Below are 55,290 nucleotides of genomic sequence, written 5' to 3' on the forward strand. Positions count from 1 at the left end.
CAAGATCCCCTTCAACTTCGGCGCCGAGTACCGCTTCAATGACTGGTTCAGCCTCGGCGCCTACGCCATGTACGGCTCCGAGGTCGGCGTCCGCGCCTCGATCGGGATCAACCCCACCCGGGTCACCGGCCCGCGCGACGTCGAGGCCGGTCCCACGCCGATGAGCGTGCGGCCCCCGATCGACTCCCGCGTCTCGGCCGAGCTCGGTCCGGTGATCGAGCGCGTGGGCCCGGGCCCCGCGACCGGCTCCGACGCGGGCTTCGAGGCGAGCCTCCTCGCCGGCGCCACCGAGGGCGCGCGCTGGGCCCAGGCGCCCACGCGCCTCGCCCCGGGCGCCGAGTGCCCGGTGGAGGAAGCGCTCGACGTGGACGCCGAGCTGGGCGTGGTGGACGGCGTCACCTTCCTCGACCGCTCCGGCGCGCCGCTGTGCTCGGTGCTGCTGCGCGAGACCGGGCGGCGCTACCTGGACGGCAAGCGCACCCTCGTCGGCGCCTACGACACCGCCTGGGCCGACCAGCCCGGGACCCGCACGGCGCTCGCCGACGCCCTCGCCCAGGCGATGGACGGCGAGCGGGTGACCCTGCGCTCGGCCGACATCCAGGCGACGCGCGCCCATGTCGAGGTCGAGAACCCCTATTTCAACGCCAGCCCCCAGGCGATCGGGCGCACGGCGCGGGCCATGGCCAACACCCTGCCCCCCTCGGTCGAGGACTTCGAGATCACGCTGGTCGAGGACGACCTGCCCACCACCACGGTGCTGCTGCGCCGCGCCCGGCTCGAGGCCGCGGTCGAGACGCCGGACGCCGAGCGCACCTCCTGGGTGGACGCCGAGGTGCTCAGCGCCCTGCCGGTGGAGGGCAGCTTCCTGCCCGACTACGAGCCCGACCGGCACCCCGAGTTCAGCTGGTTCCTCTCGCCCGCCCTGCCGGTGAACCTGTTCGACCCCGACAACCCGCTGCGCGCGGACCTGCAGCTCGTCGCCGGCGCCCAGCTCACGGTGGCCCGCGGCCTCTCGACCAGCGCCTCGGTCTCCAAGTCGCTGATCAACGGCTTCGACGACATCACGCGCGAGTCCGACTCGGTCCTGCCGCGGGTGCGTTCGGAGTTCGCCAAGTATCTCCAGCAGGGCGATCCCGGCATCGACCGGCTGACCGGCGACTACCTGTTCAAGGTCAGCCCCGAGACCTACGGCCGGATCTCGGTCGGCTACCTCGAGCGGATGTTCGGCGGCGTCTCGACCGAGGTGCTGTGGAAGCCCTCCGAGCAGGACTGGGGCCTGGGGCTCGAGCTCAACTACGTCGCCCAGCGCGACTTCGACATGCTGTTCGGCTTCCAGGACTACGACGTCGCCACCGGCCACGCCTCGGTCTACTGGGACACCGGCTGGCATGGGATGGAGGTTCAGGTCGACGCCGGGCGCTACCTGGCGGGCGACTGGGGCGCCACCTTCGGCCTGTCGCGGCGCTTCGCCAACGGCTGGGAGATCGGCGGCTTCTTCACCCTGACCGACGTGCCCTTCGACGAATACGGCGAGGGCAGCTTCGACAAGGGCATCCGCCTGACCATCCCCTTCGCCTGGGGCCTGCCCTACGAGACGCGCTCGACGCTGGACATGAACATCCGCCCGCTGACCCGCGACGGCGGCGCGCGGCTGAACGTGGCGAACCGGCTCTATCCCATCGTGCAGGAGGTCGATCGCGGCGACCTGCGCGCCGACTGGGGGCATTTCTGGCGATGAGCGCACGCAGCAGCGGAACGCGCGCGGCCGCGCCGCGCCAGCCCGGCCTGGGGAGCGGCCCCGGCCGCGTCCGGCGGCGTCTCCGGCTGGCGGCGGCGCTGCTGGCCGGGGCGGGCGTGCTCGCGGCCTGCGGCGGCGAGGGCAGCTCGACCGAGCTGCTGCGCCGCCTGGGCTCGACCGCGCTGGGCTCGATCGGCGACCAGCTCGGCACGACGGACGAGGCGGAGCCGCCCCGCGTCCTGTCCCGCGCCGAGATCAACGCCATCGAAGGCGCGCTGATCGGCGTCCAGGTCGAGGGCGCGCCGATGGCCTATTTCCTCGCCTTCGCGGCGAAGCCGGACGGGCCGGTCACCTATTTCAACCTCGCCCGCCAGAGCCTGGCCTTCGACGGCGCCGCCCTGCTCTCGGGCCACGCGCTCGGCGACCAGCGCATCGGCTACCGCTCGGACCCGAGCGAGGACTTCCTGGTCGCCCAGCGCCCGGTGCGCGAGTGGCCGGGCCAGGTGACGCGGGTGATGCGCTTTCTCGACGGCGTCGGGCGGCCCTTCGCGCGGACCTTCGTCTGCGCGCCGCGCCCGATCGGCCCGACGCAGATCCCCCTCGCCGAGGTGACCTTCGACGTGATCGAGGTCGAGGAGACCTGCCGCAGCCCCTACCGCACCATCGTCCACCGCTACTGGGCGGAGGAGGAGACCGGCTTCGTCTGGCGCTCGGTGCAGTGGTTCGGCCCCGAGCGCGGCTACCTCGAGATCTCCGTCCTCACCCCCTTCAGCCGCTGATCGCCCCCGCGCGCGGCCCGCGCCGCGCGCCCGGGCCATGCGTCGCGGTCTCCGCCGCTCCCCGGCGCCCCGCCCGGCCGCGCGCCGCGGGCGCGGCCGCCCGGCCCGGCGCCCCCCTCCGACGCGGCGCTCCCGCCGCCGGCCCCGGGGCCTGCGTACCGAGGCGTGCCCCCCGCCGGCCCCGGGGCCGGGGCCGGGCGCCCCGCCTGCCCCGCGCCGCGCGCGCGCCCGCCGGGCCGGGCGCAGCCGCCGACGCGGCGCTCCCGCGGCCCGCCCCGCCTCTCTCGCCTTCGCCCTCCGTCGCTCCGTCCGCGGTCGCGCCCGGCCCCGGGCGCCTCCGCCCGCCCTGCGCCGCGGGCGCTGCGGCCGGACCGGGCGCGGCGGTCGACGCGGCGCGCATGCGAAAGGGGCCGCGGCTTGCGCCGCGGCCCCCTCTTCCGTCTCTCGCGACCTGCGTCGCGTTCCCGGGGGCCGGTCCGAAGACCGGGGCGCCCCGGGCGCGGATCACATCATGCCGCCCATGCCGCCCATGTCGGGCATCGCGGGGGCGCCCTTCGGCTCGGGCTTGTCGGCGACCATCGCCTCGGTGGTGATCAGCAGCGAGGCCACCGACGCCGCATCCTCGAGCGCGGTGCGGACGACCTTCGCGGGGTCGATCACGCCGAACTTGAACATGTCGCCGTACTCTTCCGTCTGGGCGTTGAAGCCGAAGTTCCGGTCCTCGGACTCCAGCACCTTGCCCGCCACCACGGCGCCGTCGATGCCGGCGTTGGTCGCGATCTGACGGATCGGCGCCTGCAGGGCGCGCTTGACGATGGCGATGCCGGCGTTCTGGTCGCTGTTGTCGCCGGTCAGGCCCTCGAGCGCCTTGGACGCCCACAGCAGCGACACGCCGCCGCCGGGAACCACGCCCTCCTGGACCGCGGCGCGGGTCGCGTTGAGCGCGTCGTCGACGCGGTCCTTGCGCTCCTTCACCTCGATCTCGGTGGAGCCGCCGACGCGGATCACCGCGACGCCGCCCGCCAGCTTCGCGAGACGCTCCTGGAGCTTCTCACGGTCGTAGTCCGAGGTGGTCTCCTCGATCTGCTGACGGATCTGGGCGACGCGCGCCTCGATCTCGGCCTTCTCGCCATGGCCGTCGACCACGGTGGTCTCGTCCTTGGAGATGCGGATCTTCTTGGCGGTGCCGAGCATGTCGATGCCGACGTTCTCGAGCTTCATGCCGAGATCCTCGGAGATCACCTGGCCGCCGGTCAGGATCGCGATGTCCTGCAGCATGGCCTTGCGGCGGTCGCCGAAGCCGGGGGCCTTGACGGCGGCGATCTTCAGGCCGCCGCGCAGCTTGTTCACCACCAGGGTCGCCAGGGCCTCGCCCTCGACGTCCTCGGCGATGATCAGCAGGGGCTTGCCCGACTGGATCACGGTCTCGAGCAGGGGAACCATCGGCTGCAGCGACGACAGCTTCTTCTCGTGCAGGAGGATGTAGCAGTCCTCCAGCTCGGCGATCATCTTGTCGGGGTTGGTGATGAAGTAGGGCGAGAGGTAGCCGCGGTCGAACTGCATGCCCTCGACGACTTCGGTCTCCGTCTCGAGGCCCTTGTTCTCCTCGACGGTGATCACGCCCTCGTTGCCGACCTTCTGCATCGCGTCGGCGATCTGGCGGCCGATCTCGGACTCGCCGTTGGCGGAGATCGAGCCGACCTGCGCGACCTCGGCGGAGTCGTTCACGGGGCGCGAGGCGGCCTTGATCGACTCGACGGCCTTGGCGACGGCGCTGTCGATGCCGCGCTTCAGGTCCATCGGGTTCATGCCGGCGGCGACCGACTTCAGGCCCTCGCGGACGATGGCCTGGGCGAGAACGGTGGCGGTGGTGGTGCCGTCGCCGGCCTCATCGTTGGTGCGGGAGGCGACCTCCTTCACCATCTGGGCGCCCATGTTCTCGAACTTGTCCTCGAGCTCGATCTCCTTGGCGACGGTGACGCCGTCCTTGGTGATCCGGGGCGCGCCGAACGACTTGTCGATGACGACGTTGCGGCCTTTCGGGCCCAGCGTCACCTTCACGGCGTCGGCGAGAATGTTGACGCCGCGCAGCATGCGGTCGCGGGCGTCGGTGTTGAAGCGGACGTCTTTGGCCATCTGTCGTTGGCTCCTGTCTGAACTTCAGCTGTAGGGGATCAGGCGCGAGCGGAGATCGCTCAGGCGGCCTTGGCGGCGGCGGAATCGCCGAGGATGCCGAGGATGTCGGATTCCTTCATGATCAGAAGGTCCTTCCCGTCGAGCTTGACCTCGGTGCCCGACCACTTGCCGAACAGGACGCGGTCGCCGGCCTTCACGGCCGGGGCGATCAGCTCGCCGTTGTCCTTGCGGGCGCCCTCGCCGACGGCGATGACCTCGCCCTCCTGGGGCTTCTCCTTGGCGGAGTCGGGGATGATCAGACCGCCGGCGGTCTTCTCGTCGCTCTCGATACGACGAACCAGCACGCGATCGTGCAGCGGGGTGAAGTTCATGACGTGGCTCCCTTGCAATGCGGCTTCCACGATGCTCCGAACGAGGGCCTGGACCCGTCTCACCGAGACCGGGCCCGGCTGTTAGCACTCGGAGCAGGGGAGTGCTAACGGAGGCGGAGTTAGGAGATCGGCGCCATGCTGTCAAGATTCGCGAAACGCATCGTCCAGGCCCTGCCGGCCGCTTGCCTCCGCGTCGTCGACCGCGCCGCCCGCCTCCCGTCGTTCCGGCAGGTGGTCGGCGCGCCTCCGGGCCGCAAGGCGGACCCGGGCGGGCGTCTCGCCGCAGGGCCGCGCGCCGGCCGGGCCTGGCCGCGCGCGGCGGGGCTGGCGGCCGGTCTTGCAGCCGCTCTCGCCGCCGCCCCGGCCGCGGCCCACTGCGGCGGCGGGCGCGATCTGCTGGACGAGCTCGCGGTCTCCGACCCCGCCGCCCATGCCGCGATCTTCGCCGCCGCCGAGGCCGAGCCCAACGCCGAGGGCCTGTTCTGGACCGTCTCGCGCGACGGCGCGCCGACCTCCTGGCTGATGGGCAGCTACCACCTGCCCCACCCGCTGATCGACCCCGCCCCGCCGGGCGCGGTGGCGGCGCTGGAGCAGGCGCGCGTGATGCTGATGGAGATGTCGCCCGCCGAGATGGGCGACATGGCCCGCCGGGTCGCCGCCGACCCCAGGCTGGTCGCCAACCTCGACCGCCCGCCGCTCGACCAGGTCCTGCCGCCCGAGGCGTTCGCGGCCGTGGCCGAGGCGATGCAGGCGCTGGGCCTGCCGCCCGAGCGCACCGCCGCGATGCGCCCGTGGATCCTGATGATCTCGCTCGCCACCCCGCCCTGCGTGCTGGCCGAGCTCGCCGGCGGGGCCGGGTCGATGGACGCGGGCCTCGCCGCGCGCGCCGCCGCCCTCGGGCTGGAGGTGAAGGGGATGGAGACCTGGGACAGCCTGCTCCCCATCCTGCAGGAGGACGAGTGGAGCCGGGCCTCGCTCGACGCCCTCGTGCTCGCGGCGCGCGAGGCCGACGCGGGCCGCGACATGCAGACCACCTCCGCCCGGCTCTACGCGCAGGAGCGGGTGTGGCCGATCTGGACCTACGGCATCTGGCGGGCCGAGCGCACCGGCCGCGACGTGGGCGCGGACTCCCTGCGCGCGCGCCTCTTCGACGAGCGCAACCGCCGCTTCGTCGACGCCGCCCTGCCCGAGCTCGAGGCCGGGGGCGCGTTCGTCCTCGCCGGCGCCCTGCACCTGGGCGGCGAGCAGGGCATGGTCGAGCTGCTGCGCCGGGAGGGCTTCACGGTCGAGCGCGCGCCCCTGCGCTAGGCCCGCGGCGCCGGAAGCGGGAAGGGAATCGCGCGCGGGGCGCGGCGCCCCCTGTCGCCCGCCCTGCCGGGCGGAAGGCCCCCGCCCGGCGCGGGCCGGCGCCGCCTTCAGGTCAGCGCGCCGATCATGGTGCAGACGGTGCAGATGGTCAGCAGGGGCAGGATCAACCCCGGCCACCAGCCCGGCGTTCCGCCCACGCGGGCCAGGGCCACGTCGGCGGCGAAGACCGCCACGAAGGCCGGCGCCTCGATCCACAGCATCGCGCGCCCGCCCACGCCCAGCGCAAGCAGGCCCAGCAGCGCCGGCACGACGCCCACGCCCAGGGTCCACCAGGTCGCGCCCTCGCCCAGGCCCGCCGCGGCGAAGCCCCAGCGGCAGCCGCCGTGGAAGGCCAGCAGGATCGCCCCCCAGGCCCCCATCAGATAGCGGGCGCGGTCGGCCAGGCCGATGTCGCTGGTCAGCGCCAGCAGCAGCAGCGCAAGGAAAGGGGCCACCGCCACGACGCCCACGGTCAGGGCGGGAACGGGGGCCTGGAGCGGCCGGAAGGACAGCTCGGAACTCGGCATCGGGGACGCTTTCTGGGACGGGAACGCGGCGACCGGGTCCAGCAAACCAGCCCGGCGGCCGCGTGACAAGCGCCTGTCCGGCGCCCGCGACGCCTTGCCGGTTGCCTCTCCGCTCCGTCCGGGGCAGGGGTCGGGACCCATCGCCTGCCTGCCCGACCCCAGCCGGAGCCCCTCGCCATGACCCCGATCATCGGCTCGCTGTCCGACCTCGACGGCCGCTACGACGTCCTGTTCTGCGACCTGTGGGGCTGCCTGCACGACGGCAAGCGCGTCTACCCCGCCGCGGTCGAGGCCCTGCGCCGCTTCCGCGCCCGCGGCGGCGTGGTGATCCTGATGACCAACGCCCCCCGCCCGGCCTGGTCGGTCGAGCGCCACCTCGAGCGGCTCGGCTGCCCGCTCGACGTGCGCGACGGCGTGGTCAGCTCGGGCGACGCCGCCGTCGCCTCGGTCAACGCCGGCGAGTGGGGGCGGCGCGTGTTCCACATCGGCGCCGACAAGGACGAGGCCTTCTTCGAGGCCGCCCGGGTCGAGCGCGTGGCGCTGGAGGAGGCCGAGTCGGTGATCGTCACCGGCCTCGTCGACGACCTGACCGAGACGCCGGACGACTACGCCGAGCGGCTGGCCGCCGTGCGCGCCCGCGGGCTGCGGATGCTCTCGGCCAATCCCGACGTGCATGTCGACGTCGGCGAGCGCCGGATCTGGTGCGCCGGCGGCATCGCGCTCGCCTACGAGGCGCTGGGCGGCGAGACCGCGAGCTACGGCAAGCCGCACCCCCCGATCTACGCGATGGGGCGGGCGATGGTCGAATCGCGGCTCGGCCGGCCGGTCGAGGACGCGCGCATCCTGTGCGTGGGCGACGGCATCCACACCGACGTCGCCGGCGGCGTGGCGCAGGGCCTTGACACGTTGTTCGTCACCGGGGGTCTCGCGGCCCCGCAGATGGGCGACGACGTCGAGGCGCCGGACCCCGAAAAGCTCGAATTTTACATTGCGTCGCACGGGCTTCGCCCCACCGTCGCCATCGGCAGGCTCCGCTGAATGTGACGAAGTCGTTCATAATCAAGGCGATTTCAGACAGCGTCTTCTCTGCTGCGTTGCGGGATGCTATGAAGGTTCGACCCATCCGGGCAAGCTGAACCTACGAATCCGGAGTTCGACATGAAGATCGCCAAGACCGCACTGACGACCACCGCCGCCGCCGCGTTCGCCGCGAGCTTCGGCATCGCGCCCGCCTTCGCCGACGCCGCCGGCCAGGCGCCCGCGGCCCAGACGCAGGAGGTTCAGACCGCCGGCGTCGCGCAGCAGGCGCAGCTGAGCCAGGCCCCCGTGCTCGGCCTGCCGGCCGTGGCCGCCGGCGCCGCCGTCGTCGCCGCGACCTTCGGCCTGGCGATCGCGGCCAGCAACTCGGGCGGCGACAACACGCCGAACACCCGCTGATCCTTCGGGACTTCGGAGGCGTCCTCGCGACGCCTCCGGGGACGCGACGGAGGCTCGCGTAAGGGATTTGTTCACGCCTTGCCGGTATTCCGGCGGGCGTGGGCGGCGCCGGCGGAGCGAGGGACGACTTCTGATCAGGAGCGTTCCATGCGCACTTTGCTCACCGCCCTCTGCATCCACGGACTGGCCCTGAGCCCAGCTCTGGCGGACGCCGCCTCTCCCGCCTCTCCGCAGGCCCCTGCGCCCAAGGGCGTGTCCCAGCAGATGTCGCAGGCTTTGCTCCCGATTCCGATCCCGGTGCTCTTCATCGGCGCGGTCGTCGTGGCCGGGGCCGTCACGGTGTTCGCCGCGAGTCAGGAAGACGACTCGACGACCGCCACGACGTCGACCCGATAGGCCGGTCCAGACGCCCGGACCGGGCCTGAAGCCCGCCGACCGGTTCGGAGGCATTGCCGGCGCCGGAGTTGCGGCGTCGACGGGTCGACCTGCACCGGTTCCGGCGACGGATTTCGCCCCGGGGCAAACGAAGGCCGGCTCTCGCGGCGATCGCCGCCGGAGCAGCCTTTGGCCGACGCCGGGAAACCGTCCCCCAGCGGGCGGAGACATTGGCGCCGAGCACGCTCCGAAAGGGACGGCGAGGCGCCCAGCGCAGGGGCGCCGGGCGCAGGCCCGGTCGCCCTCGCAGCGCTCCGGCGGGGCCCCCGGCGGCTCGGTCGGGCCTGGGGCCCGGACGCGGCCCGGCGGTCCGCCCCCGCTGGCGAATAGGCGAAGCCGCTCAATCCGTTGCGTCATCGCGGCGGACGGGGCGAGGAAACCGGCGGCGCCCTTCGCGCCGGCGGTCGACGTGGTTGTTGCTTTGCGGCGCCGAGTCGGGTAACCCTTCGTCCAGTGGATGCCTTGGAGGGTGCAATGAAACTCGTCGCTACGTCTATCGCAGCGCTTGGCCTGATGGCCGCGCCGCTCGCCGCTCAGGAAGCCTCGCAGGCTCCGGCGGTCAAGTCCGCTGGCGTCGCCCAGCAGGCGCAGCTCAGCCAGGCCACCGTGCTCGGCGTGCCGCCGCTGATCATCGGCGTCGGCGTCGCCACCGCCGTGGTCATCGGCGCCGTCGCGATCTCGAATTCGAACGACAACGACTCGACCCCCGGCACGCGCTGAGCGTCCGGCTCTCCTTCGTGGGGGAGGGAGACCGACGGTCGAGCTGATCGCCGAATGGTCACAGGATCTGAACGCGACGCCGGAAACGGCGTCGCGTTCTCCGTTTCGGAACGCCCGCCCGCCCCCCCTGCCCGAAGCCCTGCCCGCCGCGCGCGCCCGGCGCCCCCGCCCGCCGCGCTTCTGGCCCCCGCTGACCCGCGCGCCTCCGGCAGAGCCTGCGCGCAGACGGTCTTCGCTTTCGGGACCGTGCCTTTCCCGCCCTGGGCCTCCACCGCTTCACCCGACCCTTCGCGGCCGCCCCTCGCCGGCGCCGACCACCCCTGGACGGCCCGCCGCGCACACCGGCCGAGCCGCCGCAGCCCGGCGCGGGCGACCCTGCCGAAGCGCGCTTCGCGGGCGCATGGCGGCCCGGGACGGCCGGACCGCCTCTCCGGAAGGGCCGTTCGCCGCGACCCATGTCCGCGCTCCGGTCCGGGAGCCGACGTCGGCCTCGCGCTCGGCGACCGCTCTCGGTCGTTCCGGCACGGGACCGACGTCTCGGCCCCATGAACGCGCGTCCGCTCACGCGCGGCGGCCGACGTCGGAGGGAGGGGGCGCCTGCGGCGCCCGAACGAGGCCCCGGGCCAAGAGCGATGCGGTCGCGCAGAAGCGGTTGCGGCGGGCGACGGGCGCGGCGCCGCGCACGCGGGGGTCGACGGCGGGGCGCGGAGCCTAGGCGCAAGGCTCAGCCGGCGCAGGCGTCGGCGGCTTCCGAGAGGCGCCGGGCGATGCTTTCGGTCGTGAAAAGGTGCAGCTCGCCCTGCCACCAGTCGCTCATCGGGTAACCGGGGTCGGCGGCCTCGAGCGCGATCCGCGCGCCCCCGTCCGCTTCGGGCCGCACCGAGACGCGGTAGAGCCAGACCCGCGGGTCCATCGCCAGCACGCCGACCAGCGCCCGCTCGCCGTCGCCGCGGCTCTCGCGCACCGGGGGGATCGGCCCGCGGTCGAGATCCTCGCGCAGGCAGGAGAGGGCCTGGCGCGCCGGCAGGCGGCTGTGGCGGCCCTCGGCCGCGCCCGCCTCGAGCGCCGCCTCGCCGAAATTCGCCGCGCAGCCCGCCAGCGCCAGCCACGCCGCCACGATCGGGGGAGCCAGGCGCATGCGCCGCCCTCCGCTCTCTCCCCGTCCTCTCGCGTCCCGGCCCGAGACTAGCCGCGGACAGCGCCTGCGTCGACGGCGATGACGCGCCCGCAGGCCCGGGCGGCGCGACCCCGGCCCGGTCTCGCCCGCGCCCGCCCCGGCAGGGGCGGGACCGCGCGACGAGACCGCCCCACGATCGGGAAAGCCCAAAGGCACGGGGCGCCTGGTCCGGGCCCGCATCCGGCCGCCCCCGCCCGGGGTTTCCGTCGCCAGCGCTCCGAGAGGGCCGTGGCCGGTGCAAGCGCCCCAGCGGCACGGGGATGCGGCCGAGACATCCGGGGAGGCCGCCGCGTCCGGGCAGGCCTCTCAGGGCGCGGACGGCGCACCCCGGGCGAGGGAAGATCGCACGCATGAAGAAGGGGCCGCCCGGCGGCGGCCCCTTCCCTCTCCTCCCGATCCCGGGATCCGGCGTCGGGCGAGGTCACCCGTCGACCTCGACCTCCGGCATCGCCTCCAGCTCCTCCTTGGTGCTGGCCACGTAGACGCGCAGGTCGTCCGGGTCGTCGTCCGACTGCATCACCTTCAGGTCGGACATCCGCACCGCCACGCGATGCTCGCCCAGGCCCAGGAAGCCGCCCACGTCGATGATCGCCTCGTCCACCGCGCCGTCGGCGCTGAGCACCAGGTCGACGACCTCGCCGATGTCCTCGTTGCCCATGTCGTAGACCGTGGCGCCCTCGACCGTCTCGGCGGTCAGGCCGGCGGCCTCCACCTGGCGGTAGCCGGCGGCGTCCATCTTGGTCAGACGGTCGGCGTTGCCCGCGGGCGCGGCGGCGGTCTCCTCGGTCGCCTCGTCGGCGGCCTCGTCGGCGGTCTCCGCGGTCTCGGTCGCGGCCTCGTCGATCGCCTCGCCGGTGTTCTCCACCGCGGTCCCGACGCTGTCGGCGGCATTCTGCGCCATCTGGGCGGTCGCCGTGGCGGCCTCGTCGAGGGTCTCGCCGGCCGAGTCGAGCGCCTGCTCGGTTTCGGTCTCGGCCTCGTCCATCGCGGTCTCGGCCGAGTCGTCGGCGGCGGGCGGCGTGCCCATCGTGGCGCCGGCGGTGGTCGCGGTCGGGGCCGGGGTCATGCCGCTCTTCTGCATCTCGGCGTCGGCCTCAGGGTTCTTCTCGAACTCCGGCGCGTTCTCCAGCGCGGCGCGGTCCGACTTCAGCACCAGGAACGGCTCGTCGTCGCCTTCCTCGGTCTGCCAGGAGATCTCTTCCATGGTGATCGCCACGGTCTTGGCGCCCATGCCCAGGAAGCCGCCGACGTCGACCAGCACGGCCTTCACGTCGCCGTCGCGGGTCATCACGACGTCCGAGACCTCGCCGATCGACTCCCACTCGGGGCCCTCGGCCATCTCCTCGGAGGCGTCCTCGTTCGCGTCGGCCACCTCCTCCTGGGCGTCGGCCTGGGCGTCGGCCATTTCCTCGGAGGCCTCCTGCTTGGCCTCGGCCTGCTCCTCGGCGCTCTCGTCCTGGGCGTCGGCCATCTCCTCGGCCGCGTCCTCCTGGCCCTCGGCCAGCTCGGCGTTGGCGTCGGCCTTGCCCTCGGCCATCTCGTCGGCGGCCTCGGTCTGCTTGACGTAGATCTCCTTGCCCAGGAAATCCGAGCCGAAGACGTCGGTCTTGTCGGCCTTGGCCATGTAGACGCCGCCGGACGCCTTCGCGCCGGCCTTCGCCTCGGGCGCCTTCTCCTGGGCCAGGACGGCGTAGCCGGGGGCGGTCAGGGCCAGGGCCAGGGCGGTGGTGGTGACGAGCCGCATCATATCGCTCTCCTCCGTGTTCCAACCGACGGCCTTGCCGGTCCGCGCCCGGTGATTGGGCGGCGAGGCGACCGTCGTCGTGTCGTGAGGGTGAGGTTGGAGCGTCCCGGCGCGTCGTCCACGGAGTCCCTGAAATGACTCCCCTTTCGCCCCAACTGTGGCGAAGCGCGGGCGGGGGCGCCGGAAGGCGATTCCATCAGCCGGAGCACGGGGTTCCGCTGCGGCGCGCAGAGTGAAATCGGTTCGGGCCTGCCACGATCGTTTCGCTGCACGGAAGCGGGGCCGCGGTTTTGGAACCCGGCAACCCGCTGTTTTCCAAACACATATTCGGTTTCTTGGCGCAACGCTGAGGCGCGGGACGCCCCGCCGCGCCGCCGCCCCCGCGCTCAGATCCGGGCGGCGAGGGCGGCGGCGTCGGTTCCCTCGGGCAGGGTCCCCGCCGTGCGCCCCCAGTCCCCCGCGAGACGGGTGGCGAGGAAGGGCTCGGCCGCCGGATCGCCCCTGCGCATCAGCTCCGAGGCCTGGATCAGCAGCGCCAGCCGCTCGACCAGCCGGCGGGCCTGCGCCTCGGACGGACGCTCGAGGCCCGCAGCCGCCTCGGCCAGGGCGGCGTCGTAGCGGGCGTCCTCGCCGCGGCGGGCCGTCAGCTCGGCCTTCAGCGCCTCGGCCGCATCGGGCGCGCGGCCCAGCGTGCGCAGGACGTCGAGGCAGATGACGTTGCCCGACCCCTCCCAGATCGAGTTCAGGGGCGCCTCGCGGTAGAGCATCGCCAGCGGCGCCTCCTCGACGTAGCCGACGCCGCCCAGGCACTCCATCGCCTCGTAGACCACGCCGACGCAGCGCTTGTTGGTCCAGTACTTGGCGATGGCGACGGCGAGGCGGGCGAAGGCGCGGTCCTGCGCCGAGGTCCCGTCGAAGGCCCGCGCCACGCGCATCACCAGCGCGAGCGAGCCGATCCAGTCCAGGGCCAGGTCCCCCAGCACCGCCTCCATCAGCGGCTGGTCGGCCAGCCGGCGCTGGAAGGCGGAGCGGTTGCGCGTCCACCAGGCGGCCTCGTCCAGCGCGCGGCGCATGAAGCCCACGGGGGCGGTGGCCGCATCCAGCCGGGTGTGGTGCACCATCTCGATGATCGCGTTCACGCCGCGGCCGGGCTCGCCCACCATCTGCGCCCAGGCGCCGTGGTATTCGATCTCGGACGAGGCGTTGGCGTGGTTGCCCAGCTTGTCCTTCAGGCGCTGGAGCTGGATGGGGTTGCGCTCCCCGTCCGGGGTCCAGCGGGGGACGAGGAAGCAGGTCAGCCCGTCCTCGAGATAGGCCAGCGTCAGGAAGGCGTCGGACATGGGGGCCGAGCAGAACCACTTGTGGCCGCGCAGGCGGAAGGCCTCGCCATCGGGCTCGGCCCGCGTGGTGTTGGCCCGCACGTCCGAGCCGCCCTGCTTCTCGGTCATCGCCATGCCGATGGTGACGGCGGGTTTCTCGAGGCCGGGGCGGGAGGCGCCGTCGTAGGCCGCGACCCGGGCCTTGGCCCCCCAGCTCGCCGCCAGCGCGGGCGAGCCCGCCTCCAGCGCCGGGACCGCCGCGTAGGTCATGGTCAGGGGACAGCAGACGCCGGGCTCCACCTGGCTCAGCAGGTAGACCATGGCGGCGTGGGCGGCGTGGCCGCCGGGCGCGGCGTCCGGGCCCCAGGGCCGGGCGAAATAGCCGGCCTGCGCGCCCCGGGCCATCATCGCGTGGTAGCCGGGGTGGAAGCGCACTTCGTCCAGGCGCCGGCCGCCGCGGTCGAAGATCACCAGTTCCGGCTTCGAGCGCTGGGCGCGCTCGGCGTCCTCCAGCGCCTCGGGGGCGCCGATCTGCGCCGCGAATGCGGCGAGCCGGCCGGCGTCCTGCGGCGCGGCCTCGGCCACCGCGGCGCGGAGCGGGCCGTCCCCCGCCCACAGCTCCAGTCGCTCCCGCGGGAGGGGCTGGTTGAACACCTCGTGGGTGGCGAGACGGGTGCGCGGGGCGATGCTCATGGGATCCTCCTCCCGGTCTGCGTCCGGTTTCCGTGCAGGGAAGCATGGCCGCCCCGCGGGCGCGAGTCCCGCCGCCGCGTCAGGCCCATCCATCCGGCCCTTGCAGCGGCCGTTGCGCGGGGCAAGGGTGCGGCGATCGACAAGGGAGGCTTCGATGTCGCTGATTCTCTACGGGCGGATGCTCTCGCCCTTCGTGCGCCGGGTGGCGATCTGGTGCCGGCTCCAGAACCGCGCCTACGAGAGCCGCCCCCTGATGGTGAACGGGCCCGACTTCGAGGAGCTCAAGAAGATCAACCCGCTGGGCCGCGTCCCGGTGCTGATCGCCGAGGACGGCGAGATGATGATCGAGACGGGCGCGATCACCGACTGGCTCGACGACACCGCGCCCGAGGCGCTGCGCCTGGTCCCCGCCACCGGCCCCGCCCGGCGCGAGGTGCTGCAGGGCGTGGCCTACGCCAACTCCGCCGTCGAGAAGGGCGTCAGCCTCGTCTACGACAAGAACCGCCGCCCCGCCGAGCTGCACTGGGCCGAGTGGATCGCGCGGCTGGAGGGGCAGATCTCCGCCGCGCTGGCGGTTCTGGAAGCGAAGGCCCCGGCCGAGGGCTGGCTGGGCGGGAACCGTCCCAACGCCGCCGACGTCGCCTTCGTCATCGCCCATGACTTCATCCTGGCCGTGCACCCTCACCTGATCGAGGGCAAGTTCCCCCGGCTCGCGGCGATGGCGGCCATGGCGGCGGACGTGGAGGCCTTCAAGGCCACCGCGCCGGCGGCCTGAGGACCGCGCGGTGACAGGCCTGCCCGAGCCCGGCGTGGGCCTCGTCGCCCGCGGCGCCGACTGGCGCGCGATCCGCGAGGCCTTCCGCTGGCCGGACGAGGCCGTGCGGCCGCAGGCCCGCTTCAACATCCACGCCGCCACCGTAGGCAAGTGGGCGAAGGCCGCGCCCGACCGCGTCGGCCTTCGCATCCTGCGCGACGACGGCGACTGGCGGGAGTGGACCTACGCCGAGCTCGACCGCGCCTCGGCCCGACTCGCCAACGCCTTCACGGCCCGGGGGCTGAAGCGCGGCGACCGCTGCGGCCTGCTGCTGCCCCAGACGCAGGAGGCGATGCTGACGCATCTCGCCTGCTACCGGATCGGGGCGGTGGTGGTGCCGCTGTTCACGCTGTTCGGCGAGGACGGGCTGCGCTTCCGCCTCGCCGATTCCGGCGCCGTCCACGTGGTGACCGACGCGGCCAACCTGCCCAAGATCCTCGCCATCCGCGACGACCTCGGCGACCTGCAGACCATCTGGTCCGTCGACCGCCCCGCCCATGGCGCCTGGGGCTTCTGGCAGGAGCTCGCCAAGGGCCGCGACAGCTTCGCCGACGCCGACACCACCACTGAGGATCCGGCCTTTCTCAGCTACACCTCCGGCACCACCGGCCCGCCCAAGGGGGCGCTGCACGCGCATCGGGTGCTGCTGGGCCACCTGCCGGGGTTCGAGACGCATCACGACTTCCTCCCCCAGGCCGGCGACGCCTTCTGGACGCCCGCCGACTGGGCCTGGATGGGGGGCCTGTGCGACGCGATGCTGCCCTCGCTCTTCCACGGCATCCCGGTGCTGGCCCACCGGATGCCGAAATTCGACCCCGAGCGGGCCTTCGACCTGCTCGCCCGTCACCGCGTCCGCAACGCCTTCTTCCCGCCGACCGCCCTGAAGCTGATGCGCCAGGTCGACCGGCCGCGGGAGCGCTGGGATTTCTCGCTCCGCTCCGTCGGCTCCGGCGGCGAGGCCCTGGGCGAGAACCTGCTGGAGTGGGGCCGCGAGAACCTGGGCCTGACCATCAACGAGTTCTACGGCCAGACCGAGTGCAACCTGGTGCTCGGCAACTGCGCCTCGGTCTTCGCCCCCCGCCCCGGCTCCACCGGCCAGGCGACGCCGGGCTTCGACGTGGCGGTGATCGACGCGCAGGGCGCGGTCCTGCCCGACGGCGAGGTCGGCGAGATCGCGGTGCGCGCGCCCAACCCGGTGATGTTCCTCGGCTACTGGAACCGCCCCGAGAAGACCGCCGAGAAATTCGTGACCGGCCCGGACGGGACCCGCTGGCTGCGCACCGGCGACGAGGGGCGCCGCGAGCCCGACGGCTTCTTCTTCTTCGCCTCGCGCACCGACGACGTGATCACCTCCTCCGGCTACCGCATCGGCCCCTCGGAGATCGAGGACTGCCTGACCGGCCACCCGCAGGTCGCCATGGCCGCCGTCATCGGCCTGCCCGACCCGGTGCGCACCGAGGCCGTCACCGCCTATGTGGTCCTCAAACCGGGCGAGAGCGCGGGCCCCGACCTGCTCGCCGACCTGACCCTGCGGGTGCGCGAGCGCATCAGCCCCCATGTCGCCCCCCGCGCGGTGCACGTGGTCGCAGACCTGCCGATGACCGCCACCGGCAAAATCATGCGCCGGGAAGTGAAACGGAAGGCGCTGGAGGGCTGAACCTCCGGCGCCGGGAGACCGCCATGACCCAGGATCCCCGGATCGAGGCCTTCTTCGCCGCCGACGGCCCCTGGCGGGCCGAGCTGCTGGCCCTCCGCCCTCTGCTGCTGGCCGAGCCGGTGGAGGAGGTGCTGAAATGGGGCGGCCCCGCCTATGCGGCCCATGGCGCGAACCTCGCGATCCTGGGCCGCCTGAAGGAGGCCGCCACCCTCTCCTTCCTCAAGGGCGTGCTGCTGAGCGACCCCGAGGGCCTGCTGGAGGCGCCGGGAGAGGCCAGCCGCTCCGCCCGCGTGATCAAGCTGCGCTCGGTCGCGGAGATCGAGGCGAAGGCCACGGCGATCACCGCCCTGATCCGCGAGGCCGTCGAGGCGGAGCGTCAGGGCCGCAAGGTCGACCTGCCCCCCGACGACTTCGACCTGCCCGAGGAGCTCTCCGCGCGCCTGGCCGCCGACCCCGGGCTCGCCTCGGCCTGGCAGGCGCTGACCCCCGGCCGACGCCGCGGCTGGGCGCTGCAGATCGGGCGGGCCAAGGCCTCGGCCACCCGCCTGCGCCGGCTGGAGGCCGCCGCCCCGCGCATCCTCGCCGGCAAGGGGATCCACGACCGCTGAGCCCGGCCCCGCCGCGCCCAGCGGTTGCGGCCCTGCGCGCGGCCGTGCTTCTCTGGCCGCCCCGCGCCGCCCCGGCGCGCCCGGCACGGGAGGCCCGCGCGTTGCACGTCCCCAGGACCGCGATCCCCCTCGCCGCCCTGCTGCTGGCCCTCTCCCTGCCGGCCGCCGCGCAGGCCCCCGCGGCCTGGACGCAGGCGGCGGCGGGCGAGGACGCCCTGCGGGCCGGCGTCGCGCAGGAAGGCGCCGCGCTCGTCGTCCTCTGCCCCACGCAGGCGGGCGGCCCCGCCGGCCGGATCGAGGCGCGCACCCCCGCGGGCCCCGTCGACGGGCCAGCGCTGCTGGTCTTCGACGGGCGGGACTCGCTCTCCCTGCCCTTCGCAGCGGGGCGCTTCGCGGCCGGCTCGGCGCAGGCGCGGGGCCTCTTCGAACAGGCGCTGGTCTTCCTGCGCTCGGCGCGCGAGGTGGAGCTGCGCGCGGGCGGCGCCCGCCATCGCCTGCCGCTGGCGGGTTCCAGCCGCGCGCTCGCCAACTGCCGCTGAGAAACGCGGAACGCCCCGCCGGTCTGCCGGCGGGGCGTTCGCGGTCCGGACGGGCCGGAGCGATCAGGCGGCGCGGGCGACCAGCATCTGGTCGACGCGCATCGCGGCGGCGTCCTCGTCGATGCGCTCGACGGCGGCGAGCTCGCGGGTCAGACGCTCGAGCGCGGCCTCGTAGAGCTGACGCTCGGAATAGGACTGCTCGGGCTGGTCCTCGGCGCGGTGCAGGTCGCGGACCACCTCGGCGATCGAGATCAGATCGCCCGAGTTGATCTTCTGCTCATACTCCTGCGCGCGGCGGGACCACATGGCGCGCTTCACCCGCGCGCGGCCCTTCAGCGTCTTCAGCGCCTGCTCGACGATGTCCGGCGAGGACAGGGAGCGCATGCCGACCGAATTCGCCTTCGCGGTGGGAACCCGGAGCGTCATCTTGTCCTTTTCGAACGTGATGACGAACAGCTCCAGCTTCATGCCGGCGACCTCCTGCTCCTCGATGCGCAGGATCCGCCCGACGCCATGCGCGGGGTAGACGACGTAATCGTTCGGCCGGAACTCCGATTTCTTCGCGCCGGTCTTGGTCATCAGCCTTGGCCATCCTTGTTCTTGGGCGTCGCGCAAAGCTCCCGCGGAGACGAAAGCCCGGGGCGCCGTTCCATGGGGAGCGGCGCTGCGGGCCTGTCGTCACGCTGGAGCCTAGAGTGCTCGCGACCCTCCGTCGGGCCGGCACGCGCGGGCGTTCCCGTGTCGTTTGTGAACGTTATATAGCACGAGAAAGGCCCGATTCCCAGAGGCGCCGCCCATGCACACGTCATGGGCGCCTGAAAATCGCGCAATCCGGACTGTTCCGGCGGGCCCGAAGGCCTATGTCAGTCGCCTTCGCCGGGGGCCTCGGAGAAGTACTTCTCCAGCTTGCCGGCCTCGCCGTCGAACTTCTCGGCGTCCTCCGGCGGATCGCGCCGGGTGGTGATGTTGGGCCAGGCCTCGGAGAATTTCCGGTTGAACTCGACCCAGGTCTCCATCTCCGGCTCGGTGTCCGGCTTGATGGCTTCGGCGGGACACTCGGGCTCGCACACGCCGCAGTCGATGCACTCGTCTGGATGGATGACGAGCATGTTCTCGCCCTCGTAGAAGCAGTCCACGGGGCAGACCTCCACGCAGTCCGTGTACTTGCAGCGGATGCAGTTGTCGGTCACGACGTAGGTCATCGGCGGTCTCTCTCCGGTCCGGTCCGCGACCCTGTTAGACCGCGATTCCGGAAGGTGCAAGGCGCCCCGGTGAAATGCCGGATTGAACAGTTCGCGGGCGCCAAATGGGGCGTGGGTGCAGTGCGGCGCACCTAAGCCGTCGGGCGCGGCAGGCAAGGCCGGCGGCCGCGACGGGAGCGCGCAGCCCCCGCCTTGCAGCCGCCCGGTCCCCGGCGCCCCGCCTCAGCCCTCCGCGTCGCGCAGCCGGTCCAGCGCCCGCCGGTCGGCCTTGGTGGGCCGACCCGCGCCGGGCTCGCGCGCGGCGGCGGGGGCGGGAACGTCGGGGTCCGGCGCGGCGTCGCGGGCCGCGGGCGGGTCGAGGTCGTCGTAGAGCGCCTGCGCCTCGGGCGCGGGGCCGCGGCGGGTCCCCAGCGCCAGGATCCGGATCACCCGGATCTGCCGGCCCAGCGCGAAGGTCAGCACGTCGCCCGGGCGCACCGAGGCGGCGGGCTTGGCGGCGCGGGTTCCGTTCACCCGCACCCCGGATTCGGAGACCAGCTTGGCCGCCAGTCCCCGCGACTTCACGAAGCGCGCGTGCCACAGCCACTTGTCGAGCCGCAGCCCGGTCGGGCCCGGGGGCGGCGCGCCGCCCCCGCCCGGGTCGGAGAGATCCGCCGGAGCGGCCGTCATCCGTCCCGGTTCTTCAGCGCCATCAGCGCCGCGAACGGGTTGTCGGGATCGACCTCGTTGCGACGACGGTCGCGCGGGGGGCTGGCCTGGAACTCGCGCGGGCGCTCCTCGCGCGGGCCGCCCTTGCCCTTGCCCTTGTGGGGGCCCTTGCCGCGGGGCTTGTCGTCGCCGTCCCGGCCCCGTCCTCCGCCGCCCTTGCCCCGGCCGCCGCCCTTGGGGCCGTCGCCGTCGCCGCGGGCCTGGCGGGGACCGCCGCCCTGGCGCTCGCCCTGGCCTTGGCCCTGGCCCTGGCGGTCGCCGCCGCCCTGCCGCCGCGGGCCGCGGTTGGCGCCGCCGCCGCGCGGGCGCGGAGCCCAGGTGAACACGTAATAGGTCTGGAGCTCGACCTCGCCCTCGGCCGGCGCCTCCGCCGGGGTTTCCTCGGCCGCGGGGGCCTCGGCGGCCTCGGCCTCGGGCGCAGCCTCCGGCTCGGCGGACGTGGCCTCGGCGGCCGGCGCCGCCTCGGGGGCCGCCTCGACCGGCGTTCCGGCCTCGGCCGGAGCCTCGGCGGCGGGCGCCTCCGCGGTCTCGGCGGGCGCCTCGGCCGGGGCCTCGGGCGCAGCCTCCGCGGCAGGAGCCTCCGCCACGGGCGCGTCGCCGGGCTCGGCCGCGGGCGCGTCGTCGGCCGCCGGCGCATCGGTCGACGCGGCCGCTTCCTCGGCGGCGGGCGCCGCGGACGGCTTCGTCTCGGGGACCGCGGCGGGCTTGGGCCGCTCGCCCTTCTCGGCCTTGTAGCCCAGGCCCTGCATCAGGTCGGCGAACTGCTCCAGCGTGCAGCCGGTGATCGACAGCATGTCCGCCGTCGCCTCGAAGCCGCCGCGCTGGTCCTGGTTGCGGATCATGTCCGCCAGCCGCTCGAGCATGTCGATGCGGATCGCCCGCTCGCCAGCCAGCCGATACCCCGCCCGCGGCCAGAAACCCGACGGCGAGGGCTGCGTGGGGATCGTCACCAGACCCGGCGGCGGCGGCGAGGGGATGTCGTCGAGCTCGTCCCACAGCCCCCACAGCACCAGCCGCAGGCGGGTGGGCGCGGGCTTCAGCAGGGCGGGCATGAAGATCGTGTGCTGACCGAAGCGCACGCCGTGCTTGCGCAGCAGGGCGCGGCCGTCCTGGTCCAGCTCCTTCACGTCCTTGGCGATCTGGGGCCGCGGGATCACGCCCAGCGATTCGACCAGCTGGAAGGCGATGCCGCGGGCGAGCCCGGTCATCGTCTCGTCGTCGCGCATCTTCACCAGCGGCTCGAACAGCGCGGCGACGCGGCGGTTGATCCAGTGGGTCAGCCGACGCTCGACCTTCTGGCGCGCGTCGTCGCCGGCCATCTCGTCCACGAAGGGCACCACCGAGGGGGTCAGGTGGTCGGCGCCCTTGGCCAGGCGCCCGACCGCCAGCTCGCCCCACATCAGGCCGCCCTGCTCGGTCACGTCCATCTCGGTGTCGGGCGCGTTGTAGAAGCGGTCCGCCCGGCGCGAGAACTCGGCCTGCAGCGCCTGGGTGGAGGCTGCGCGAAGGGTCTTCAGCTCGTCCCCCTCCGCCGAGGGGTCGGGCGTGAAGCGGAAGCCGTCGAGACGGCCGAGCACATGGCCCTCCACCGTCACCTCGCCCTGTTCGTTCACCTCGGCCACCAGCCTCTCCTTCTGTTTCAACCGGCGCATGAGCACGGATGTGCGCCGGTCGACGAATCGTTTCGTCAGCGCCGCGTGCAGCGCGTCGGACAGCCGGTCCTCGACCTCCCGGGCCGCGCCGCGCCATTCCTCCGGCGCCTCGACCCAGTCGCGCCGCTGCGCCACGTAGGTCCAGGTGCGGATGAACGCGAGCCGCTTCGAGAGCGCGTCGATGTCGCCGTCGGTCCGGTCCACCATGCGGATCCGGCCGGCCATCCAGTCGGAGGGTATAACGCCGCGCTCGGACCGGAGGAACCGGTAAATCCGCGACACCAGCGCCGCGTGCTCCCGTTCCGACACCTTGCGGAAATCGGGGATCTGGCAGACCTCCCACAACCGGCGCACCGCGGGACCCTCGCGGGCCATGTCGCGGATCTCCTCGTCCTCGGCCAGCGCCTTGAGGGTCTGGAGGTCGTCGGCCTCCCGCGCCTTCATCAGGCCGGGCTCCGTCGGGGCGGCCTCGAGGCTCGCGATCAGCCCATCGACCGAGCCGAAGGCGAGGCGCGAGTTGCGCCACATCAGCCGCCGGACCGGCGCGAAGCGATGGTCTTCAATGGCTTCGATGATCTCGGCGTCCAGCGCCTCGGCCTCGCCGGTCACGCCGAAGGCGCCGTCGGACTTGTAGCGCCCGGCCCGCCCGGCGATCTGGGCGAGCTCATGGGGGCGCAGCTCCCGGAACCCCCGCCCGTCGAACTTGCGGGTGGCCGAGAAGAACACGTGGTTCACGTCGAGGTTCAGACCCATGCCGATGGCGTCGGTGGCCACCAGATGCTCGACGTCGCCGTTCTGGTAGAGCTCGACCTGCGCATTGCGGGTGCGCGGAGACAGCGCGCCCATCACCACCGCCACCCCGCCCTTCTGGCGGCGCATCAGCTCGGCGATCGCATAGACCGAGTCGACCGAGAAGCTGACGACGGCCGAGCGCGCCGGCATCCGGCTCAGCTTCTTGCCGCCGGTGTAGGTCAGTTTCGAGAACCGCTCCCGGCGCAGGAACTTCGCCCGCGGGATCAGCGCCGAGATCGCGCCGCGCATGGAATCGGAGCCGAGAAACAGCGTCTCGTGCAGCCCCCGCGCGTTCAGCAGCCGGTCGGTGAAGACATGCCCGCGCTCGGGATCGGCGCAGAGCTGGATCTCGTCGACCGCCACGAAATCCGCGCCGATCTCGGTCGGCATCGCCTCGACGGTGCAGACCCAGTATTGCGCGCGGGGCGGGGCGATCTTCTCCTCGCCGGTCACCAGGGCCACGACCGAGGGGCCGCGCAGGGCCACGATCTTGTCGTAGACCTCGCGCGCCAGCAGGCGCAGCGGCAGGCCCATGACGCCGGTGCGATGCGCCAGCATCCGCTCGATCGCGTAATGGGTCTTGCCGGTGTTGGTGGGGCCGAGGACCGCCGTCACCGTTCCGTCGCGCGGATGGGCGGTGCGTCCGGTCGGGGCGGAGGCGTCGAGCACGCGTCGGGTCTCCGGGACACGTCGGCCCCGCAGGAAGGGCCGGCGTCGGTTTCGCGATCAATCCGGGGGAGTGGGGCGCGGCAGGCGCCGGGCGTCAAGGGGCGTCGGGACGCGGTCCCCGGAACGGGGGGCGGATCGGGGCCGGCGGGGACAGGGGCCGGCCCTTCAGATATCGCGTCCGTCGACCGTGTGGGCAAGACGCTCGATGGCTTCTTCGACGTTCTCGAGATGCGGATTGAGCCGCTGCGCCTCGCGGAAGGCGGCCAGCGCGTCCGCGTCGCGGCCGAGCTGCTCGAGGATCACCCCCAGACCGGAGAGCGCGCCGAAATGGCGCGGCTCCAGCGCCAGCACATGCTCGATGTCCGACAGCGCCATGCCCAGCTCTCCGCGCAGGAAGAAGGCGGTGGCGCGCATGTTCCAGGCCTCGGCGAAGGCGGGGTCGTGGTCGGTGGCGGCGGTGAAGTGGTGCAGCGCCTTGACCACCTGGTCCCGCTCCAGCGCCATGCGGCCGCGGGTCAGGATCAGGTCGATGGTGTCCGAGCCCGAGCGCGCCCACAGGCGCTGGATCTCGGATTCGATCCTCGCGGCCTGCGCCTCGTCCGCCTCGGGAAGTTCGGCGAAGAGCTGGTCGAGCCGCTGCGCCCGTCCCTCGGGGGTCGAGACGTCGGGCCGGGCCTCCTCCTCATGCGCCGCGGCCGATTCGGACCGGGGCGCGGGGGCGGGCGTCTCGGGGCGCGCGCCGGGGGCGGGGATCACCTCCTGCAGCGGCTGCGCGCGCAGCGGCGCCGCGGCCCACGGCCCCAGGAGAGCCATGGACGCTGCGGCGCCCAGGACGCTGGCGAGCGCCAGCGCGCGGGGGGCGGCAAGGGAACGGTTTGACCAGCGCGTCATGCATGACAGTGTAGCGCTCCGCGTGCGAAATGCGAAGCGCGCGAGGGGCGGAGACGCCCCGCAAAAGGACATTCTCGCCGTGACGTGATCGCGCGGCGAAGCGACGGACCAACCCAAGGGGGCATTCCTGATGAGCGAAACCATCGCCGCGGCGGCCGAGGAGCTGCAGAGCCGCCTCAAAGGCCAGTCCATCGACGGCTCGGTCAAGTTCGACATCGAGGGCGTCGGCGCCCTGCGCGTCGAGGGCGACCAGGTCACCCAGGACGATTCCGAGGCGGACTGCACGATCTCGGCCGACGAGGACACGTTCCGCGGCCTCGTCTCGGGCGACCTCAGCCCGACCTCGGCCTTCATGTCCGGCCGCCTGAAGGTGGACGGGGACATGTCGAAGGCGATGGCGCTCAGCTCGCTGCTGGCCTGACCATGGCCCGGGGCGCGCCGCCGCCGCCGCCGACTAAGTCCGCGACCGAGCCGTCCGTGTCCGAGGGCCCCGCCCCCTGGCACGGCGACTCCGCCGGACCGCCCGCGCCGGAAGCCTGCGTCTGGCTGCGCGCCCGCGGCGGCCCGGGCGGCGCGCCGCGGCTGCGCGCCGCGCTGTGGCGCAGCCCGGGGGAGGCGCGGGGCCTCGCGCTGCTGTTCCCCGGCCGCACCGAGTATCTCGAGAAATACGCCCCCGTGGTCGCGCGGCTGCGGGCGCGGGGCTTCGACGTCGCCTCGCTCGACTGGCGGGGCCAGGGCCTCTCGGACCGGTCGGTCCCGCGGCTGGGCCATGTCGGACGCTTCGCCGAGTTCCAGGCCGACGTCCGCGCCCTGCTGGCGTGGGAGCCGGTGGCGGCCCACCCCGGGCCGCGGGTGCTGCTGTGCCACTCGATGGGCGGCTGCATCGGCCTGCGCGCGCTGGTCGACGGGGCCCTGTCGGCGCAGGCGGACCGCCCGGCGGCCGCGATCTTCTCCGCCCCGATGTGGGGGCTCAGCCTGCGCGGGGCCGCGCGCTTCGCCCGGCCGATGGTGCATTTCGCCGCCTGGCTGGGCTGGGCGCGCAGGGCCGCCCGCCCCGGTCCGCCGGACAGCACCTACGTCCTCGACGAACCCTTCGAGGGCAACGTGCTGACCACCGACCGCCGCTTCTGGGACCGCTTCGTCGCCCAGGCCCGGGCGCATCCCGAGCTGACGCTCGCCTCGCCGACCTTCGGCTGGCTGGACGCGGCCTTCGCCGAGACCGCGGCGCTGGCCCGCGCGCCGGGCCCCGACGTCCCCCGCCTCGTGCTGCTGGGCACGGAGGAGGCGGTGGTCGACCCCGACGCGATCCGCGCCCATGCCGCGCGGAGCGGCGCGCAGGTCACGCTGGCCGAGATCCACGGCGGACGTCACGAGACCTTGATGGAGGATCCCGACGGCCAGGTCGGGGCGCCGGTCTGGCAGGCGATCGACGACTTCCTCCACGCCCGCGGGCTCTGACCGCCGCGTCGCGGGCGCGCACGGCGGGGCGAAGGAGGGGTCGGGAAGCGACGGTCGTCGCGGCAAGCGGGATGCGCCGCCGCGACGCCTTTGACCCGGCCCTCGAATCCGATCTAAAGGGAAGCGACCCGGACCCTTCCACCAGAACGGTCGGGCCGGTCCGGAACGAGGCGGAGAGCAACGACATGGCGGCACAGCGGACCCCCACGGCGCGGCGCGGCGGACCCTCCTGCGGACGCCCGCACGACCCGGCGCCCGGCCTGCGCCGGCGCGCGCTGGCCGCGACCCTGGCGGCCGCCCTTCCCGGGGCTCTCGTCGCCACGGCTTCGACGCTGGCCCTGCTGGCCGCCGCGGCGCCGGCGCTGGCGCAGGACGCGCCCGTGGTCCCGCGGGTCGAGCGGATCCTGGTCGAGGGGGCGCAGCGCGTCGACGACTCGACCATCCAGGCCTACATGACCGTCCAGGTCGGAGAGCCCGCCACCGCCGCCCAGATCAACGAATCCCTGCGCCGCCTGCTCGACACCGGCCTGTTCCAGGACGTGGTGATCTCGCCGATGGCCGACGGGCTGCTCGTGCAGGTGCGCGAGGCGCCCTACATCAACCTGGTGACCTTCGAGGGCAACGACGAGCTCGAGGACGACGTCCTGATGGGCTCGGTCACCTCGGCCTCGCGCGCGGCCTTCTCGCGCGCCACCGCCGACCGCGACGCGCAGACGCTGCTGGACCTCTACCGCCGCGCCGGCCGCTACGGCGCCACGGTCGAACCGGTGATCATCGAGCGCGAGAACAACCGCGTGGACCTCGTCTTCGAGATCGACGAGGGCGAGCCGACCGGCATCCGCTCGATCGACTTCGTGGGCAACCGCGAGTTCTCGGACCGTCGCCTGCGCGGCGCCATCCAGACCCGCGAGAACGGGCTGCTGGCCTGGATCTTCTCCACCGGCACCTACGACCCGGACCGGCTGGAATACGACAAGGAGCTGCTGCGGCGCTATTACCTCGACTACGGCTACGCCGATTTCGAGGTGCTGTCGGCCACCGCCGAGCTCGCCGCCGACCGCGAGGACTTCCTGATCACCTTCACGGTGTCGGAAGGCGAGCAGTACACCTTCGGCGACCTCGGCCTCGACATCCAGATCCCCGGCGTCGACCCCGAAAGCTTCACCGAGATCTTCCCGATGGAGCCCGGCGAGATCTACTCGATCTCCGACGTGGACCAGGCGATCGAGAACCTGATCTTCCAGCTCGGCCAGCAGGGCTACGCCTTCGTCGACGTGCGCCCGCGCGCCGACACCGACGCCGAGAACCGGGTGATCGGCGTGACCCTCGAGGTCGCCGAGGGCCCGCGCGTCTACGTCGAGCGCATCGACATCGAGGGCAACACCCGCACCCTCGACCGCGTCATCCGGCGCGAGTTCAACATGGCCGAGGGCGACGCCTACAACGCCCAGGAAGTCCAGCAGGCCCGCGCCCGCCTGCGCGAGCTGGGCTTCTTCGAGACCGTCGAGGTCCGCCCCGAGCGCGGCACCGCCGACGACCGCGCCGTGATCAAGACCACGGTCGAGGAGCGTCTGACCGGCTCGATCTCCTTCGGCGTCGGCCTGTCCTCCGCCGACGGCCCGATCGGCGACCTGACCGTCTCGGAGCGGAACTTCCTCGGCCGCGGGCAGTTCCTCTCGGCCTCGCTCTCGATCTCCGGCAACACCCAGCAGGTCCGCCTGGTGTTCGAGGAGCCGCGCCTGCTCGACCGCAACCTGACCGGCGGCTTCGACATCGGCTGGCTGCGCGACGACCGCACCGACTACTCCTCCTACAAGGAGACGCGGCTGCAGTTCCTGCCCTACCTGGAATTCCCGGTGGGCGAGGACCAGCGCCTGCAGACCCGCCTGCGCCTGTCGCAGGACGAGATCCGCGACGTGCTGCGCTTCGCCTCCCCCGCAATCCAGGCGGACGAGGGCGACGAGTTCTACATGGGCGTCGGCGCCACCTGGACGCTGGACCAGCGCGACGACCCGGTCGAGCCCGCCGGCGGCTACATCATCGAGCTGAGCGAAGACGTCACCGCCATGGGCAGCTCGACCGTGTTCAGCCGCACCGTGGCGCGGGCCAAGGCCTACCAGGGCTTCTTCGACGACGAGGTCGTGGCCTCGATCGAGGCGGAGGCCGGCGCGCTGTTCTCGGCGGGCGACGGGCTGCGGGTGACCGACCGCTTCTTCCTGGGCGGCGACAGCTTCCGCGGCTTCGGCAGGGCGGGCATCGGCCCGCGGGACGATTCGACCACCTCCTTCGTGCGCATCGACCCGGCCACCGGCAGGCCGCGCAAGCCGATCCGCCGCTTCAGCTACACCCGCGACGACGCGCTGGGCGGCAACTACTACGCGGTGCTGCGCTCGGACGTCAGCTTCCCCATCGGCCTGCCGGAGGAGTTCGGCGTCTACGGCGGCGTCTTCGCCGACGTGGGCACGCTGTTCGGCCTCGACCGCACCACCTACCCCGACCGCGGCAGCCGTCCGCCGGTGACCATCGACGACTCGATGGAGCTGCGCGCCTCGGTCGGCGCCGCGCTCTACATCGACAGCGCCTTCGGCCCGCTGCGGTTCAACTTCGCCTACCCGCTGGCCTACGAGGACAGCGACGACCGCGAGTTCTTCCGCTTCACGGTCGGCACCCGGTTCTGATCGTGCGTCCGCGCCCCGCCCCGCGGCGCGCGGTCGCCGCCCGCCCCGGCGCGGGCCTCGTCCTGGCGCTGGCGCTCGTCGCCGGCGCCGTCCCCGCCGCGGGCCAGACGCAGGCCCCCGCGACGCCCCCGGCCCAGCCCGCGCCCGAGGCGCCCGCCCCGGACGCCGTTCCGGACGCCGCCCCTGCGCCTGCGCAGGACCCGGAGGTTTCGCAGACGCCTGCGCCCGCGCTGGACCCAGACCCCGCTCAGGATCCCGACCCCGCGCAGGGCCAGGGGCCCGTCGCCGGCCCGGCGCCCGCGCCCGACGCGCCCCGCGGCCCCCGCATCTCGGCCCCCCGCAGCCCGATCCTGATCGTCAACCGCCAGGCCGTGCTGGAAAACTCCGCCGCCGCCCGCGCCCTGCAGGCCACCGAGCGCGAGACGCTGGAGCGCGTCACCGCCGAGCTCGAGCGCGTGAAGACCGAGCTGCAGGTCGAGGAGCAGGAGCTCACCCGCCTCAAGACCACCCTGCCCCCGGAGCAGTTCGAAGCCCGCGCCCGCGAGTTCGACCGAAAGGTCAAGGCCCAGCGCGCCGCCGGCCAGGACCGTCGCGCCCTGTTCCAGAAGTTCACGCAGGAGGCCCGCCAGGCCCTCGCCTCCGCCCTGCCCCGCGTGCTCGAGGCCCTGCGCCGCGAGACCGGGGCGCTGGTCCTGCTCGACGCCTCCGCGCTCGCCGCCGCCGACCCCTCGCTCGACGTCACCGCGCTGGCCGTCGAGCGCTACGACGCCGAGATGGGCGACGTCCGCTTCGACCCGCCCGAAGAGCTGATGCCCCGCTGAGCGCCCCTCCCGGCGCCGCCCTGCGGGGTCGCCGCTTTGATGAGCGCCCCATGAACCCGACAAGACGCGGAGGACGTTGCGTCGCGTCCGCGGGCCGGCTCCTGCGGCGCCCGCGACTTGACCTGACGCGGCCGTCCTGCAATCAGGAGCGCCGACCGACGCAGACAGAGCCTGACCATGACCGAGACCCCTTCCGCAGACGCGCCGGCGAGCGACGACGCCGCCGCCGCCCCCGCGCAGGCCGAATACGGGTCCGCCGACATCTCCCGCATCCAGCGGATGATCCCGCATCGCTACCCCTTCCTCCTCGTCGACAAGGTCGAGAAGATGGTGAAGGGCGACAGCTGCGTCGGGATCAAGATGATCACGATGAACGAGCCGCAGTTCACCGGCCATTTCCCGGCCGAGCCGGTGATGCCCGGCGTGCTGATCGTCGAGGCGATGGCCCAGACCGCCGCCGTGCTGGTGGTCGACACGCTGGGCATGGAGGGCCAGGACCTGCTGGTCTACTTCATGACCCTCGACAAGTGCCGCTTCCGCAACCGGGTCGTTCCCGGCGACCGGATGGAGCTGCGGGTGAAGATCCTGCGCGGCCGCGGCCGGATCTGGAAGTTCTGGGGCGAGGCCTGGGTCGACGACAAGCTCTGCGCCGAGGCCGACTTCTCCGCGATGATCGTGATGCCCGACCACAAGTCCCGGCAGGGGTGAGCATGTCCATCGATCCCTCGACCCGCATCCACCCCTCCGCGATCGTCGAGGACGGGGCTGAGATCGGCGCCGACGCCGTCGTCGGCCCCTTCTGCACGGTCGGCCCCAAGGTGAAGCTCGCCGCCGGGGTCGAGCTGCGCTCCCACGTCGTGGTCGAGGGCGCGACCTCGATCGGCGAGGGCACCCGGGTGTGGCCCTTCGCCGTGCTCGGCGCCCAGCCGCAGGACCTGAAATACGCCGGCGAGGAGAGCCGCCTCGAGATCGGCGCGCGGAACATGATCCGCGAGCACGTGACCATGAACCTCGGGACCGAGGGCGGCGGCTATCTGACCCGGGTCGGCGACGGCTGCCTGTTCATGGCCTCGACCCATGTCGGCCATGACTGCATCGTCGGCAACGGCGTGATCATCGCCAACAACGCCCCGCTCGGCGGCCACGTGATCGTCGAGGACCGCGCGATCATCGGCGGCAACGCGGCCGTGCACCAGCACTCGCGCATCGGCCGGGGCGCCATCGTCGGCGGGCTGACCGGGGTCGAGCGCGACGTGATCCCCTACGCCTCGGTCACCGGCGACCGGGCGCGGCTGGCGGGGCTGAACCTCGTCGGCCTGCGCCGCGCCAAGGCCGACCGCGCCCATATCGCCGACCTGCGCGCCTGCGTGGACTTCATCTTCGACGCCTCGGCCGAGGGCGGCGTCGCCGCCCGCGCGCAGGAGGCGGCGACCCGCTGGACCACCCCGCTCGCCGCCGACGTCTGCCGCTTCATGCTGGCCGAGAGCTCCCGTCATTTCGTCACCCCGAGGGACTGACCCCATGGCCGAGCCCGCAGGCGGTCCCGCGCCCGCGGGTCCCCCCGCAGCCGCCGGCGCCCTGGCGCTGGTCGCGGGCTCCGGCGCCCTCCCCCGCCTGATCGCCGAGGACCGCCGCCGCCGCGGCCTGCCCCTGCTGGTGGTGCGCTTCGAGGGGACCTCCGCCCCCTGGGCCGAGGGCATGGACGTGCTCGACCTGCCCTTCGAGAAGCCCGGCCGCCTGTTCAAGGCGATGCGCGCGAAGGGCGTGACGCAGATCTGCTTCGCCGGCGCCATGTCGCGCCCCAGGCTCGATCCCCTGCGCCTCGATCTCAAGGGCGTCGCCCTGATCGCCAAGGCCCTGACCCTGCTGCGCAAGGGCGACGACGGCATGCTGCGCGGTTTTGCGAAGATCTTCGAGGACGAGGGCTACCGCATGGTCGGCGCCCATGAGCTTCTGGAAAACCTGCTGGCCCCCGAAGGCGTCCTCGGCGCCGTCCAGCCCTCCGAGCTCGACCGCGAGGACGCCGCCCGCGCCGCCGCCGTGGTCGCCGCGCTCGGCGCCGTCGACGTGGGCCAGGCCGCGGTGGTCGCCTCGGGCGTGTGCCTGGGCGTCGAGGCCGTCGCCGGGACCGACGCGCTGCTCTCCGAAGTGACCCGCGTCCCCGCCCGCCTGCGGGTCGGCGAGGGCAAGGGCGTGCTCCTCAAGGCCCCCAAGCCCGGCCAGGACTGGCGCCTCGACCTGCCCGCCATCGGCCCCGACACGGTGGCGAAGGCGGCCGAGGCCGGCCTCGCGGGCATCGTCGTCGCCGCCGGCGGGGTGCTGGTGCTGAGCCTCGAGGAGACCGTCGCCGCCGCCGACGCCGCCGGCCTGTTCCTCTGGGGTCACCCGGCCGACGCGGCCTCCCCGTCCTCATGACCGCCCGCCCGCTCCGCGTCTACCTCGTCGCCGGCGAGGCCTCCGGCGACCGCCTCGGCGCCCCCCTGATCCGCGCCCTGCGCGAGGAGCTGGGCCCGGGCGGCCTCGAGATCCGCGGCATCGGCGGCGAGCTGATGGAGGCCGAGGGCCTCGACAGCCTCTTCCCCTCCGACGAGCTCGCGGTGATGGGCCTGTTCGAGGTGCTGCCCCGCCTGCGCGCCATCCTCGCGCGCATGTCCCAGACGGTCGAGGACGTCGCGGCCTGGCGTCCCGACGTGCTGCTGACCATCGACAGCCCCGCCTTCGGCCTGCGCGTCTCCCGCAAGGCCAAGGCCGCGCGGCCGGATCTGACCACGGTGCACTACGTCGCCCCCTCGGTCTGGGCCTGGCGGCCGGGCCGGGCGCGCAAGATGGCGCGCTATACCGACCACGTGCTCGCCCTCCTGCCCTTCGAGCCGCCCTGGATGACGGCCGAGGGCATGACCTGCGATTTCGTCGGCCACCCCGCCAGCCGCCTCCCCCGCCCCTCGCCGCAGGCGCAGGTCGCCCTGCGCGCCGCGATCGGCGCCGAAGGCCGCCCCCTGGTCTGCGTCATGCCAGGCTCGCGCCGCGGCGAGGTCTCGCGCCTCGCCGGGCCCTTCGGCGAGACGCTGGGCCTGCTGGCGCGGCGCCATCCCGAGCTGAAGGTGGTCCTGCCCGCCGCCGCCGGGGTCGCCGAGATGGCGCACGCCCTCTCCGCCGCCTGGCCGGTCGAGGCGCATGTCCTCGACCCCCGCGGCATGGACCCGGCCGAGGCCGAGCTGCGCAAGTTCGCCGCCATGGCCGCCTCCGACGTGGCGCTCGCCGCCTCCGGCACGGTGACGCTGGAGCTCGCGGCGATGGGGGCGCCGCAGGTGATCGGCTACCGGCTGAACCCGCTGACCGCCGCCGTCGCCCGGCGCCTGCTGAAGATCGACACCGCGAACCTGGTGAACCTGCTCCTGAAGGAGCGCGCGATCCCGGAGTTCATCCAGCACTTCCTGGTCCCCGCCGACGTGGCCGAAGCGCTCGACGCGCTCCTCGTCCCCGGGCCGGCGCGTGCGGCCCAGGTTGCGGCCGCCGACCGGGCGCTGGCGCTCCTCGGCCGGGACGGCGACCCGCCCTCCCTGCGCGCCGCCCGCTCGGTGATCGCCGCCGCCGCCCGCGGCCCGCGCCGCCGCTGAGCCTCCGCGCTTCCGCCAGCCGCCGTCGCCTCCCGCGCTCCGGATCGCGGGATCAACGGATTGTTTCTGACGCAGGCGTGAGTTGCCATGCCCTGCCCTCACCATAGGTCAGGCAGAGACAGCGACGAAGCTGGAGACGAAAGGAGGCCCTTGGATGAGCCGCACCCACGATCCCGCCGCCGCGGAGACCCGCAGCCAGGACGTCCCCGATATGGTGAAGCCCGAGCTGAACGACCCCGCCGACCCGAGCGAGGTGGGCGGGGCCCAGGCCGAGGCCACCGGCGTCTGGCGCGTCCTGCGCAACTCGCTGGTCCTGGCCGTCGTCGCCATGGCCGCGATCGCCATCGGCTACACGGTCCTGACCTGACCCGCCCCCGGACCGCCGCCCGCCCCCCGACCTGACCAGCCCCCCCGAAAGGGCCTCCCCCGCGGAGGCCCTCTCGCGCCCCCGCCCGCCGCAGGCCCCCGCCCGCGCCCCAGGCCCCTCCGCAAGCGCCTGTTCTCCGGAGCCGTCCATCGCGGATGCCGATCAGAGCGACTCGCCCGCCCCGGTCAAGGATCGCGAAGCGACCCTGCGAAGCAGGGCTTGTCCTTGACCGGGGCGGGGGAGTCGCTCAGGCATCGGACGCGATGGACGGATCCGGAGGACGGGCGCGGGCCTGTTCTTGGGTGAGTCCGGAGCCTCCCCTGCGGGCCCCCCGGGCCCGCCCGCGCGCAGCGCGCCGGCCGAGCGAGCCCCGCCTCGCGAGGCTCGCCCCCCGCGCCGCGCCCGCCGCGCGCCGCGGGCGCTCCCTCGCGACCCGCGCGCCGCCCAACGCGGCGCCTCCGCCCAAAGCCGCGCCACCGCCGCCAGCCGTCACGCCCCCCGCGCCACGAAAAAGGCCTCCCCGAGGGGAGGCCCTGTCCGTCGCGTCGGTCGCAGGGCGGCTCAGCGCCCGGCGACGTCCACGTAGTCGCGGAAGGCCGCGCCGGTGTAGAGCTGGCGGGGACGCCCGATCTTCGAGCTCTCCTCCATCATCTCCTTCCACTGCGAGATCCAGCCCACGGTCCGCGACAGCGCGAAGATCGGGGTGAACATCGAGGTCGGGAAGCCCATCGCCTCGAGGATGATGCCCGAGTAGAAGTCGACGTTCGGATAGAGCTTCTTCTCGACGAAGTACTCGTCCTCGAGCGCGATCTTCTCGAGCTCCTTGGCGACCGCCAGCGTCTCGTTGTTCTCGATCCCCAGAAGGCCCAGCACCTCGTCGGCGCTCTCCTTCATGACTTTCGCGCGGGGGTCGAAGTTCTTGTAGACGCGGTGCCCGAAGCCCATCAGGCGGAACGGATCGTTCTTGTCCTTGGCCTTCTTGATGTAGGTCGGGATCTGGTCGACCGTCCCGATCTCGCGCAGCATCTCCAGGCAGGCCTGGTTGGCGCCGCCGTGGGCCGGACCCCACAGGCAGGCGACGCCGGCGGCGATGCAGGCGAAGGGGTTGGCCCCCGAGGAGCCCGCCAGGCGCACCGTCGAGGTCGAGGCGTTCTGCTCGTGATCGGCGTGCAGGGTGAAGATCCGGTCCATGGCCTTGGCCAGGATCGGGTCCACCTTGTACTCCTCCGCCGGGACCGAGAAGCACATGTGCAGGAAGTTCTCGGCGTAGTTCAGGTCGTTGCGCGGGTACACGAACGGCTGGCCGGCGGCGTACTTGAACGCCCAGGCGACGATCGTCGGCAGCTTGGCGATCAGGCGGATCGTCGCCACCTCGCGCTGCCAGGGATCGTTGATGTCGGTGGAGTCGTGGTAGAAGGCCGACATCGCGCCGACCACGCCGCAGACCACCGCCATCGGATGCGCGTCCCGGCGGAAGCCGGAGTAGAAGTTGCGCATCTGCTCATGGAGCATGGTGTGCTTGGTGACCCGGGTCTCGAAGTCGTCCATCTGCGCCTTGGTCGGCAGCTCTCCGTAGAGCAGCAGGTAGCAGACCTCGAGGTAATGGGACTTCTCGGCCAGCTGCTCGATCGGATAGCCGCGATACAGCAGCTCGCCCTTCTCGCCGTCGATGAAGGTGATCTTCGATTCGCAGGACCCGGTCGAGGTGTAGCCCGGGTCGAAGGTGAACACGTCGGCCTTCGCGTAGAGCTTGCCGATGTCCACCACGTCCGGCCCCAGGGTGCCCGAGTAGACCGGGAACTCGTGGGTCTGCCCCTCGATGGTGAACGTGGCGGTCTTTCCGGTGTCCTTGGGCAAGATGCTCTCCCTTCGCTGGCGCGCGCTCGGATATCGGCGCGGCGCTTGGGTCATCGGCGGAGCGGAATGGATCCGCCCGTCGTCCAATCCGGCGGGCCAAGGCGCGGCCCGCCCGTCGCTAACCGTCTCCGGATCTATCAGCCGGCGGCGGCATCCTCCAGTCGCGCGAGGCACTCGTCGCGCCCCAGCGTCTCCATCACGTCGAAAACGCTGGGTGAAACGGCTCGCCCGGTCAGCGCGGCCCGCAGGGGCTGCGCCACTTTCCCGAGCTTCAAACCCTCTGTCTCGGCGAAATTCCTTGCCACGTCCTGAAGGACGTCGCTGGTCCAAGAGGTATTGTTCCGCAGATGCGAAGTCAATCGCGCCAGCATCGCCCGCGTGTCCTCGGACAGGAGCTTTTCGGCCTTCTCGTCGAACTCGAGCGGGCGCTCCGCGAAAATGTAATAGGCCAGATCGATCAGTTCGTTGATCGTCTTGGCCCGCTCCTTCAGGCCGGGCATCGCCTCAAGAAACGCCGCCGCCTTTTCGGGGCTGGGACGCGGCTTATGCTGCGCCGCAAGAAGATCTTCGGCCGCCTGCGCCAGCCGGGCGTCGGAGGCGGCGCGGATGTGCAGCCCGTTGAGGTGCTCCATCTTGGCGAAGTCGATGCGGGCCGCGGCCTTGTTGATCTGCGGCAGGTCGAACCAGGCGATCGCCTGCTCGGAGGTGAAGAACTCGTCGTCGCCATGCGCCCAGCCCAGCCGCGCGAGGTAGTTGCGCAGCGCCTCGGGCAGGTAGCCCATGTCGCGATAGGCCTCGATGCCCAGCGCCCCGTGGCGCTTCGACAGCTTCGCCCCGTCCGGCCCGTGGATCAGCGGGATGTGGGCGAAGACCGGAACCTCCCAGCCCAGGCCCTTGTAGATCAGCCCCTGCCGGGCGGCGTTGGTCAGGTGGTCGTCGCCGCGGATCACGTGGGTGACGCCCATGTCATGGTCGTCCACGACCACCGCCAGCATGTAGACCGGCGTCCCGTCCGAGCGCAGCAGGATCAGGTCGTCCATCTGCGACGCCTTCCAGGTGACCTTGCCCTGCACCGCGTCCTCGACCGAGACCTCGCCCTCCCGCGGCGCCTTCAGCCGGATCACGTGGGGCTGGCTCAGGTCGCCGTCGTCGCGGTCGCGCCAGGGGGACTGGAACAGCGGCGGCCGCCCCTCGGCCTTGGCCTGCTCGCGCGCCGCGTCGATCTCCTCCTTCGAGGACCAGCAGCGGTAGGCGGCGCCGGCCTCCAGCAGCTGCAGCGCGCATTCCCGGTGCCGCTCGGCCCGGTCGAACTGGGAGATCGCGTCGCCGTCCCAGTCCAGCCCCAGCCAGCGCAGCCCGTCGAGGATCGCCTGCGTCGCCTCGGGGGTCGAGCGCTCGCGGTCGGTGTCCTCGATGCGCAGCAGGAAGGTCCCGTCGCGGCCGCGGGCGTAGAGCCAGTTGAACAGCGCCGTGCGCGCGCCGCCGATGTGCAGGAAGCCGGTGGGCGAGGGCGCGAAGCGCGTCACCACCGGGCGGGCGGGCTTGGAGCGGGGAGTATCGGAGGTCATGGGCCTTCACTGGGTCGGGTCGCGGGGTCGCTGCGCTGGGCGTCGGCCCGGGGTCGGGGCGCAGGGTCGCGAGGTTTTCGGCGTCGGCCGTGGGAGTCCCGCTGGCACGCGGTCCGAATTCGGCTAAAGTGCGGCGCTGTTATGGCAATGCCCGATGTCCCGCACAACCCGTCCGTCGCCCCCGCGCGGTGGAGCGCCGCGCCCCTGCGGCGCGCGGCCGACGCGTGGGCGGGGCTCGTCGAGCGCGAGCGGCGGCGCGCGCCGCTCTGGGCGCCGGCCTTCCTGGGGCTGGGCATCTGGATCTACTTCTCCCTCCTGGCCGAGCCCGACGGCTGGGCGGTCGCGGCCTGCGTGGCGCTGCCCGCGGCCATCGTGCCGATCCTGATGATGGGCCGCCGGATCCCCGGAACAACCGCCCTGCCCCCGATCGCCGCCGCCCTGCTGGTCGCGGTGGGGCTGGTGGCGGCGGGATTCGCCTCCGCCTCCCTGCGCGCGGGCGTCGTCGCAGCCCCGGTGCTGGCCGAGCGGATCGACGCGACCGTCCAGGGCCGGGTGGCGGAGATCACCCGCTCCCACACCGACCGGCGGCGGGTGGAGCTGCGCGACGTGGTGATCTACGGCCTCTCCCCCGGCGAGACGCCGAGGCGGGTGCGGGTGACGCTGCTCGAGGGCGCCTTCGCGCGCAAGGTCTCGCTCGGCGAGCGCATCGAGGTCTTCGCCCAGCTCGGGCCCCCCGAGGGCCCGGTCGAGCCCGGCGGCTTCGACTTCCGCCGCCATGCTTGGTTCGAGTCGCTGGGCGCCATCGGCTTCGCCCGCGGCCCGTTGGTCGCCGCCCATCCCGACGTGGTCGAGACCGCCGCCCCCGATCCCTGGAGCCTCGCGCAGGTCGCCCTGGCGGTGGAGCGCCTCCGCGGCCGGCTGACCGACGGCATCCTCGCCGCCCTGCCCAACCGCGAGGGCGCCTTCGCCGCCGCCATCCTCACCGGCAGCCGGGAGGAGGTGCGCGGCGACGAGATGCAGGCGCTGCGCGATTCGAACCTCGCGCACCTGCTGGCGATCTCGGGCCTGCACATGGGGCTGCTCGCGGCCATCGCCTTCTGGAGCGCGCGCTTCCTGCTCGCCTGCTGGCCGTGGCTGGCGGTGCGCGTGCCCACCAAGAAGGTCGCCGCCGGCGCGGCGCTGGCGGCGGCGGCGGGATACCTCGCGCTCTCGGGCGCTTCGGTCGCCACGCAGCGGGCCTTCGTGATGGCCGCCGCCGCGCTGATCGCGATCATGGTCGACCGCCCCGCCATCAGCCTGCGCGCGCTCGCCGCCGCCGCGGTGGCGATCCTGCTGATCCGGCCCGAGAGCCTGATGGACGCGGGCTTCCAGATGTCCTTCGCCGCCACCGCCGCGCTGGTCGGCGCGTGGGAGTTCGCCCGCGACCGCCGCTGGCTGCGCCCCTCCCACGAGTCCGGCCGGGGCCGGCGCATCCTGCTGTGGGCGGGCGGGCTGCTGCTGACCTCGCTGGTCGCGGGCGCCGCAACCGCGCCCTTCGCGGCGGCGCATTTCAACCGCATGACCACCTGGGGCCTGCCCGCCAACCTGCTGGCGGCGCCGGTCATGGCCTTCTGGGTGGCGCCGATGGGCGCGCTCTCGGCCGCGCTGGCGCCGCTGGGGCTGCACCAGTGGCCGCTGACCGCGATGGGCTGGGGGGTCGGCGTGATCCTCGACATCGCCCAGGTCTTCGCGGGCCTGCCGCTCGCCGTGCGCCCGGTCTCCTCGCCGCCGCCGGTCGCGCTGCCGCTGCTGGCGCTGGGCGGGTTGTGGCTGGTGATCTGGGCCTCCCGCCTGCGGCTCGCGGGCCTTGCGGCGATGCTGGCCGCGGCGGCGATCTGGATCCCGGGGGGCGAGCGCCCGGAGCTGCTGATCGCCCCGCGCGCCGCCGCCATGGGGGTGCTGGGCGAGCAGGGCCGCGCCGTCGACCGCGCCCGCGGCGCCGGCTACGCCATCGAGACCTGGCTCGCCAACGACGGCGACCCGGTCGAGCAGGCCGTCGCCGCCGGCCGCCCGGGCATCGACCGCCAGCCCCGCCGGGCGGAGGCCGCGCTCGCCAACGGCTGGCGGGTGGTGTTGCTGGGCGGCATCGTCACCCCCGAGCGGCTGCAGGAGGACTGCGCGGCCCGCACCGTGGTGCTCGCCTATTCCGCCCGCCCCGGCGCCGGCGCGCCCGGGCCCTGCGTGACGCTGGACGGGGACGCGCTGCGCGGCCTCGGCGCCGTCTCGATCGAACCCGACGACGGTCCCGAGGGCGGGCCGGATTCGGGGGGCGTGCGGATCCGCGGCTCGCTCTCCGACGCGCGCCTGCGGCTCTGGGGCCGCGCCGATCCGCAGCGCGATCCGGTCGACTGAGGCCCCCGACCCGGCCGCTCTTGCCGCTCGGGCCCCCGGCGCATAGGGTGCGGCCTCGAAATCTCAGGGCAGCAAGGGCGTGCGCGGCATGGCGATCAAATCGGTCGGCGTCATCGGGGCGGGGCAGATGGGCAACGGCATCGCCCACGTGTTCGCGCTGGCGGGCTACGACGTCTTTCTCAACGACATCGACGAGGCCCGGATCGACAAGGCGCTCGGCCAGATCGAGAAGAACCTCGACCGCCAGATCGGCCGAGGCGCGATCACCGAGGCCGACAAGGCCGACGCCCTGGGCCGCATCGCCAAGACCACCGACCTGGTTCCCGTGGCCCAGGCCGACCTGGTGATCGAGGCGGCGACCGAGAACGAGAAGATCAAGAACCAGATCTTCGCCTCCCTCGCGCCGCATCTGGGCGAGCGGACGATCCTGACCTCGAACACCTCCTCGATCTCGATCACGCGCCTCGCCTCCCAGACCGACCGGCCCGAGCGGTTCATGGGCTTCCACTTCATGAACCCCGTCCCGGTGATGGAGCTGGTGGAGCTGATCCGCGGCATCGCCACCGACCAAGCGACGTTCGAGGAGCTCAAGCAGGTGGTCGCCTCGCTGGGCAAGACCGCGGCGAGCGCCGAGGATTTCCCCGCCTTCATCGTCAACCGCATCCTGCTGCCGATGATCAACGAGGCGGTCTACACCCTCTACGAGGGCGTCGGCACGGTCGAGAGCATCGACAAGGCCATGCGGCTGGGCGCGAACCACCCGATGGGGCCGCTGCAGCTGGCGGACTTCATCGGGCTCGACGTGTGCCTCGCGATCATGAACGTGCTGCACGACGGGCTGGCGGACACCAAGTACCGCCCCTGCCCGCTGCTGGTGAAATACGTCGAGGCCGGCTGGCTGGGCCGCAAATCCGGCCGCGGCTTCTACGACTACCGCGGCGAGGCGCCGGTCCCCACCCGCTGAGGCGGTCGATTGTGCACCCGCGAGACGGCCGGCGCCCCGCGCCGGCCGGGCGCCTCCGGGGCCACTCGAGCCCGCCGCGAGGGGCCGGGCGCGGGGCCTCCGCCGGCAAAACCTGATGCGGCAAGGACTTGGCCAAGTCCGCGCACGATCCGCACACGCAATCGTCAATGCCGATTCCGGAAACAATTGGTGCGGGCCTGAACGGCTTTTCTCCCGGAACGAGCGATGCGAAGTATGCCGCAACGCAACCTGACCCCGGAGACACGACCATGCGCCTCCCCCTCGCCTTCGCCCCCGCCTTCGGCCTCGCCGCCGGTCTCCTCGCCGCGCTGCCCGCGGCCGCCGAGCCCTACGCGATGGACCGCTCCCACGCTGCGGTGATCTTCTCGGTCGACCACGTCGGCTTCTCGGTGATCCACGGCCGCTTCAACGACTTCTCGGCCGACATCGACTACGATCCCGAGAACCTGGCCGGCTCGAGCGTGAGCTTCACCCTGCAGGCCGGCTCGATCGACACCGGCTGGGACGCCCGCGACCAGCACATCAAGTCGGGCGACATGCTCGACGTCGAGAACCACCCCGAGATCACTTTCGTCTCGAAATCGGTCGAGGTGATCTCCGACACGCAGGCCAAGGTCACCGGCGAGGTGACCATCAAGGGCGTGACCAACGAGGAGACCTTCGACGTCACCCTCAACAAGACCGGCCCCTCGCCGCTGGACCCCGACGTGACCGTGGTCGGCTTCACCATCGAGGGCGAGCTGGACCGCACCGCCTACGGCGTGGACTATTTCGCCCCGGCCGTCGCCGCGACGATGCCGGTGCGCATCGACCTGGAGGCCTCGCCCGCGAAGTGATCGCGCGAGGTTCGGGCGGGCCTGCGGGCCCGTCCGCCCCCCCTTTCCCGCCGCCCCGAGGGCGACGGCCGCCTGTCGAGGACCTGGCAATGCCGCTTCGCAACGACATCCGCGCCTGGGGCTGGCCCGCCCGGCTTCTGCACTGGGCGAGCGCGGGCGTGATCCTGTTCCTGCTGGGACTGGGCTTCTACATGACCCAGTGGATCACCGACATGTACGCCCAGTTCGACCTGATCCAGGTCCACAAGAGCTGGGGCTTCGTGGCCTTCGCCCTCGTCCTGCTGCGCCTGGTCTGGCGCGCGACCCATCCCGCGCCGCCGCCGGTTCCCGGCACGCCCGCCTGGCAGCGGCTCGCCTCGGAGGGCGCGCACTGGGCGCTGTATGTGCTGATGGTGGCGATGCCGCTCTCGGGCTGGCTGATGGCCTCGGCCTCCTCGCTGCAGGACAGCTACGGGATCAAGAACATGGTCTTCGGCCTGTTCGCCCTGCCCGACCCGTTCCAGCCCGGCGACCGGGGGCTGGAGAAGATCTTCGGCGCGGTGCACTTCTACTGCGCCTGGGCGATGATCGCGATCCTGCTGGCCCATGCCGGCGCGGCGATCCAGCACCACTTCGTCAAGCGCGACGAGGTGCTGCGCCGGATGACCTGGCCGCGCCGCGGCTGAGCCCGAGCGCGCCGGCCCCGCGCGGCCGGCGCCGCCGTCCCTCCCCGACGCCCCGCCCCCCGCTCCAGATCACGCCGTGCTCACGCGATTCCGGCTGGACGCGGGGCGCGGGTTTGACGAGTCTGTGCGCCGCACCGTCGCGCGGAGAGGGAGATTGCGCGCATGCGCCCTGACGCCCCCAACACCCCGGTCCGGTCCGCGCGCTCGGCCGCGCGGGCGCTGGCCCTGCTCGCCGCCCTGGGCGGGAGCCTCGCCTGGGCCGCGCCCGCCGCGGCCTATCGGTGGGAGATGGACCGCTCCCACAGCCAGGTGAAGTTCGCGGTCGACCACCTGGGCTACTCGCTGGTCCACGGCTGGTTCCGCGAGTTCGACGCCGACATCGACCTCGACCCCGACGCGGTCGAGCGCGCCAGCGTCAGCTTCCGCATCCGCGCCGACAGCGTCGACACCAACTGGGAGGGACGCGACCGCTACCTGCGCGGCCCCGACTTCCTCGACGCCGAGGCGCATCCGGTGATCTCCTTCGTCTCGACGCGGGTGCGGCTGGTCTCGGCCGAGGTCGCCGACATCACCGGCGACCTGACGATCAACGGCGTCACCCGCAGCGAGACCCTGCGCGCGGCGCTGAACAAGTACGGCCCCTCGGCGCTGGCCGGCGGCGAGGTGGTGGCCGGCTTCACCATTTCCGGCGAGATCGACCGCACCGCCTATGGCGTCAGCTTCGCCGCCCCCCATGTCGGCAAGGACGTCGAGATCCGCGTCGACCTCGAGATCAGCCCCCGACCCTGACGCCGGGCCCGATCCGGCGACGGCCCCCGGCCGCCGCGCGCGAGTTGACAGCTGTCAACTCGCGCGCGGCGCGTTTGATCACGGTTTCGTGAACGCCGGGCCCGCTCCCTTCTCCTGCCCCGGCGGAACCAACGCTCAGAACCCGGGCGCCGGAGGGCGCCGCCCTCGACGGCCGCCCGGGACCGCCTTGCAGGAGATCCCAAGATGCGTTCGATCCGCTCCTTCCTGTCCGCGGCCGCGCTCGCCTCCCCGGCGGTCCTGGCCTCCGACCTGCCCGCCGCCGCCGAGCCCTGGATCATGGACCGCGAGAAGACCGCGGTGACCTTCTCGCTCGAGCACATCGGCTTCTCGCTGGTCGAGGGGCGGTTCCGCGACTTCGACGCGGCCATCGACTTCGACCCGGTGGCGCAGACCGCCTCCTCGGTCAGCTTCAGCATCGCCGCGAAGTCGATCGACACCGACTGGGGCGCGCGGGACGACTTCATCCGCGGCGACGACATGCTCGACGTCGAGGCGCATCCGCGGATCACCTTCGTCTCCTCCGACGTGCGGATGCTGTCGGACACCGAGGCGACGGTCACCGGCCTCGTCACCATCAAGGGCGTCAGCCGGGAGGAGACCTTCGACGTGGTCCTCAACGGCATGAGCCCCTCGACCGAGGACCCCGGCGTCACGCTCGCCGCCTTCACCGTGACCGGGGAGGTCGACCGCTCCGACTACGGGGTCAGCGCCTTCGCGCCGGCGGTGGCGACCACCATGGCGCTGCGGGTGGACATCGCGGCCCGTTCCCCCGGCCGCTGATCCGCCCGCGGCGTCGCCCGCGCGTCCGGCCCCCCACGGACGCGCGGGCCTTTTCCGCCTTCCCCCGCACCCGGAGCCCGAGATGAGCCTGCGAAACCGCGCCCACGGCTGGGGCTGGCCCGCGCGCCTGCTGCACTGGTCGAGCGCCGCCGTGATCCTGTTCCTGCTGGGGCTGGGGGTCTGGATGACCCGCTTCGTGCCGGACGTCTTCCAGCAGTTCGCGCTGTTCCAGCTGCACAAGAGCTGGGGCTTCGTCGCCTTCGCGCTGGCGCTGGGGCGCATCGCCTGGCGTCTCGCCAATCCCTCCCCCCGGCCCGAGGCCGGGCCGGCCTGGCAGGAGGGCGCGCGCATCGGCGCCCATGCCGCCCTCTACGTCCTGACGCTGGCGCTGCCGCTGAGCGGGTGGCTGACGGCCTCGGCCTCGGACCTGCAGGAGCGCTACGGGATCCGGAACCGGGTCTTCGACCTCTTCGCCCTGCCCGATCCGGTGCAGCCCGGCGACGCGGAGCTGGCCGAGCTCTTCGGCCTGGTCCACGCCGGCTGCGCCTGGGCGCTGATCGTGGTGCTGGCGCTGCACGTGGGCGCCGCGCTCTCCCACCACCTCGTCCACAAGGACCGCACGCTGATGCGGATGATCGCCGGAAAATGACCCGCCACGCCGCCGCCTGCCTCGCAGCGCTCGTCCTCTGGGCGGGCGCGGCCCCCTGCGCCCGGGCCGGGACCTGGGCGATGGACCGCTCCCACAGCCAGGTGAAGTTCTCGGTCGACCACCTGGGCTACTCGCTGGTGCACGGCTGGTTCCGGGAGTTCGACGCGAGGATCGAGCTGGACCCGGACGCGGTCGAGCGCGCCGCGGTCAGCTTCACGATCCGCGCCGACAGCGTCGACACCGCCTGGGAGGGGCGCGACCGCTATCTGCGCGGTCCCGACTTCCTGGACGCCGAGGCGCATCCCGAGATCACCTTCACCTCCCATGAGGTGCGGCTGGTCGCCTCGGACGTGGCCGACATCACCGGCCGGCTGACGATCAACGGCGTGACCCGGACCGAGACGCTGCGCGCCCGGCTGAACCGCTACGGCCCCTCGGCGCTGGCCGGGGGGGAGCTGGTGGCGGGGTTCACGGTGACGGGAGAGATCGACCGCACCGCCTACGGCGTCAGCTTCGCGGCGCCCCATGTGGGCCGGACGGTCGAGATCCGCGTGGACCTGGAGGCGAGCCCGCGCTGAGGGCGGGCCCGCGCCGCCTTCAGGCGGCGCAGGCGGCGAGAGACCGGCCCGCGGCGCGCGCGGGCCGGCGGTCAGCTGCGCGCCTCGGCGGTCACCTGGGCGTCCTCGACGCGCAGGCGCGGGGGCGGGGCCAGGCGGGCCTGGGCCTGGACGGTCGCGTCCTCGACCGTCAGCCGCGGGCCCTGGGGGGCGCGGCGCAGCACCGCCCCCACCCGTGCGAACAGGCCGCGCAGCATGGTCAGACCACCACCAGCGCGTGCAGGCCCGAGGCGGTGGTGCCCGTCGCCTTCACCTGGCGCATGCCGCACAGGATCCAGCCGTTGTCGGGCGCCTCGACGTCGCGCTCGGCCCCGGCCTCGGAGACGAAGCGGACCCGGCCGCCGACCTCGACGTAGAGCGCCACCGCCACCTGCTCGAGCGGCGCGCCGTCGTTCGGCGTCACGGGAAGATAGTCGCGCGCGGGCCCGGAGAGGGCGAGGACGCGGTCGTCGAAGGGGTTCTGCATGGCGGTCTCCCGGCGCCGGCCCGGGACGGGCCCGGGGAGGGGCGCAGTCATGGCTCGGTTCAGGAAGGGACGCCGGCGGATCGGCTCCGCCCCGGCGCGCCGCCATCATGCAGGGGCTTTGGTTTAAATTCGATTGACGCCCGGGGCGTCAGCGCCGTCCGCGCGACCACTCCGCCCCGTCGCGCCCGCCGAGCCGGACGGCGAGGGAGACGGCCACGTAGACCGCGTAGCTGACCGGCGCGGCGGCGAGCAGGCGCAGGTGGTCGGCGCGGCGCATCGCGGCCTTGCCCTCGTTGGCCGCGAGCTCGGGGTGCAGGCGCTGCAGCTCCCGCATTCCTGCATCCTGGCGGCGGCGCACGCGCACCAGGCCCGCGAAGCCCTCGACCATCGGCCAGTCGTAGCCGGCGGGCAGCTCCAGGCGCTCGGCGGGCGCGAACCGCCAGCGCACGAAGGAATCGTCGGAGATGATCGCGGGGAAGTCGCCCCAGCGCGCCCGGCCGGCGGCGTTCACCGCGAAGAAGCCCGCGCCGGGGGCGGAGCCGGGGCGCATGAAGGGCAGGCGGGTCCACAGCTCGGCGTAGCGCCGCGTCACCCAGCTTTTCGCGCGGACCACCCGCAGGCGGCCGGCGACGTAGAGCGGCCCGGGCCGGGCCAGCGCCTTCGCCGTGGCGGCGAGCAGGTCGGGGTCCATCGTCACGTCGGCGTCGAGATAGGCCCGCGCCCCGGCGGTCGCGGCCGCGTCGCCGAGGTTGAGCGCGTGGGTCTTGCCGCCCCGGGGGATGTCCAGCACCTCCAGCCGCCAGCCCTTCGCGGCGAAGTCGGGGGCGAGCGCCCGGGCGCGGGCCACGGTGGCGTCGGTGCAGCCGTTGGCGGCGACGATCACCTCCAGCGCCCCCGGCCCCAGGCCGCGCTGGGCCAGCACCGCGGCGAGGCAGCGGCCGATGTGGTCTTCCTCGTCGTTGGCGGGGATGATGACGCCCAGCGCGGGCGCGGCGGCCGGTTCGGTCATGGGCGTTTCGGGAGCGTCCTGCGGGCGTCGGGGCTCCCGCCTGCCTAGAGGCGCCGCGACGTGCGGGCAAGCCGCCCGCGGCGCCGGCGCCCGCCGCGCGACCAATCGTCCGGAGCCGGCGCGCCGCCCGCAACACGCGCGCGCCGGGCCTGACCCCGGGCCTCCCGCGGGCCGCCGCGGGCGCGCCGCCGGAGGATCAGCCCCCCGCGGCGGTCATCTCGGCGAGGCGGCGCAGCAGCGCCTCGGCCTCGGGCGCGTTCCACTCGGCGTCGCCCTGCAGGCGGCCGATCTCGCGGCCCTGGGGGTCGAGGATCAGGGTCGTCGGCAGGCCCAGGATCCCCACCTCCCGCGGCAGCGCGTTGCGCTCGTCCGCGTAGGCCGGCAGCTCGTAAAGCATCTTCTCCTTGAGGAAATCCTTCGCCTTCGCGCGGCCGCCCGACTGCACGGCGACCGTGACCACCTGCGCGCCCGAGCCCTTCAGCGCCGCCTGCAGCTCGTTCAGCGCCGGCATCTCCTTCAGGCAGGGCGGGCACCAGGTGGCCCAGAGGTTGAGCACCGTCACCTTGCCCGCGAAATCGGCGACCGTGGCCGGCGCGCCGTTTGCGTTGACGAACTCCGCCTCGAGCGGATCGCCGAGCGACTCGCGCAGGGCGAACTTGGCCATGGCCCCGGTGCTCAGCCCGGCGATCTCCTGCCGCTGGGCGGGGGTCAGGCCCTCGCCCGCCGCCGCGGGGTTTGCAAAGATCGCGGCGGCGCCTATGACGAGCGCGACGAGACCGGCGAGGCGCATGGTTCTCTCCCCCAATTCCACGCGAGGACGAGGTCCCCGGATGAGCGACGACAAACCGACCCCCACCGCCGAAGCGACGGGCGCCAACGCGATGTGGGGCGGGCGCTTCGCCTCCGGCCCCGACGCGATCATGGAGGCGATCAACGCCTCGATCGGCTTCGACAAGCGGCTGGCCGCCCAGGATGTCGCAGGGTCCCGCGCCCATGCGGCCATGCTCGCCGCCCAAGGTATTATCACGGACGAAGACCGCGACCAGATCGACGCGGGCCTGCTCACCGTCTTGTCAGAGATCGATGCGGGGACCTTCCGGTTCTCGACCGCGCTGGAAGACATCCACATGAACGTGGAGAACCGCCTGCGCGAGCTGATCGGCCCGGCGGCGGGGCGCCTGCACACCGCCCGCTCGCGCAACGACCAGGTGGCGCTCGATTTCCGCATGTGGGTCCGCGACCAGGCCGACGCCGCCGTGACGGGCCTGACCGCCCTGATCGAGGCGCTGCTCGGCCAGGCCGAGGCCGGCGCCGACCTGCCGATGCCGGGCTTCACCCACCTGCAGACCGCCCAGCCCGTCACCTGGGGCCATCACATGATGGCCTATGTGGAGATGTTCGCCCGCGACCGCTCCCGCTTCGCGGACGCGCGGGCGCGGATGAACGAGTGCCCGCTGGGCGCCGCGGCGCTGGCCGGCACCGGCTTCCCGCTCGACCGGCACATGACGGCGAAGGCGCTGGGCTTCGACCGGCCGACGGCGAATTCGCTGGATACGGTGGCGGATCGCGACTTCGCGCTGGAGTTCCTGGCCGCGGCGTCGATCACCGGCACCCACCTGAGCCGCTTCGCGGAGGAGCTGGTGATCTGGTCCTCGGCGCAGTTCCGCTTCGTGCGGCTGTCGGACCGGTTCTCGACCGGCTCCTCGATCATGCCGCAGAAGCGCAACCCGGACGCGGCCGAGCTGGTCCGCGCCAAGGTCGGCCGGATCACCGGGGCCTTCGTGGGGCTGTCGACGGTCATGAAAGGCCTCGCCATGGCCTATTCCAAGGACATGCAGGAGGACAAGGAGCAGGCCTTCGACGCGGCCGACTCCCTGATGCTGGCGCTGGCGGCGATGGAGGGGATGGTGCGCGACATGCTCCCCCAGGCGCAGAACCTGCGCGCGGCGGCGGCCTCGGGCTTCTCCACGGCGACGGATCTCGCCGACTGGCTGGTGCGCGAGGCGGGGCTGCCGTTCCGCGACGCGCACCATGTGGTGGGGGCGCTGGTGAAGCTCGCCGAGGACACCCACCGCGACCTGCCCGACCTGTCGCTGGTCGAGATGCAGGCGGTGAACCCTGCGATCACCGCGGACGTATTCAATGTGCTGACGGTGGAGGCTTCGGTCGCCTCGCGCACCTCCTACGGCGGGACCGCGCCCGCCAACGTCCGCGCCCAGGCCGCCGCCTGGCGCGAGCGTCTCGCCGCGGAAAAGACTGCGTAAAAAAGATCGACCCCCGGCGCCGGAGCGGCGACAATCGCCGCCGGGTGGGGGCATCGCTGGGGAGTGATGGGAATGCGTATTCCACAACCGCGGGCCGTCGCCCGCATTCTGCCCTCGGGCGCGCCGGGCGTGGCGATGCTGGCGGTCCTCGCCGCCGTCGCCGTCGCCGGCTGCGCGCGCAAGGGCGATCCGGTCCCGCCGGCCGACGCGGTGCGCAGCGATGCGCCCCAGCTGATCGCGCCGGGCGAGGTCACGCGGCCGATCCAAGACCTCCAGGATTTCTGAGATGGGACGTCTTGGGATTCTCTGGCTGCTCCTGGCCGTGGCCGGGGCGGTGTTTCCGATGCTGCACTTCAAGGCCTGGGCGGATGCGAACGGCTATTCCTGGTCCGGCCTGGTCGGGGCCTGGACGGTCAACGACGCCGCCACGGGCATGTTGTGGGACCTCGGCATCGCCGCGGTGACGGTCAGCCTCGCGACGCTGGCCCATGTCTTCGCGCGCCGCGACTGGGCGAGCCTGGTGTGCCTGCCCGTCACCTGGGGCATCGGCGTCAGCGCCGGCCTGCCGCTGTTCCTGTGGTTCCTGACGCGCAAGCCGCGCCAGGCGATCAAGGCCCGCGACGAGAAGTGGTGAGACCGACGCCCGCAAGAAGCGCGAAGGCCGGCCCCGGGGGGCCGGCCTTCGTCGTTTCCGGGCCCCGGGCGCTCAGGCGCTGAGGCCGCCCCGCATGGTCGGGATGTCGAGGGCCGCGAAGCCGTAGTGGCGCAGCCAGCGCAGGTCGCTGTCGAAGAAGGCGCGCAGGTCGGGGATGCCGTATTTCAGCATCGCGATCCGGTCGATCCCCATGCCGAAGGCGAAGCCCTGCCACTGGCTGGGGTCGATGCCGCCGTATTCCAGCACCTTGGGGTGCACCATGCCCGAGCCCAGCACCTCGAGCCAGCCGTCGCCCTCGCCGACCTTCAGCTGTCCGTCGACCCAGGAGCAGCGGATGTCGACCTCGGCCGACGGCTCGGTGAACGGGAAGTGCGAGGCGCGGAACCGGGTCTCGACGCCGTCGACCTCGAAGAAGGCGGCGAAGAACTCCTCCAGCACCCACTTGAGGTTCGCCATCGAGATGTCGCGGTCGATCGCGAGCCCCTCGACCTGGTGGAACATCGGCGTGTGGGTCTGGTCGAAGTCCGAGCGATAGACCCGGCCCGGGGCGATGATGCGCAGCGGCGCGCCCTCGGCCTGCATGGTGCGGATCTGCACCGGGGAGGTGTGGGTGCGCAGGACATGCGGGTCGCCGCCGTCGGCGCGGGCCATGTAGAACGTGTCCATCTCGGCGCGGGCCGGATGGTGGCCGGGGATGTTGAGCGCGTCGAAATTGTACCACGCCGTCTCGATCTGGGGGCCTTCGGCCACGCCGAAGCCCATGTCGGCGAAGATCGCGGCGACCTCCTCGGTGACCTGGGAGACGGGGTGGATGGCGCCGCGGCGCGAGGGCCGCGGGGCGAGGGTCACGTCCAGCCACTCCGCCCGCAGCCGCTCGGCCAGGGCGGCGTCGGCCAGCGAGGCGCGGCGCGCGGCCAGCGCCGAGTTCAGCTCGTCCTTCAGCGCGTTCAGCGCGGGGCCGGCGGTCTGGCGCTGCTCGGGCGTCATCTTGCCCAGCTCGCGCATCTTCAGGCTGACCTCGCCCTTCTTGCCCAGCGCGCCGACGCGCACCGTCTCGAGCGCGGACTCGTCCGCGGCCTCGGCGATGCGGGCGAACCACTGGGCGCGCAGCCCCTCGAGCTCCGCCGCGCCGCCCTGCCCGTAGTCGTCCTGGCCGTCCATGCCGTCCTCCGCACCGCGGCGCGCCTCGCCCGCGCCGGTGCGCGGGAGGCGGGCCGCCTCGCCTGGAAATCCGTGCTCGGGCGATAGCCAGCGCGGGACGCGAACGCAAGGGCCGCGACCGCGCGGGCGCGCGCCTCACGTCGCCGCGTGCAACCGCGAGACGAGTCACGCATCTGCGAACAGTCGGGTGCGAATGACGGTTGCCTGAACGGATCGGTTCATGTATGGTTCATTTCACATTCAGGGTTCAATTGAACGGACCTTGAATATCCGGGCGGGGGGCCGTCCGGACGACACGCGACGTTACGGTTAGATGGAAACTCGGCGCGGCTGGGGAGCTTAGCGCCGGATTCTTGGGGTCAAAACATGCTGAGCACTCGCTCGCAAAGCGCAGCTGGGGTTGCGCTTGCGTTAGCCGTCGCTTTTGCGTCCGGTCAGGAGGCCCGTGCGGCCGTCTGGGACGTGAACGCGCTTCTCAACGAATTCAACGCCGTCGTTCTCGAGGACGTCGACCTGGGCAACCAGCATGTCGACGGTCGGGTCTATGTCGGCCGGAACCTGACCGGCGGCAACGGATCGGTGTATCTCAACGGCGGCGGCGCGCCGGCGTCGAGCTTCGCCGCGCTCTACGTCGTCGGCGACGTGACCGGCAGCGTGAAGGTCGAGCAGGGCGGCGCCGCCCAGGTCGGCGGCAACGTCTCGGGGATGAACTACCAGAACGCCAACAACGCCTCGCTGGCGGTGGGCGGGACCCTGAGCAACGTGCGCTTCGGCAACAACAACACGGCCTGGGTCGGCGGCTCGGCCAGCGGCGTGAACATGGAGGCGGGCTCGCGGCTCGAGGTCGGGGGAAACCTGACCAACAGCACCATCGCCAACACCGCCGCCACCGTCGCCGGCACGGTCAGCAACTCGACGATCCGCAACACCGCCTCGGTGAGCTACGGCGCGATCTCGGCCTCGCCGCTGTCGATCCCGGACCTGGGCGAGATCAGCGACCTGATGCACCAGACCGCCGAGGACCTGGCGGGGCTGGCGCAGACCTCGACGATGACCACCGACGGCTCGACCACCACCTTCGCCTCGTCGGCGTCGGGCGGGACCTCGGTGTTCTCGATCTCGGGGGCGGATTTCAACGCGCTGCAGAACATCAAGTTCGTGCTGCAGCCCGACGAGACGCTGATCATCAACGTGCAGGCCGACGGCATGGCGCTGACCCGCGGCCAGTCGGGCAACATGACCGGGACCAGCGCCTCCACCGCCTCGCAGGTGCTGTGGAACTTCATCGGGGCGTCGAGCCTCTACACCGCCAACGCGCTGTTCGGCACGATCTTCGCGCCCGACGCGCATGTCACCGCGGGCGCCGGCTCGAACGAGGGCACGGTGGTGGCGCGCCGCCTGACCCTGACCAACGGCGAGATCCACCAGCAGGGCTGGAAGGGCGGGCTGGCGTTCGACACGCCCTCCGCCCCGCCGACGCCCACGCCGATCCCCGCCGCCCTGCCGATGCTGGCCGGCGGCCTCGGGGCGCTGGCGGCGCTGGCGCGCCGGCGCCGGGCGGCCTGAGGGCTCAGGCCCCCGGGGCCGCGGCCTCGATCCGGCGGCGCAGTTCGGCCTGCGCCGCCGCGTCGATGGGAAACCGCCAGACCAGCCCCACCGCCACGAGCTTCAGGACCACCGGCGCCCCGGCGTAGAGGAGCGAGAGCGTCAGCAGCGCGCCCGGCGCGTTCGTCTCCGCCGCCGCGTCGAAGCCCGCGAGGTCGAGCGCGAGGAAGGCGAGCCCCCCCGCCAGCGCCTGCGCGGCCTTGGTTGCCACCGACCACACCGCGAAATAGGCGCCGGCCCGGCTCTCCCCCCCTTCGGCCGCATCGGCGTCGACCACGTCGGCCTGGATCGCGGGCGGCAGCGACAAGTCCGCCCCCAGCGCCACCCCCGACAGCACGCAGACCCCGACGAAGAGCCACAGGTCCCCCGGCCCCAGGAAGGGGACCAGCGCGAAGATCGCGCAGGCCCACAGCATCGCGCCCCCCCAGACCCGATGCTTGGCGCGCCGGTTCGACAGCCGCGACCACAGCGGCATCCCCGCCACCGCCGCGAGGAAATAGACCGCGAGCAGGGTCCCCGCATGCTCCGGCGCCCCCAGGACGTGGGAGACGAAGAACAGGAACAGCGAGGCCGGCAGCGCGTTCGCCGCCCCGTTCGCCAGCCATGCCGCCAGCAGCCGCAGGAACGGGCCGTTGCGGGCGGCGCGGCTCAGCGCCTCGCGCCAGGGCAGGCGGCGGGTGGAGGGGTCGGGCGCCTCGGGCGTCGCCCACAGCGCCCAGGCGAAGGCGGGCGGCAGCAGCGCCGCCAGCAGGATCATCACGTTGCGCAGCCCCTCGGCCGGCCCGTCGGCGGCGGCGTAGGCGACCGCGGCGCCGAGCATCCCCGCCACTCCCGCCGCCTCCCGCCAGGCGGAGACGCGCACCCGCCCCGCGTAGTCGGGCGAGAGCTCCGCCCCCCAGGCGAGATACGGCGTCAGCGCCAGCGTCCAGGCGAGGGTCAGCGCGGTCAGCCAGACGCCGGCATGGAGCGCGGTCGGCGTCTCGGGCGGCAGCAGCAGCATCCCGGCGGCGAACAGGATCAGCGGGCCGGCCAGCGCCATCCACGGCCGGCGGCGGCCGAATCGCCCGGCGATCCCGGCCGGCGTGCGGTCGGACATCACCCCGACCACCGGGTCCGAGATCCCGTCGAGCAGCCGGGCCGCGAGCATGAACGCGCCCAGCGCCCCCAGGTCCGCGCCCAGCGCCGCGTAGGCGGGCAGCACGTAGACGTAGACCGGGAAATGCAGCGCCCCCAGCGGCGCCATCGGGGCGGCGTAGGCCGCGAGGATGCGGGCGGGGGGCCAGGTCATGCCGTCCTCCGCCCGCCCGGCGTCGCGGTCAGGTCGGCTCGATCACCACCCGGTCCCAGGCGCGGCGGGCGAGCTCGCCCAGCAGGCCCACGCCCACGGCGGCCAGCAGCGAGGGGATCGCCGCCGGCGAGGCGACCAGCAGCTCGCCCATCTCCACCGCCTTCTTGATCAGGTGCATGAACAGCGCCTCGGCGGTGGCGAAATGGCTGAAGCCGTAGGCCGCCACCACCGACCGCGCCCCCGCGGCGAGCGAGAACAGCACCCCCGCCGCCACGGCCGAGACCAGCGCCGCGCGCACCGTCGAGCCCAGTCCCCGGCCCAGATGCGCGCCCAGCCACTTCCAGCCCGCGATCGCCCCGCAGGCGCCCAGCGCCATGTAGATCTCGCCGGGGTCGTGGATCTCTTCCAGCGGGACGAAGCGGAAGTGCAGCGCGGCCATGCCCGCGGCCGCGGCCCCGAACAGCAGGGCCGTCACCACGCGGGCCGTCGAATACCGCTGGCGGGCATGAAGCGGCCCGCCGCCGGGCGAGGCCGGTCCGTTCAGTCTGCTCACGCGCTCGCTCCCCGAGCTGCCGGATACGCACCACGGCCCGGAGCATGCCGGGGCCATGGCGCCGACGCAAGATCGCGCCCGCGCCGCGCCGCGCTGGCGAAGGGCGGGCAGGCGAAGGGCGGGCTGGGCCGCCGGCGCTCAGGCGGTCCGGCGCAGCGTGACCTGGGTGACGTCCGTGGTGCCGGCCAGGAAGCAGGCCGCGCAGGAGGCGAGGTAGAAGTTCCACATCCGCCGGAAGCGCTCGTCGAAGCCCATCGGCGCGATGTCGGTCCAGGCGTCCTCGAACCGGTCGCGCCAGCGGCGCAGGGTCTCGGAGTAGCTGTCCCCGAACTCGATCGAGCCCGCGATCTCCAGCCCCGCGCGCCGCGTCTGCTCGGCCAGCGCCGAGGGGCTGGGCAGCATGCCGCCGGGGAAGATGTACTTCTGCACGAAGTCCACGCCGCGACGGTAGCCGTCGAACAGCCGGTCGTGGATGGTGATGATCTGCAGGGAGGCGCGGGCGTCCGGCTTCAGCCGGTCGCGCAGGGCCTCGAAATAGACCGGCCAGTACTGCTCGCCCACCGCCTCGAACATCTCGATCGAGGCGACGCCGTCGTAGATCCCCCGCTCGTCGCGGTAGTCGCGGATCACCACCTCGACCCGGTCGGCGAGGCCGGCGTCGAAGATCCGCCGCCGGGCGAAGTCGTGCTGGGCCTGGGAGATGGTCAGCGCGGTGACCTTCAGACCCCGCTCGCCGGCCGCGTATTCCGCAAAGCCCCCCCAGCCGCATCCGATCTCGAGCACATGCCCCCCCTCCGGCGCGCCGATGGCGTCGCAGATGGCGGCGTACTTGTTGCGCTGGGCGGCCTCCAGGCTCTCCTGCATGCCCGAGAACAGGGCCGAGGAGTAGGTCATGCTGTCGTCCAGCCAGCGCGAGTAGAACGGGTTCCCCAGGTCGTAATGGGCGGCGATGTTGCGCTTCGAGCCGGTCTTGGTGTTGCGGTTCATCCAGTGCCGCAGCCGGGCGACCATGCGCACCAGGCCCGCGCCGGCGAAGGGGCGCGCGATGATCTCGTTGTTGATCAGCGCCACGTCCAGCACCGCCTGCAGGTCCGGGCTGTCCCAGGCGCCGTCCATGTAGGCCTCGGCGAAGCCCATCTCCCCGTCGCGGATCAGGCGCGAGAACACCGACGGGTCGCGCACCAGCACCACCCCGTTCGGGCCGGGCTTCTCGCCCTTCGCCTCGAAGCTGCGCCCGTCGGGGAGCACGAAGGTGAAGCTCCCCGTCTCGATCCGGCTCACCACGTCGAAGACCGAGGCGAACCAGCGCGGCAGCGCCTGCTGCCCTTTCGTGGTGCTGAGCAATTCGGTCATGCGGCGGCCCTCCGATCATCCTGCCCCTCACGTCAAAAGTTAGCGGGCCAGGCGCGGATCCGGCAACGTTTCCGTCGCCGAAACGGGCCCGGAATCGCCCTTCGGGCCCCGATACCGGCGGAAAGGGGCGCCTTTCAGCCACAGCCGCAGCGCCTGCCAGTGAATCGCGGCCATCACCTGCATCGGCAGGAAGGGCGCCGCCAGCGCCAGCCGGGCCAGCGTCGCGTCGCTCAGCGGGCGCCGCGCGCCGTTCTGCGTGGCGATCAGCAGGTCCCCCGCGGCGTCCCCCTGCTTGATGCGGACCGCGAGCCGCTCCCCCGGCTCGGCGAGGTCGAAGCGGTAGGTCTGGTCCATCCCGATGAAGGGCGAGACGAACATCTCCTTGACCTGGGAATGCCGCCGCGGGCCCTCCCCCTCGGCCGAGAGCACGTAGGGGACCTGGTCGCCGAACGTGTTCTTCACCTCGTAGAGCACGGTCTCCAGCCGGCCGTCCGCGTCCTCGCAGAAATAGACCGACAGCGGGTTGAACACCCAGCCCAGGAACCGCGGCATCGCCAGCAGCCGGATGCGGGCCGGGCGGGGGCGTCCGGCCTCGGCCAGCCGCGCCTCGACCCAGGGGCGCAGGGGCGAGCCGTCGCGCGGCCCGTGGTCGGCGTCGTGATGGCTGAGCAGGTTGAAGCGGTTGGCGGAGAACAGGCGCAGCGCCGCCCCCGTCTCGGCCAGCCGGTCCACGTCCAGCAGCAGCGTCCACAGCGCGTAGCGGAAGCGGTGCGCCTTCGGGCGAAGGCGCATGTGCATCACGTGCCCCTCGTAGGCGCAGCCCTGCTCGGGCGGGAGGGGCGGCCTGCGGCTCATTCCGCCGCCGTCGCCGCGAACCGGTCG

At 73.2% G+C, this 55,290-nt stretch carries 55 protein-coding genes (2 of these 55 only partly in view); 32 read left to right on the forward strand and 23 right to left on the reverse strand.

All coding sequences use genetic code 11. The annotated features are described in order from the left end of the window. Together BM064_RS16125 and BM064_RS16130 are read left to right on the forward strand one after the other, a co-directional pair. Positions 1–1,738, forward strand: partial view of a YjbH domain-containing protein gene (locus BM064_RS16125; RefSeq protein WP_092861131.1) — the 3' portion only. 728 nt of this gene lie to the left of the window's left edge; only the last 1,738 of its 2,466 coding nucleotides appear in the window; its start codon lies off the left edge, out of view; it ends in the stop codon at positions 1,736–1,738. Next, on the forward strand, positions 1,735–2,517 hold the full coding sequence (locus tag BM064_RS16130) for a YjbF family lipoprotein (protein ID WP_092861134.1): 783 nt from the start codon (positions 1,735–1,737) through the stop codon (positions 2,515–2,517). The genes BM064_RS16125 and BM064_RS16130 overlap by 4 nt, the downstream gene beginning before the upstream one ends. 504 nt (positions 2,518–3,021) lie before the next feature. Here the strand turns inward: BM064_RS16130 and groL are convergent. Further along, a complete protein-coding gene (gene groL / locus BM064_RS16135) occupies positions 3,022–4,653 on the reverse strand; it encodes a chaperonin GroEL (RefSeq protein ID WP_092861136.1) in 1,632 nt (543 codons plus the stop codon). Positions 4,654–4,712: 59 nt separating this feature from the next. Beyond that, complete coding sequence (gene groES, locus BM064_RS16140) at positions 4,713–5,024, reverse strand: co-chaperone GroES (protein ID WP_092861138.1); 312 nt, start codon at positions 5,022–5,024, stop codon at positions 4,713–4,715. Positions 5,025–5,159: 135 nt separating this feature from the next. On the opposite strand from groES, the gene BM064_RS16145 reads away from it, so the two are divergent. Further along, positions 5,160–6,332: a TraB/GumN family protein gene (locus tag BM064_RS16145; protein ID WP_092861140.1), complete on the forward strand. Its 1,173-nt coding sequence runs from the start codon at positions 5,160–5,162 to the stop codon at positions 6,330–6,332. 107 nt (positions 6,333–6,439) lie between these two features. Here the strand turns inward: BM064_RS16145 and BM064_RS16150 are convergent, their stop codons facing one another. Then, on the reverse strand, positions 6,440–6,898 hold the full coding sequence (locus tag BM064_RS16150; protein WP_177236288.1) for a DUF3429 domain-containing protein: 459 nt from the start codon (positions 6,896–6,898) through the stop codon (positions 6,440–6,442). Between the two features lie 177 nt (positions 6,899–7,075). Here BM064_RS16150 and BM064_RS16155 point away from each other — a divergent pair, with 177 nt between their 5' ends. The 4 genes from BM064_RS16155 (at position 7,076) to BM064_RS16170 (ending at position 9,490) form a co-directional block, all read left to right on the forward strand. After that, positions 7,076–7,936, forward strand: coding sequence for a TIGR01459 family HAD-type hydrolase (locus tag BM064_RS16155; protein WP_092861144.1), 861 nt, complete (start codon positions 7,076–7,078; stop codon positions 7,934–7,936). Positions 7,937–8,056: 120 nt separating this feature from the next. After that, complete coding sequence (locus BM064_RS16160; protein ID WP_092861146.1) at positions 8,057–8,335, forward strand: hypothetical protein; 279 nt, start codon at positions 8,057–8,059, stop codon at positions 8,333–8,335. Positions 8,336–8,482: 147 nt separating this feature from the next. Next, on the forward strand, positions 8,483–8,731 hold the full coding sequence (locus tag BM064_RS16165) for a hypothetical protein (RefSeq protein ID WP_092861148.1): 249 nt from the start codon (positions 8,483–8,485) through the stop codon (positions 8,729–8,731). Between the two features lie 513 nt (positions 8,732–9,244). After that, on the forward strand, positions 9,245–9,490 hold the full coding sequence (locus BM064_RS16170; RefSeq protein ID WP_143103351.1) for a hypothetical protein: 246 nt from the start codon (positions 9,245–9,247) through the stop codon (positions 9,488–9,490). 724 nt (positions 9,491–10,214) lie between these two features. Here the strand turns inward: BM064_RS16170 and BM064_RS16175 are convergent. The 3 genes from BM064_RS16175 to BM064_RS16185 form a co-directional block, all read right to left on the reverse strand. Next, entirely contained in the window at positions 10,215–10,628 is a 414-nt protein-coding gene (locus BM064_RS16175) for a hypothetical protein (RefSeq protein WP_092861152.1), read from the reverse strand. Positions 10,629–11,088: 460 nt separating this feature from the next. After that, positions 11,089–12,414 (reverse strand): PRC-barrel domain-containing protein, encoded by a 1,326-nt coding sequence (locus tag BM064_RS16180; protein WP_092861154.1) that lies wholly within the window; start codon positions 12,412–12,414, stop codon positions 11,089–11,091. A 383-nt stretch (positions 12,415–12,797) separates the two neighbouring features. Continuing rightward, on the reverse strand, positions 12,798–14,423 hold the full coding sequence (locus BM064_RS16185; RefSeq protein WP_092861156.1) for an acyl-CoA dehydrogenase family protein: 1,626 nt from the start codon (positions 14,421–14,423) through the stop codon (positions 12,798–12,800). 154 nt (positions 14,424–14,577) lie between these two features. Between BM064_RS16185 and BM064_RS16190 the strand changes: the two genes are divergently transcribed. The 4 genes from BM064_RS16190 (at position 14,578) to BM064_RS16205 (ending at position 18,041) form a co-directional block, all read left to right on the forward strand. After that, positions 14,578–15,198 carry a glutathione S-transferase family protein gene (locus BM064_RS16190; protein ID WP_177236289.1) on the forward strand — a complete coding sequence of 207 codons (621 nt, stop codon included), beginning with the start codon at positions 14,578–14,580 and terminating at the stop codon, positions 15,196–15,198. A 10-nt stretch (positions 15,199–15,208) separates the two neighbouring features. Next, complete coding sequence (locus tag BM064_RS16195) at positions 15,209–16,894, forward strand: AMP-binding protein (protein ID WP_245779188.1); 1,686 nt, start codon at positions 15,209–15,211, stop codon at positions 16,892–16,894. 23 nt (positions 16,895–16,917) lie between these two features. Beyond that, positions 16,918–17,502, forward strand: a complete 585-nt coding sequence (locus BM064_RS16200) for a YdeI/OmpD-associated family protein (RefSeq protein WP_092861160.1) — start codon at positions 16,918–16,920, stop codon at positions 17,500–17,502. Between the two features lie 101 nt (positions 17,503–17,603). Beyond that, entirely contained in the window at positions 17,604–18,041 is a 438-nt protein-coding gene (locus BM064_RS16205) for a hypothetical protein (protein ID WP_092861162.1), read from the forward strand. Positions 18,042–18,104: 63 nt separating this feature from the next. On the opposite strand, the gene BM064_RS16210 is transcribed toward BM064_RS16205, so the two are convergent. From BM064_RS16210 to BM064_RS28110, 5 genes are all read right to left on the reverse strand, one after another. Then, positions 18,105–18,620, reverse strand: coding sequence for a CarD family transcriptional regulator (locus BM064_RS16210; RefSeq protein ID WP_092861164.1), 516 nt, complete (start codon positions 18,618–18,620; stop codon positions 18,105–18,107). A 284-nt stretch (positions 18,621–18,904) separates the two neighbouring features. Beyond that, the gene (fdxA, locus tag BM064_RS16215) at positions 18,905–19,243 is read right to left on the reverse strand and encodes a ferredoxin FdxA (protein ID WP_092861166.1); all 339 of its coding nucleotides are present in this window, start codon (positions 19,241–19,243) and stop codon (positions 18,905–18,907) included. Positions 19,244–19,465: 222 nt separating this feature from the next. Continuing rightward, complete coding sequence (locus BM064_RS16220) at positions 19,466–19,912, reverse strand: RNA-binding S4 domain-containing protein (protein WP_092861168.1); 447 nt, start codon at positions 19,910–19,912, stop codon at positions 19,466–19,468. Next, entirely contained in the window at positions 19,909–23,064 is a 3,156-nt protein-coding gene (locus BM064_RS16225; protein ID WP_245779189.1) for a DEAD/DEAH box helicase, read from the reverse strand. Before BM064_RS16225 ends, BM064_RS16220 begins: the two co-directional genes overlap by 4 nt. A gap of 165 nt (positions 23,065–23,229) precedes the next feature. Then, positions 23,230–23,877, reverse strand: coding sequence for a tetratricopeptide repeat protein (locus BM064_RS28110; protein ID WP_245779190.1), 648 nt, complete (start codon positions 23,875–23,877; stop codon positions 23,230–23,232). A 208-nt stretch (positions 23,878–24,085) separates the two neighbouring features. Between BM064_RS28110 and BM064_RS16235 the strand changes: the two genes are divergently transcribed. The 9 genes from BM064_RS16235 to BM064_RS16275 all read left to right on the forward strand — a co-directional run bounded on the left by BM064_RS16235 (position 24,086) and on the right by BM064_RS16275 (position 32,896). Continuing rightward, a complete protein-coding gene (locus BM064_RS16235; protein WP_092861170.1) occupies positions 24,086–24,376 on the forward strand; it encodes an SCP2 sterol-binding domain-containing protein in 291 nt (96 codons plus the stop codon). A gap of 56 nt (positions 24,377–24,432) precedes the next feature. After that, positions 24,433–25,413: an alpha/beta fold hydrolase gene (locus BM064_RS16240; RefSeq protein WP_177236290.1), complete on the forward strand. Its 981-nt coding sequence runs from the start codon at positions 24,433–24,435 to the stop codon at positions 25,411–25,413. A 185-nt stretch (positions 25,414–25,598) separates the two neighbouring features. Next, positions 25,599–28,091, forward strand: a complete 2,493-nt coding sequence (gene bamA, locus BM064_RS16245; protein ID WP_177236291.1) for an outer membrane protein assembly factor BamA — start codon at positions 25,599–25,601, stop codon at positions 28,089–28,091. A gap of 2 nt (positions 28,092–28,093) precedes the next feature. Next, on the forward strand, positions 28,094–28,912 hold the full coding sequence (locus BM064_RS16250; protein WP_092861176.1) for an OmpH family outer membrane protein: 819 nt from the start codon (positions 28,094–28,096) through the stop codon (positions 28,910–28,912). Between the two features lie 177 nt (positions 28,913–29,089). Beyond that, positions 29,090–29,620 carry a 3-hydroxyacyl-ACP dehydratase FabZ gene (gene fabZ, locus BM064_RS16255; protein WP_092861178.1) on the forward strand — a complete coding sequence of 177 codons (531 nt, stop codon included), beginning with the start codon at positions 29,090–29,092 and terminating at the stop codon, positions 29,618–29,620. Positions 29,621–29,622: 2 nt separating this feature from the next. Beyond that, positions 29,623–30,429, forward strand: a complete 807-nt coding sequence (gene lpxA, locus BM064_RS16260; protein WP_092861180.1) for an acyl-ACP--UDP-N-acetylglucosamine O-acyltransferase — start codon at positions 29,623–29,625, stop codon at positions 30,427–30,429. Positions 30,430–30,433: 4 nt separating this feature from the next. Continuing rightward, positions 30,434–31,327: an LpxI family protein gene (locus BM064_RS16265; protein WP_092861182.1), complete on the forward strand. Its 894-nt coding sequence runs from the start codon at positions 30,434–30,436 to the stop codon at positions 31,325–31,327. Beyond that, positions 31,324–32,529 (forward strand): lipid-A-disaccharide synthase, encoded by a 1,206-nt coding sequence (gene lpxB, locus BM064_RS16270; protein WP_092861184.1) that lies wholly within the window; start codon positions 31,324–31,326, stop codon positions 32,527–32,529. Before BM064_RS16265 ends, lpxB begins: the two co-directional genes overlap by 4 nt. Before the next feature lie 154 nt (positions 32,530–32,683). Next, on the forward strand, positions 32,684–32,896 hold the full coding sequence (locus tag BM064_RS16275; RefSeq protein WP_092861186.1) for a hypothetical protein: 213 nt from the start codon (positions 32,684–32,686) through the stop codon (positions 32,894–32,896). Between the two features lie 561 nt (positions 32,897–33,457). Here the strand turns inward: BM064_RS16275 and gltA are convergent. Further along, positions 33,458–34,753, reverse strand: a complete 1,296-nt coding sequence (gltA, locus tag BM064_RS16280) for a citrate synthase (RefSeq protein WP_425426173.1) — start codon at positions 34,751–34,753, stop codon at positions 33,458–33,460. 137 nt (positions 34,754–34,890) lie between these two features. Then, positions 34,891–36,321: a glutamate--tRNA ligase gene (gltX, locus tag BM064_RS16285; RefSeq protein WP_092861190.1), complete on the reverse strand. Its 1,431-nt coding sequence runs from the start codon at positions 36,319–36,321 to the stop codon at positions 34,891–34,893. 147 nt (positions 36,322–36,468) lie between these two features. Here gltX and BM064_RS16290 point away from each other — a divergent pair, with 147 nt between their 5' ends. From BM064_RS16290 to BM064_RS16325, 8 genes are all read left to right on the forward strand, one after another. Further along, positions 36,469–38,712 (forward strand): ComEC/Rec2 family competence protein, encoded by a 2,244-nt coding sequence (locus BM064_RS16290; RefSeq protein ID WP_177236292.1) that lies wholly within the window; start codon positions 36,469–36,471, stop codon positions 38,710–38,712. Positions 38,713–38,800: 88 nt separating this feature from the next. Next, positions 38,801–39,676 carry a 3-hydroxybutyryl-CoA dehydrogenase gene (locus BM064_RS16295; protein WP_092861194.1) on the forward strand — a complete coding sequence of 292 codons (876 nt, stop codon included), beginning with the start codon at positions 38,801–38,803 and terminating at the stop codon, positions 39,674–39,676. 269 nt (positions 39,677–39,945) lie between these two features. Then, positions 39,946–40,533: a YceI family protein gene (locus BM064_RS16300; RefSeq protein WP_177236293.1), complete on the forward strand. Its 588-nt coding sequence runs from the start codon at positions 39,946–39,948 to the stop codon at positions 40,531–40,533. 89 nt (positions 40,534–40,622) lie between these two features. Further along, the gene (locus BM064_RS16305) at positions 40,623–41,198 is read left to right on the forward strand and encodes a cytochrome b (RefSeq protein WP_092861198.1); all 576 of its coding nucleotides are present in this window, start codon (positions 40,623–40,625) and stop codon (positions 41,196–41,198) included. Between the two features lie 162 nt (positions 41,199–41,360). Continuing rightward, positions 41,361–41,987 carry a YceI family protein gene (locus BM064_RS16310; RefSeq protein WP_092861200.1) on the forward strand — a complete coding sequence of 209 codons (627 nt, stop codon included), beginning with the start codon at positions 41,361–41,363 and terminating at the stop codon, positions 41,985–41,987. Positions 41,988–42,191: 204 nt separating this feature from the next. Beyond that, positions 42,192–42,788 (forward strand): YceI family protein, encoded by a 597-nt coding sequence (locus BM064_RS16315; RefSeq protein ID WP_092861202.1) that lies wholly within the window; start codon positions 42,192–42,194, stop codon positions 42,786–42,788. 82 nt (positions 42,789–42,870) lie between these two features. Beyond that, positions 42,871–43,437, forward strand: a complete 567-nt coding sequence (locus BM064_RS16320) for a cytochrome b (RefSeq protein ID WP_092861204.1) — start codon at positions 42,871–42,873, stop codon at positions 43,435–43,437. Next, positions 43,434–44,015: a YceI family protein gene (locus BM064_RS16325; RefSeq protein WP_092861206.1), complete on the forward strand. Its 582-nt coding sequence runs from the start codon at positions 43,434–43,436 to the stop codon at positions 44,013–44,015. Before BM064_RS16320 ends, BM064_RS16325 begins: the two co-directional genes overlap by 4 nt. Positions 44,016–44,086: 71 nt before the next feature. On the opposite strand, the gene BM064_RS27520 is transcribed toward BM064_RS16325, so the two are convergent. The 4 genes from BM064_RS27520 to BM064_RS16340 all read right to left on the reverse strand — a co-directional run bounded on the left by BM064_RS27520 (position 44,087) and on the right by BM064_RS16340 (position 46,319). Further along, positions 44,087–44,251 carry a hypothetical protein gene (locus BM064_RS27520; RefSeq protein WP_177236294.1) on the reverse strand — a complete coding sequence of 55 codons (165 nt, stop codon included), beginning with the start codon at positions 44,249–44,251 and terminating at the stop codon, positions 44,087–44,089. Positions 44,252–44,253: 2 nt separating this feature from the next. Continuing rightward, positions 44,254–44,520: a spike base protein, RCAP_Rcc01079 family gene (locus BM064_RS16330; protein ID WP_092861208.1), complete on the reverse strand. Its 267-nt coding sequence runs from the start codon at positions 44,518–44,520 to the stop codon at positions 44,254–44,256. Positions 44,521–44,668: 148 nt separating this feature from the next. Further along, positions 44,669–45,529 (reverse strand): glycosyltransferase, encoded by an 861-nt coding sequence (locus tag BM064_RS16335; RefSeq protein WP_092861210.1) that lies wholly within the window; start codon positions 45,527–45,529, stop codon positions 44,669–44,671. Positions 45,530–45,725: 196 nt separating this feature from the next. Then, complete coding sequence (locus tag BM064_RS16340) at positions 45,726–46,319, reverse strand: TlpA disulfide reductase family protein (protein WP_177236295.1); 594 nt, start codon at positions 46,317–46,319, stop codon at positions 45,726–45,728. A 40-nt stretch (positions 46,320–46,359) separates the two neighbouring features. On the opposite strand from BM064_RS16340, the gene argH reads away from it, so the two are divergent. The 3 genes from argH (at position 46,360) to BM064_RS16350 (ending at position 48,427) form a co-directional block, all read left to right on the forward strand. Further along, complete coding sequence (argH, locus tag BM064_RS16345) at positions 46,360–47,793, forward strand: argininosuccinate lyase (RefSeq protein WP_092861214.1); 1,434 nt, start codon at positions 46,360–46,362, stop codon at positions 47,791–47,793. A 72-nt stretch (positions 47,794–47,865) separates the two neighbouring features. After that, positions 47,866–48,078, forward strand: a complete 213-nt coding sequence (locus tag BM064_RS26950; protein WP_143103354.1) for a hypothetical protein — start codon at positions 47,866–47,868, stop codon at positions 48,076–48,078. 1 nt (position 48,079) lies between these two features. Continuing rightward, complete coding sequence (locus BM064_RS16350) at positions 48,080–48,427, forward strand: DUF2834 domain-containing protein (RefSeq protein WP_092861216.1); 348 nt, start codon at positions 48,080–48,082, stop codon at positions 48,425–48,427. Between the two features lie 72 nt (positions 48,428–48,499). Here BM064_RS16350 and pheS read toward each other — a convergent pair whose 3' ends face one another. Further along, the gene (pheS, locus tag BM064_RS16355; RefSeq protein WP_092861218.1) at positions 48,500–49,609 is read right to left on the reverse strand and encodes a phenylalanine--tRNA ligase subunit alpha; all 1,110 of its coding nucleotides are present in this window, start codon (positions 49,607–49,609) and stop codon (positions 48,500–48,502) included. A gap of 462 nt (positions 49,610–50,071) precedes the next feature. Between pheS and BM064_RS16360 the strand changes: the two genes are divergently transcribed. Further along, positions 50,072–51,175: a collagen-binding domain-containing protein gene (locus tag BM064_RS16360; protein ID WP_177236296.1), complete on the forward strand. Its 1,104-nt coding sequence runs from the start codon at positions 50,072–50,074 to the stop codon at positions 51,173–51,175. A 4-nt stretch (positions 51,176–51,179) separates the two neighbouring features. Here the strand turns inward: BM064_RS16360 and BM064_RS16365 are convergent, their stop codons facing one another. The 5 genes from BM064_RS16365 to BM064_RS16385 form a co-directional block, all read right to left on the reverse strand. Then, positions 51,180–52,502 carry an MFS transporter gene (locus BM064_RS16365; protein WP_092861222.1) on the reverse strand — a complete coding sequence of 441 codons (1,323 nt, stop codon included), beginning with the start codon at positions 52,500–52,502 and terminating at the stop codon, positions 51,180–51,182. 28 nt (positions 52,503–52,530) lie between these two features. Beyond that, the gene (locus BM064_RS16370; protein ID WP_092861224.1) at positions 52,531–53,055 is read right to left on the reverse strand and encodes a hypothetical protein; all 525 of its coding nucleotides are present in this window, start codon (positions 53,053–53,055) and stop codon (positions 52,531–52,533) included. Positions 53,056–53,193: 138 nt separating this feature from the next. After that, positions 53,194–54,408: an SAM-dependent methyltransferase gene (locus BM064_RS16375; RefSeq protein ID WP_092861226.1), complete on the reverse strand. Its 1,215-nt coding sequence runs from the start codon at positions 54,406–54,408 to the stop codon at positions 53,194–53,196. A gap of 39 nt (positions 54,409–54,447) precedes the next feature. After that, positions 54,448–55,263 carry a DUF1365 domain-containing protein gene (locus BM064_RS16380; protein WP_092861228.1) on the reverse strand — a complete coding sequence of 272 codons (816 nt, stop codon included), beginning with the start codon at positions 55,261–55,263 and terminating at the stop codon, positions 54,448–54,450. Next, positions 55,260–55,290 carry the end of an NAD(P)/FAD-dependent oxidoreductase gene (locus BM064_RS16385; RefSeq protein ID WP_092861230.1) on the reverse strand. It continues 1,301 nt past the right edge of the window, so only the last 31 of its 1,332 coding nucleotides appear in the window; its start codon lies beyond the right edge, outside the window; it ends in the stop codon at positions 55,260–55,262. The genes BM064_RS16380 and BM064_RS16385 overlap by 4 nt, the downstream gene beginning before the upstream one ends.

Source organism: Albimonas pacifica, from assembly GCF_900113695.1.
In the GTDB taxonomy this organism is placed as follows: domain Bacteria; phylum Pseudomonadota; class Alphaproteobacteria; order Rhodobacterales; family Rhodobacteraceae; genus Albimonas; species Albimonas pacifica.

Excerpts from the sequence above, each read along its gene's own strand:
- BM064_RS16130 (WP_092861134.1), top strand. The coding sequence starts at position 1,735 with ATGAGCGCACGCAGCAGCGGAACGCGCGCGGCCGCGCCGCGCCAGCCC.
- groL (WP_092861136.1), bottom strand. The coding sequence starts at position 4,653 with ATGGCCAAAGACGTCCGCTTCAACACCGACGCCCGCGACCGCATGCTG.
- groES (WP_092861138.1), bottom strand. The coding sequence starts at position 5,024 with ATGAACTTCACCCCGCTGCACGATCGCGTGCTGGTTCGTCGTATCGAG.
- BM064_RS16145 (WP_092861140.1), top strand. The coding sequence starts at position 5,160 with ATGCTGTCAAGATTCGCGAAACGCATCGTCCAGGCCCTGCCGGCCGCT.
- BM064_RS16150 (WP_177236288.1), bottom strand. The coding sequence starts at position 6,898 with ATGCCGAGTTCCGAGCTGTCCTTCCGGCCGCTCCAGGCCCCCGTTCCC.
- BM064_RS16155 (WP_092861144.1), top strand. The coding sequence starts at position 7,076 with ATGACCCCGATCATCGGCTCGCTGTCCGACCTCGACGGCCGCTACGAC.
- BM064_RS16160 (WP_092861146.1), top strand. The coding sequence starts at position 8,057 with ATGAAGATCGCCAAGACCGCACTGACGACCACCGCCGCCGCCGCGTTC.
- BM064_RS16165 (WP_092861148.1), top strand. The coding sequence starts at position 8,483 with ATGCGCACTTTGCTCACCGCCCTCTGCATCCACGGACTGGCCCTGAGC.
- BM064_RS16170 (WP_143103351.1), top strand. The coding sequence starts at position 9,245 with ATGAAACTCGTCGCTACGTCTATCGCAGCGCTTGGCCTGATGGCCGCG.
- BM064_RS16175 (WP_092861152.1), bottom strand. The coding sequence starts at position 10,628 with ATGCGCCTGGCTCCCCCGATCGTGGCGGCGTGGCTGGCGCTGGCGGGC.
- BM064_RS16180 (WP_092861154.1), bottom strand. The coding sequence starts at position 12,414 with ATGATGCGGCTCGTCACCACCACCGCCCTGGCCCTGGCCCTGACCGCC.
- BM064_RS16185 (WP_092861156.1), bottom strand. The coding sequence starts at position 14,423 with ATGAGCATCGCCCCGCGCACCCGTCTCGCCACCCACGAGGTGTTCAAC.
- BM064_RS16190 (WP_177236289.1), top strand. The coding sequence starts at position 14,578 with ATGTCGCTGATTCTCTACGGGCGGATGCTCTCGCCCTTCGTGCGCCGG.
- BM064_RS16200 (WP_092861160.1), top strand. The coding sequence starts at position 16,918 with ATGACCCAGGATCCCCGGATCGAGGCCTTCTTCGCCGCCGACGGCCCC.
- BM064_RS16210 (WP_092861164.1), bottom strand. The coding sequence starts at position 18,620 with ATGACCAAGACCGGCGCGAAGAAATCGGAGTTCCGGCCGAACGATTAC.
- fdxA (WP_092861166.1), bottom strand. The coding sequence starts at position 19,243 with ATGACCTACGTCGTGACCGACAACTGCATCCGCTGCAAGTACACGGAC.
- BM064_RS16220 (WP_092861168.1), bottom strand. The coding sequence starts at position 19,912 with ATGACGGCCGCTCCGGCGGATCTCTCCGACCCGGGCGGGGGCGGCGCG.
- BM064_RS28110 (WP_245779190.1), bottom strand. The coding sequence starts at position 23,877 with ATGGCTCTCCTGGGGCCGTGGGCCGCGGCGCCGCTGCGCGCGCAGCCG.
- BM064_RS16235 (WP_092861170.1), top strand. The coding sequence starts at position 24,086 with ATGAGCGAAACCATCGCCGCGGCGGCCGAGGAGCTGCAGAGCCGCCTC.
- bamA (WP_177236291.1), top strand. The coding sequence starts at position 25,599 with ATGGCGGCACAGCGGACCCCCACGGCGCGGCGCGGCGGACCCTCCTGC.
- fabZ (WP_092861178.1), top strand. The coding sequence starts at position 29,090 with ATGACCGAGACCCCTTCCGCAGACGCGCCGGCGAGCGACGACGCCGCC.
- lpxA (WP_092861180.1), top strand. The coding sequence starts at position 29,623 with ATGTCCATCGATCCCTCGACCCGCATCCACCCCTCCGCGATCGTCGAG.
- BM064_RS16265 (WP_092861182.1), top strand. The coding sequence starts at position 30,434 with ATGGCCGAGCCCGCAGGCGGTCCCGCGCCCGCGGGTCCCCCCGCAGCC.
- lpxB (WP_092861184.1), top strand. The coding sequence starts at position 31,324 with ATGACCGCCCGCCCGCTCCGCGTCTACCTCGTCGCCGGCGAGGCCTCC.
- BM064_RS16275 (WP_092861186.1), top strand. The coding sequence starts at position 32,684 with ATGAGCCGCACCCACGATCCCGCCGCCGCGGAGACCCGCAGCCAGGAC.
- gltX (WP_092861190.1), bottom strand. The coding sequence starts at position 36,321 with ATGACCTCCGATACTCCCCGCTCCAAGCCCGCCCGCCCGGTGGTGACG.
- BM064_RS16290 (WP_177236292.1), top strand. The coding sequence starts at position 36,469 with ATGCCCGATGTCCCGCACAACCCGTCCGTCGCCCCCGCGCGGTGGAGC.
- BM064_RS16295 (WP_092861194.1), top strand. The coding sequence starts at position 38,801 with ATGGCGATCAAATCGGTCGGCGTCATCGGGGCGGGGCAGATGGGCAAC.
- BM064_RS16300 (WP_177236293.1), top strand. The coding sequence starts at position 39,946 with ATGCGCCTCCCCCTCGCCTTCGCCCCCGCCTTCGGCCTCGCCGCCGGT.
- BM064_RS16305 (WP_092861198.1), top strand. The coding sequence starts at position 40,623 with ATGCCGCTTCGCAACGACATCCGCGCCTGGGGCTGGCCCGCCCGGCTT.
- BM064_RS16310 (WP_092861200.1), top strand. The coding sequence starts at position 41,361 with ATGCGCCCTGACGCCCCCAACACCCCGGTCCGGTCCGCGCGCTCGGCC.
- BM064_RS16315 (WP_092861202.1), top strand. The coding sequence starts at position 42,192 with ATGCGTTCGATCCGCTCCTTCCTGTCCGCGGCCGCGCTCGCCTCCCCG.
- BM064_RS16320 (WP_092861204.1), top strand. The coding sequence starts at position 42,871 with ATGAGCCTGCGAAACCGCGCCCACGGCTGGGGCTGGCCCGCGCGCCTG.
- BM064_RS16325 (WP_092861206.1), top strand. The coding sequence starts at position 43,434 with ATGACCCGCCACGCCGCCGCCTGCCTCGCAGCGCTCGTCCTCTGGGCG.
- BM064_RS27520 (WP_177236294.1), bottom strand. The coding sequence starts at position 44,251 with ATGCTGCGCGGCCTGTTCGCACGGGTGGGGGCGGTGCTGCGCCGCGCC.
- BM064_RS16330 (WP_092861208.1), bottom strand. The coding sequence starts at position 44,520 with ATGCAGAACCCCTTCGACGACCGCGTCCTCGCCCTCTCCGGGCCCGCG.
- BM064_RS16335 (WP_092861210.1), bottom strand. The coding sequence starts at position 45,529 with ATGACCGAACCGGCCGCCGCGCCCGCGCTGGGCGTCATCATCCCCGCC.
- BM064_RS16340 (WP_177236295.1), bottom strand. The coding sequence starts at position 46,319 with ATGCGCCTCGCCGGTCTCGTCGCGCTCGTCATAGGCGCCGCCGCGATC.
- argH (WP_092861214.1), top strand. The coding sequence starts at position 46,360 with ATGAGCGACGACAAACCGACCCCCACCGCCGAAGCGACGGGCGCCAAC.
- BM064_RS26950 (WP_143103354.1), top strand. The coding sequence starts at position 47,866 with ATGCGTATTCCACAACCGCGGGCCGTCGCCCGCATTCTGCCCTCGGGC.
- BM064_RS16350 (WP_092861216.1), top strand. The coding sequence starts at position 48,080 with ATGGGACGTCTTGGGATTCTCTGGCTGCTCCTGGCCGTGGCCGGGGCG.
- pheS (WP_092861218.1), bottom strand. The coding sequence starts at position 49,609 with ATGGACGGCCAGGACGACTACGGGCAGGGCGGCGCGGCGGAGCTCGAG.
- BM064_RS16365 (WP_092861222.1), bottom strand. The coding sequence starts at position 52,502 with ATGACCTGGCCCCCCGCCCGCATCCTCGCGGCCTACGCCGCCCCGATG.
- BM064_RS16375 (WP_092861226.1), bottom strand. The coding sequence starts at position 54,408 with ATGACCGAATTGCTCAGCACCACGAAAGGGCAGCAGGCGCTGCCGCGC.
- BM064_RS16380 (WP_092861228.1), bottom strand. The coding sequence starts at position 55,263 with ATGAGCCGCAGGCCGCCCCTCCCGCCCGAGCAGGGCTGCGCCTACGAG.